Annotated in this window: 43 protein-coding genes and 2 riboswitches; of the genes, 12 read left to right on the top strand and 31 right to left on the bottom strand. The window is 71.6% G+C overall.

Annotation, left to right across the window (positions count from 1 at the left end; all coding sequences use genetic code 11):
* Positions 1-130: 130 nt before the first annotated feature.
* The 7 genes from ACFV4F_RS23225 to ACFV4F_RS23255 all read right to left on the bottom strand — a co-directional run bounded on the left by ACFV4F_RS23225 (position 131) and on the right by ACFV4F_RS23255 (position 10678).
* Positions 131-1126, bottom strand: a complete 996-nt coding sequence (locus tag ACFV4F_RS23225; RefSeq protein WP_380438601.1) for a ribonucleotide-diphosphate reductase subunit beta — start codon at positions 1124-1126, stop codon at positions 131-133.
* 23 nt (positions 1127-1149) lie between these two features.
* The gene (locus ACFV4F_RS23230; protein WP_380438511.1) at positions 1150-3594 is read right to left on the bottom strand and encodes a ribonucleoside-diphosphate reductase subunit alpha; all 2445 of its coding nucleotides are present in this window, start codon (positions 3592-3594) and stop codon (positions 1150-1152) included.
* 165 nt (positions 3595-3759) lie between these two features.
* Positions 3760-3904, bottom strand: a riboswitch (cobalamin riboswitch).
* Positions 3905-3969: 65 nt separating this feature from the next.
* A complete protein-coding gene (locus tag ACFV4F_RS23235; RefSeq protein WP_380438513.1) occupies positions 3970-5256 on the bottom strand; it encodes a ricin-type beta-trefoil lectin domain protein in 1287 nt (428 codons plus the stop codon).
* A 62-nt stretch (positions 5257-5318) separates the two neighbouring features.
* Positions 5319-6638, bottom strand: coding sequence for a glycoside hydrolase family 26 protein (locus ACFV4F_RS23240; RefSeq protein ID WP_380438515.1), 1320 nt, complete (start codon positions 6636-6638; stop codon positions 5319-5321).
* The gene (locus ACFV4F_RS23245) at positions 6638-8665 is read right to left on the bottom strand and encodes a glycosyltransferase family 2 protein (RefSeq protein WP_380505111.1); all 2028 of its coding nucleotides are present in this window, start codon (positions 8663-8665) and stop codon (positions 6638-6640) included. The genes ACFV4F_RS23240 and ACFV4F_RS23245 overlap by 1 nt, the downstream gene beginning before the upstream one ends.
* Before the next feature lie 321 nt (positions 8666-8986).
* A complete protein-coding gene (locus ACFV4F_RS23250; protein WP_380438517.1) occupies positions 8987-10096 on the bottom strand; it encodes a DUF2510 domain-containing protein in 1110 nt (369 codons plus the stop codon).
* Between the two features lie 87 nt (positions 10097-10183).
* Positions 10184-10678, bottom strand: a complete 495-nt coding sequence (locus ACFV4F_RS23255; protein ID WP_380505114.1) for a GNAT family N-acetyltransferase — start codon at positions 10676-10678, stop codon at positions 10184-10186.
* Between the two features lie 398 nt (positions 10679-11076).
* On the opposite strand from ACFV4F_RS23255, the gene ACFV4F_RS23260 reads away from it, so the two are divergent.
* Complete coding sequence (locus ACFV4F_RS23260) at positions 11077-12048, top strand: helix-turn-helix domain-containing protein (RefSeq protein WP_380505117.1); 972 nt, start codon at positions 11077-11079, stop codon at positions 12046-12048.
* A 46-nt stretch (positions 12049-12094) separates the two neighbouring features.
* On the opposite strand, the gene ACFV4F_RS23265 is transcribed toward ACFV4F_RS23260, so the two are convergent.
* From ACFV4F_RS23265 to ACFV4F_RS23280, 4 genes are all read right to left on the bottom strand, one after another.
* A complete protein-coding gene (locus tag ACFV4F_RS23265) occupies positions 12095-12922 on the bottom strand; it encodes a histidine phosphatase family protein (RefSeq protein ID WP_380505119.1) in 828 nt (275 codons plus the stop codon).
* Between the two features lie 158 nt (positions 12923-13080).
* Positions 13081-14697, bottom strand: coding sequence for a monocarboxylate uptake permease MctP (gene mctP / locus ACFV4F_RS23270; RefSeq protein ID WP_380438524.1), 1617 nt, complete (start codon positions 14695-14697; stop codon positions 13081-13083).
* Complete coding sequence (locus ACFV4F_RS23275) at positions 14694-14969, bottom strand: DUF3311 domain-containing protein (protein ID WP_380438526.1); 276 nt, start codon at positions 14967-14969, stop codon at positions 14694-14696. The genes mctP and ACFV4F_RS23275 overlap by 4 nt, the downstream gene beginning before the upstream one ends.
* Positions 14970-15288: 319 nt before the next feature.
* Positions 15289-16080 carry a GntR family transcriptional regulator gene (locus ACFV4F_RS23280; protein ID WP_380438528.1) on the bottom strand — a complete coding sequence of 264 codons (792 nt, stop codon included), beginning with the start codon at positions 16078-16080 and terminating at the stop codon, positions 15289-15291.
* 337 nt (positions 16081-16417) lie between these two features.
* On the opposite strand from ACFV4F_RS23280, the gene ACFV4F_RS23285 reads away from it, so the two are divergent.
* The 7 genes from ACFV4F_RS23285 to ACFV4F_RS23315 all read left to right on the top strand — a co-directional run bounded on the left by ACFV4F_RS23285 (position 16418) and on the right by ACFV4F_RS23315 (position 26185).
* Positions 16418-17698: an extracellular solute-binding protein gene (locus tag ACFV4F_RS23285; RefSeq protein ID WP_380438530.1), complete on the top strand. Its 1281-nt coding sequence runs from the start codon at positions 16418-16420 to the stop codon at positions 17696-17698.
* 153 nt (positions 17699-17851) lie between these two features.
* A complete protein-coding gene (locus ACFV4F_RS23290) occupies positions 17852-18814 on the top strand; it encodes a carbohydrate ABC transporter permease (protein WP_380438603.1) in 963 nt (320 codons plus the stop codon).
* Positions 18811-19641, top strand: a complete 831-nt coding sequence (locus ACFV4F_RS23295; protein WP_380438532.1) for a carbohydrate ABC transporter permease — start codon at positions 18811-18813, stop codon at positions 19639-19641. Before ACFV4F_RS23290 ends, ACFV4F_RS23295 begins: the two co-directional genes overlap by 4 nt.
* 6 nt (positions 19642-19647) lie before the next feature.
* On the top strand, positions 19648-21201 hold the full coding sequence (locus ACFV4F_RS23300) for a glycoside hydrolase family 3 protein (protein ID WP_380438534.1): 1554 nt from the start codon (positions 19648-19650) through the stop codon (positions 21199-21201).
* Between the two features lie 484 nt (positions 21202-21685).
* A complete protein-coding gene (locus ACFV4F_RS23305) occupies positions 21686-22996 on the top strand; it encodes an extracellular solute-binding protein (protein WP_380505122.1) in 1311 nt (436 codons plus the stop codon).
* 168 nt (positions 22997-23164) lie between these two features.
* A complete protein-coding gene (locus ACFV4F_RS23310; protein ID WP_380438538.1) occupies positions 23165-24223 on the top strand; it encodes an SIS domain-containing protein in 1059 nt (352 codons plus the stop codon).
* 441 nt (positions 24224-24664) lie between these two features.
* Complete coding sequence (locus ACFV4F_RS23315; protein WP_380438540.1) at positions 24665-26185, top strand: sensor histidine kinase; 1521 nt, start codon at positions 24665-24667, stop codon at positions 26183-26185.
* 444 nt (positions 26186-26629) lie between these two features.
* Here the strand turns inward: ACFV4F_RS23315 and ACFV4F_RS23320 are convergent, their stop codons facing one another.
* A complete protein-coding gene (locus ACFV4F_RS23320) occupies positions 26630-26881 on the bottom strand; it encodes a WhiB family transcriptional regulator (protein WP_014138019.1) in 252 nt (83 codons plus the stop codon).
* Positions 26882-27251: 370 nt separating this feature from the next.
* Positions 27252-28223, bottom strand: coding sequence for a diacylglycerol/lipid kinase family protein (locus tag ACFV4F_RS23325; protein ID WP_380438542.1), 972 nt, complete (start codon positions 28221-28223; stop codon positions 27252-27254).
* 50 nt (positions 28224-28273) lie between these two features.
* On the opposite strand from ACFV4F_RS23325, the gene ACFV4F_RS23330 reads away from it, so the two are divergent.
* The gene (locus ACFV4F_RS23330) at positions 28274-28717 is read left to right on the top strand and encodes a hypothetical protein (RefSeq protein WP_380505125.1); all 444 of its coding nucleotides are present in this window, start codon (positions 28274-28276) and stop codon (positions 28715-28717) included.
* A 170-nt stretch (positions 28718-28887) separates the two neighbouring features.
* On the opposite strand, the gene ACFV4F_RS23335 is transcribed toward ACFV4F_RS23330, so the two are convergent.
* The 8 genes from ACFV4F_RS23335 to sodN form a co-directional block, all read right to left on the bottom strand.
* Positions 28888-29880: a SigB/SigF/SigG family RNA polymerase sigma factor gene (locus ACFV4F_RS23335; protein ID WP_380438546.1), complete on the bottom strand. Its 993-nt coding sequence runs from the start codon at positions 29878-29880 to the stop codon at positions 28888-28890.
* 172 nt (positions 29881-30052) lie between these two features.
* Positions 30053-30463: an anti-sigma regulatory factor gene (locus ACFV4F_RS23340; RefSeq protein WP_380438548.1), complete on the bottom strand. Its 411-nt coding sequence runs from the start codon at positions 30461-30463 to the stop codon at positions 30053-30055.
* A 185-nt stretch (positions 30464-30648) separates the two neighbouring features.
* Positions 30649-31125, bottom strand: coding sequence for a GNAT family N-acetyltransferase (locus ACFV4F_RS23345; protein ID WP_380505128.1), 477 nt, complete (start codon positions 31123-31125; stop codon positions 30649-30651).
* Positions 31126-31135: 10 nt separating this feature from the next.
* Positions 31136-31519: a nuclear transport factor 2 family protein gene (locus ACFV4F_RS23350; RefSeq protein ID WP_380438552.1), complete on the bottom strand. Its 384-nt coding sequence runs from the start codon at positions 31517-31519 to the stop codon at positions 31136-31138.
* 78 nt (positions 31520-31597) lie between these two features.
* Positions 31598-32593, bottom strand: a complete 996-nt coding sequence (locus tag ACFV4F_RS23355) for an ABC transporter substrate-binding protein (RefSeq protein WP_380505131.1) — start codon at positions 32591-32593, stop codon at positions 31598-31600.
* 38 nt (positions 32594-32631) lie between these two features.
* Complete coding sequence (locus ACFV4F_RS23360) at positions 32632-33396, bottom strand: ABC transporter ATP-binding protein (protein ID WP_380505134.1); 765 nt, start codon at positions 33394-33396, stop codon at positions 32632-32634.
* Entirely contained in the window at positions 33396-34454 is a 1059-nt protein-coding gene (locus ACFV4F_RS23365; protein ID WP_380505148.1) for a FecCD family ABC transporter permease, read from the bottom strand. The genes ACFV4F_RS23360 and ACFV4F_RS23365 overlap by 1 nt, the downstream gene beginning before the upstream one ends.
* A 95-nt stretch (positions 34455-34549) precedes the next feature.
* A riboswitch (cobalamin riboswitch) is annotated at positions 34550-34688 on the bottom strand.
* A 112-nt stretch (positions 34689-34800) separates the two neighbouring features.
* Positions 34801-35196 carry a superoxide dismutase, Ni gene (gene sodN / locus ACFV4F_RS23370; RefSeq protein ID WP_238865337.1) on the bottom strand — a complete coding sequence of 132 codons (396 nt, stop codon included), beginning with the start codon at positions 35194-35196 and terminating at the stop codon, positions 34801-34803.
* A 185-nt stretch (positions 35197-35381) separates the two neighbouring features.
* Here sodN and sodX point away from each other — a divergent pair, with 185 nt between their 5' ends.
* Positions 35382-35819, top strand: a complete 438-nt coding sequence (sodX, locus tag ACFV4F_RS23375) for a nickel-type superoxide dismutase maturation protease (protein ID WP_380438557.1) — start codon at positions 35382-35384, stop codon at positions 35817-35819.
* Positions 35820-35844: 25 nt separating this feature from the next.
* Here sodX and ACFV4F_RS23380 read toward each other — a convergent pair whose 3' ends face one another.
* From ACFV4F_RS23380 to ACFV4F_RS23400, 5 genes are all read right to left on the bottom strand, one after another.
* Positions 35845-36444 (bottom strand): CGNR zinc finger domain-containing protein, encoded by a 600-nt coding sequence (locus ACFV4F_RS23380; protein ID WP_359966114.1) that lies wholly within the window; start codon positions 36442-36444, stop codon positions 35845-35847.
* Between the two features lie 124 nt (positions 36445-36568).
* Complete coding sequence (locus ACFV4F_RS23385) at positions 36569-37321, bottom strand: amino acid ABC transporter ATP-binding protein (protein WP_380438607.1); 753 nt, start codon at positions 37319-37321, stop codon at positions 36569-36571.
* A 38-nt stretch (positions 37322-37359) separates the two neighbouring features.
* Entirely contained in the window at positions 37360-38250 is an 891-nt protein-coding gene (locus ACFV4F_RS23390; RefSeq protein WP_380505137.1) for an amino acid ABC transporter permease, read from the bottom strand.
* 119 nt (positions 38251-38369) lie between these two features.
* Entirely contained in the window at positions 38370-39302 is a 933-nt protein-coding gene (locus ACFV4F_RS23395) for an ABC transporter substrate-binding protein (protein ID WP_380438560.1), read from the bottom strand.
* A gap of 459 nt (positions 39303-39761) precedes the next feature.
* A complete protein-coding gene (locus tag ACFV4F_RS23400; RefSeq protein ID WP_380438562.1) occupies positions 39762-40688 on the bottom strand; it encodes an ABC transporter substrate-binding protein in 927 nt (308 codons plus the stop codon).
* A 591-nt stretch (positions 40689-41279) separates the two neighbouring features.
* Here ACFV4F_RS23400 and ACFV4F_RS23405 point away from each other — a divergent pair.
* Both ACFV4F_RS23405 and ACFV4F_RS23410 read left to right on the top strand, forming a co-directional pair.
* Entirely contained in the window at positions 41280-42476 is a 1197-nt protein-coding gene (locus ACFV4F_RS23405; protein ID WP_359966099.1) for an NADP-dependent malic enzyme, read from the top strand.
* A 124-nt stretch (positions 42477-42600) separates the two neighbouring features.
* Complete coding sequence (locus tag ACFV4F_RS23410) at positions 42601-43563, top strand: zinc-binding dehydrogenase (protein WP_380496535.1); 963 nt, start codon at positions 42601-42603, stop codon at positions 43561-43563.
* A gap of 121 nt (positions 43564-43684) precedes the next feature.
* Here ACFV4F_RS23410 and ACFV4F_RS23415 read toward each other — a convergent pair whose 3' ends face one another.
* The 5 genes from ACFV4F_RS23415 to ACFV4F_RS23435 all read right to left on the bottom strand — a co-directional run.
* Positions 43685-44722 carry a PadR family transcriptional regulator gene (locus tag ACFV4F_RS23415; protein WP_380438566.1) on the bottom strand — a complete coding sequence of 346 codons (1038 nt, stop codon included), beginning with the start codon at positions 44720-44722 and terminating at the stop codon, positions 43685-43687.
* A gap of 1 nt (position 44723) precedes the next feature.
* Positions 44724-45647 carry a DUF4097 domain-containing protein gene (locus ACFV4F_RS23420; protein ID WP_380438568.1) on the bottom strand — a complete coding sequence of 308 codons (924 nt, stop codon included), beginning with the start codon at positions 45645-45647 and terminating at the stop codon, positions 44724-44726.
* 191 nt (positions 45648-45838) lie between these two features.
* The gene (locus tag ACFV4F_RS23425; RefSeq protein ID WP_063347844.1) at positions 45839-46018 is read right to left on the bottom strand and encodes a DUF6104 family protein; all 180 of its coding nucleotides are present in this window, start codon (positions 46016-46018) and stop codon (positions 45839-45841) included.
* A 32-nt stretch (positions 46019-46050) separates the two neighbouring features.
* Positions 46051-48063 (bottom strand): serine/threonine-protein kinase, encoded by a 2013-nt coding sequence (locus tag ACFV4F_RS23430; protein WP_380505140.1) that lies wholly within the window; start codon positions 48061-48063, stop codon positions 46051-46053.
* A 255-nt stretch (positions 48064-48318) separates the two neighbouring features.
* Positions 48319-51790 (bottom strand): multifunctional oxoglutarate decarboxylase/oxoglutarate dehydrogenase thiamine pyrophosphate-binding subunit/dihydrolipoyllysine-residue succinyltransferase subunit (locus ACFV4F_RS23435; protein ID WP_380505142.1); only part of this gene is annotated, 3472 nt, incomplete at its 5' end.

Here is a 51790-nt window from a genome sequence, read left to right on the forward strand (position 1 = left end):
AGTGTGGGTGTCTGCTGAGCTGCCCCCCCCCCCCCCCCGGCCCCCGCCCCCCCCCCCGCCCGCGCCCCCCCCCCCCGCGCCCCCCCCCGCCGCCCCCCCCCCCCCCCCCACCACTGTCGTATCTGAAGGCCTAGAACTCGTCGTCGAAGGAGACCGAGCCCTCGACGGCGACCTGGTACGCACTCACCCGGCGCTCGAAGAAGTTGGTCAGCTCCTGGACGTTCTGCAGCTCCATGAAGCCGAACGGGTTCGTCGAGCCGTAGCGGATCGGCATGCCGAGGCGGGCCAGGCGCTGGTCGGCGACGGCCTCCAGGTACTGGCGCATCGAGTCCGTGTTCATCCCGACGAGACCGTCACCGCACAGGTCCTGGGCGAACTGGAGCTCGGCCTCGACGGCCTCCTCCAGCATCTCCGTGACCTGCTTGGCCATCTCGTCGTCGAAGAGGTCGGGCTCCTCCTCGCGGACGGTGTCCACCACCGACATCGCGAAGTCCATGTGCATGGACTCGTCGCGGAACACCCAGTTGGTGCCGGTCGCGAGGCCGTGCAGCAGGCCGCGCGAGCGGAACCAGTACACGTACGCGAAGGCGCCGTAGAAGAACAGGCCCTCGACGCAGGCCGCGAAGCAGATCAGGTTCAGGAGGAACGCGCGGCGGTCCTCCTTGGTCTGCAGCGAGTCGATGTGGTCGACCGCGTTCATGTACTTGAAGCAGAACTGGGCCTTCTGGTGGATGGAGGGGATGTTCTCCACCGCGGCGAAGGCGGCGTTGCGGTCCTCGGGGTCGGGCAGGTAGGTGTCGAGCAGCGTCAGGTAGAACTGGACGTGCACGGCCTCCTCGAACAGCTGGCGCGACAGGTACAGGCGCGCCTCCGGGGAGTTGATGTGCTTGTAGAGGCTCAGCACCACGTTGTTCGCGACGATCGAGTCGCCGGTCGCGAAGAACGCCACGAGCCGGCCGATCAGGTGGCGCTCGCCCTCGCTGAGCTTCGCCAGGTCGGCGACGTCGGAGTGCAGGTCCACCTCCTCGACGGTCCAGGTGTTCTTGATCGCGTCCCGGTACCGGTCGTAGAACGACGGGTAGCGCATCGGGCGCAGCGTCAGTTCGAAGCCGGGGTCGAGCAGCATCTTGCGGTCGTTCTCGGTGGTGCTCACTGGCAGGCCTCGCAGGACTCGGGGTTCTCCAGGGAGCAGGCGAGGGCGGCTTCCTGCTCCGGGGTGAGGGTCGGCGTGCCCACCGGGATCGTGTTGGCGGGCACCGGCGCGGCGGCGCGGGCGGCACCCGGCGCGGCCTGGGCGATGCGGGTCGCCGGGCGCGAGCGCAGGTAGTAGGTGGTCTTCAGACCGACCTTCCACGCGTACGCGTACATCGAGCTGAGCTTGCCGATGGTCGGCGCGGCCATGAACAGGTTGAGCGACTGGCTCTGGTCGATGTACGGCATGCGGGCCGCCGCCAGGTCGATCAGCGCGCGCTGCGGCAGCTCCCAGGCCGTCCGGTAGAGCGAACGGACCTCGGCCGGCAGCCAGTTGAAGTCCTGGACCGAGCCGTTGGAGTCGCGCAGCGCGTCCCGGGTCTGCTGGTCCCAGACGCCGAGCTCCTTGAGCTCGCGCACCAGGTACGGGTTGACCTGGAGGAACTCGCCGGAGAGCGTCTCGCGCTTGAACAGGTTGGACACCTGCGGCTCGATGCACTCGTACACGCCGGCGATCGAGGCGATCGTCGCGGTCGGCGCGATGGCCAGCAGCAGCGAGTTGCGCAGGCCGGTGACGGCGATGCGGGCGCGCAGCGCCTCCCAGCGGTCGGCCCACTGCGGGGCGGCCGACGGGAAGTGATCGATGTGCAGCTCGCCGCGGGCGGCGCGGGTCTCGCCGTACGCCTCGTGGCGGCCCAGCTGCTCGGCCAGGTCGGCGGAGCGCTCGTAGGCGGTGAGCATGATGCGCTCGGCGATGAGCGTGGACAGCTGCGCGGCCTCGGCCGAGTCGAAGTCGATCCGCAGCTTGAAGAAGACGTCCTGCAGGCCCATCACGCCGAGGCCGACCGGCCGCCAGCGGGAGTTGGAGGCGCCGGCCTCGACCGTCGGGTAGAAGTTGATGTCCACCACGCGGTCGAGGAAGGTCACGGCCGTGCGGACGGTGGCGTCCAGGCGCTCCCAGTCCATGGCGTCGGCCAGGTCCTCGACGCAGGCCCCGTCGGCCACGTGGGCGCCGAGGTTGACCGAGCCGAGGTTGCACACGGCGGTCTCGGAGTCGTCCGTGACCTCCAGGATCTCGGTGCACAGGTTGGAGGAGTGCACCGTGCGGCCCGGCAGCGCGGTCTGGTTGGCGGCGCGGTTGGAGGCGTCCTTGAAGGTCATCCAGCCGTTGCCGGTCTGCGCGAGGGTGCGCATCATGCGGGCGTAGAGGGTCTGCGCGGGGATGGTGCGCACGGCCTTGCCGGCCTGCTCGGCCTTGCGGTAGGCCTCGTCGAACTCCTCGCCCCACAGGTCGACGAGCTCGGGCACGTCGGCGGGGGAGAACAGCGACCAGTCGGCGTTGGCGTTCACGCGGCGCATGAACTCGTCCGGGATCCAGTGCGCCAGGTTCAGGTTGTGGGTGCGGCGCGCCTCCTCACCGGTGTTGTCGCGCAGCTCCAGGAACTCCTCGATGTCGGCGTGCCAGGTCTCCAGGTAGACGCAGGCCGCGCCCTTGCGGCGGCCGCCCTGGTTGACCGCGGCGACCGAGGAGTCGAGGGTGCGCAGGAACGGGACGATGCCGTTGGACTTGCCGTTGGTGCCGCGGATCAGGCTGCCGCGCGAGCGGATGCGCGAGTAGGACAGGCCGATGCCGCCGGCGTGCTTGGACAGCCGGGCGATCTGCGCGTAGCGGTTGTAGATCGAGTCGAGGTTGTCCAGCGGCGAGTCGAGCAGGTAGCAGCTCGACATCTGCGGGTGGCGGGTGCCGGAGTTGAAGAGCGTCGGCGAGGAGGTCAGGTACTCCAGACGGCTCATCAGGCCGTACAGCTCGGCGACCTCGCGCACCGACTGCTCGCTGTCGCCGACCGCCAGGCCGCAGGCGACGCGGAGCAGGAAGTGCTGCGGGGTCTCGACGACCTTGCGGGTGATCGGGTGGCGCAGCAGGTAGCGGGACTGCACGGTGCGCAGGCCGAAGTACTCGAAGCGGTCGTCGCCCTGGGGGTCGATCAGCGCGTCGAGGGCGGTGGCGTGCTTGGCGACGAATGCGGCGGTGGTGTCGCCGATGAGGCCCTCGGCGTGGCCGACGGCGACGGAGGCGGCGAAGGAGACGGCGCCCTGGCCGACGGCCTCGTCGACGATCTCCAGGGCGAGCAGGCGGGCGGCCAGCTTCGAGTACTGGGGGTCCTCGGCGATCATCGACGCGGCGGCGTCCACGGCCAGCCCGCGCAGCTCGGCGAAGTCCGAGCCGGCGTGGCGCCCGCGCAGCGCGGCGGCGGCGACGTGGCCGGGGTCCACCTGGGGGAGATCGGCGCTGCGGTCGGTGAGGAGTCGCAGGAGCGCGCCGCCGGGGTCGGAGACCGTCGGGTCGGCGGGGGCGGAGCCGGTGCCCTGGGTGGGCAGGGTGGCTGAGGCAGCGATGGTCAAGGCGCTCTCTCCTGGCGGCGATCGGCGGCGGTGATCGGAGTACCGGGCCGTTCGGGGCAGGGGCGCACGCGCGCGGGCACGCAAGGGTGCGTCGCACGACGGTGTCATCCCCGGCCCGCCCGCGAGGCTCGGAACGTACTGCGTGTGCTGCCGGCCTCTGCGGGAGGGCCTCTGCACGCCGTCGGCAGGTACTCGGACTCGCGGGAGAGGCTCTGTTGAGCCGCCCGCACACCGCTGCGGGGCAGTCCCGGACTCGCACCGGGTTCCCCTGCGTCGACAGCAGGGATGAGCATACATCTAGTGCCGGGAATCCGATGCAGCCCCACATGTAGTGTCGCGCGGCACAGTTGTTCGAGCCAGCGTGCGATAAACTGCTCAGGCCGGGGGGTGCCATTCCTGGCTCGTGCGGGTGTCGCACGGGCGCATCCGCACCTGCGTCGCGCCGCTCGCGGCCGTTCCCGGAGAAGCGCCCGGAGAGGTCCCCGAGGGGGCCGCCGGGTTCGCCGGGTTGTCGATGCAGCGCCCCGAGTCCTGGTTCGCGAGCTGTCCCGTCGGGGTCACCCGCCAGCGCTGGTCGGGCCGCGCGGTGCACGCGGTGAGGACGGGGAAGCCGATCGCGGGGTCCTCGACGCAGCGGCCGGACTGGCCGATCGAGCCGTCGTCCGCCATCGTCCAGGTCTGGGCCGGGGAGCCGTCGCAGGTGCCCGCGCCGACCGCCGCCGGGTCGCCGCCGACCCGGCTGTCCAGGCACAGGCCCGGCAGGGCCGAGGTGATCGCGCCGCTGGGCTGCCCGGCGGCGGCCTGGAAGGAGAACGAGTCGCTGCCGAGCCCGGCGCCGCCGTCCCAGATCTCGAAGCCGGCCTGGACGGCGCACAGGTAGGAGCCGGCCGGGACGTAGCCGCGCTGGACGGCGTCGCGGGTGAAGGCCCGCAGGTCCAGGTCGGTGACGGAGGCCGTGCTGGTGGCCATCTCGTAGGTGATCAGGGTGTGGCTGCCCGTCTTCGGCGCCTGGAACACGCGGTAGGAGGTGCCGCCGGCCTTGAGCTCGCCGGCCTCGTCGCCGAAGGGGGTCTTGCCGTTGCCGCGCAGCCAGATCATCAGCTCGGCGCTCTCGGTGAACGAGCAGCTGGTGCGGCTGTTGCTGTACCAGATGTCGTACGAGGCGTTGTAGACGCCCGAGTCGACCTGGGTGGTGTGCCAGCTGCTGGTCGCGTAGCGCAGGTTGTTGACGGGGATCGGCAGCGGCCCGGTGCCCGGCTGGAACTGGGTGCTGATGTGCGGGTACGCGCCGGGGCCGCGCAGCGGGTCGGTCAGGCTGGCCGGGCCGACGCCGCTGCGGGTGACCTTGAAGCCGGTGGCGCCGTCGGTGCTGCTGATGCACAGGCCCCCGGTGGCGTTCCACTCGTTGGGGTTGATCAGGTAGCGGCCGGAGTCCACGGTCTGCGAGGGGTAACGGTTCTGCGCGGTGGAGCACAGCTCGCCGGCGGTCGCGGCGGGCAGCGGGGTGACCACGGGGGCGGCCTTGACCGGTCCGGCGGGATCCTTCTGGTCCCGGGGGAGCAGCAGGGCGCACAGGACCAGCGCGAGGACGGCGGCCGGTGCGAGCGCCCACCACGGGCGCCGGCCGGCGGGTCCGGCGCCGGGTATGGCGGGGTTGGTCATGGGGTGCTCGCCTCCCTGCTGCTGCGTGGTCGTGCGGTCCGTCGGCCGGACCTGGGGCGCGCTCACCCTGCGGGGGTGGAGCTCGACCGCGGCCGGGTGGCCGTGCCGGTCGGCTTCCGGGCCGGCGGGCTCGGTTTGCCGGCCGACGGGGAGGCCGAGGGCGACGGGGAGGGGTCGGGCGAGGGCGCGGGCGGCGGTGGCGGCGGCGCCGCGGTCAGGGCCGGCACCGAGTGCACGGTCCACGGCGTGTTGTAGCGGGGCGCGGAGACCCCGGCGGCGTACGCCTGCGCGGCCGCGTCGGACGCGGCGACCCGCCAGTCGACCTCCTTGCGCGCCTCGTACCAGATCACGCCGATGATGTCGGGGTGCTGGGGGAGCTGCGCGAACATCTCGCCGATCCACTGCGCCTTGAGCCCGGAGGTGTCGGTGGCGCCGGTCTCGGTGATCACGACGGGCTTCTGGGTGAAGCCCCGGAGCTCCTTGATCGTCGGCTGGAAGATCTGGTCGAAGGACTTGTACTTCTCGACGCCGGTGGTGCCGTAGTAGCCGGACAGGCCGATCCAGTCGACGTAGTCGTCGCCGGGGTAGAGCGTGTTGAGGCTGGTGGCGTTCTCGTAGTCGACGTTGGGGCTCCACACCCAGGTGACCTTGGTCGCGCCGACCTGCTTGAAGATGTCGTGGACGTGCTTCCAGGCCTCGACGTACTGGCCCTTCTTGTTCCCGTTGGACTGCTCGGCCCACGGGTACCAGTAGCCGTTCATCTCGTGGGCGAAGCGCAGCGCGACGGGGTAGCCGAGGCCCTTGACGCCCTCGGCCCAGGTCTTGATGTAGTCGTCGAACCTGCCGTCGATGATGTTGGAGAGGGCGTACTCCGGCTGTTCGCCGCGGAGCTTGTCCTCCTTGGCCTCCTTGCGGTAGTCCCACGGCTCCCAGGCGACCATCGGCATGATGCCGCGCTGGGCGACGGTGTCGAAGACCCGGCGGTCGAACTTGCGGTCCCACCAGCCGACCGAGAACTCCAGGACGTTCGGCTGGTGCTTGACGGCGGAGGTGAACTCGTCGAGCGGGGAGAGGTCGTACGGGCCGGTCTTGGTCATGATGCCGGTGAACGCCTCGCCGGCCGGCGGGAACTGCGGCGCCGGGGCGGGCGTCGGGGCCGGGACGGCGCTCGCGCCGGGGGAGGCCGTCGCGGGGGTGGCGGTCGGGGGCGCGGCCAGGGCGCTGGTGAGCCAGGTCGGCATCGCGGTCGGGGCGGCGCCGGCGAAGCCGTACGGGTCCTGGTCGTGGCCCCGCGACAGCCGGGGCGCGAGCACGAAGGTGTAGCCGACCATCAGGGCCAGGGCGACCAGGGCGGCGATCCGGGGGACGGTGATCCGCAGCATCAGCGGCCCTCCTGCTCACGGCGGCCGCCGGCCCGCGCAGGCTCCAGCAGCTCCTCGAACTCCTCGGCGGTGTCGGCCTCTTCGGCGCGCGCGGGCCGGCGGCGCTGCGTCGGCACCGGCCGGGCGGCGGGCGACTCCTCGCTTTCGGGCGCTGCGGGGGCCGCGGGGACGGCGATGGCTTCCGGGACCTCGACGGCCTCGACGGCCTCGACGGCCTCGACGGCCTCGACGGCCTCGACGGCCTCGACGGCCGCGACGGCCTCGGCGGCTTCGGCGGCCTTGGCCTCGGCGGCGCGCTGGGCACGGGCCTCGCGGCGGCCGCTGACGAAGGAGATCACCGGCGGCGCGACCCCGGTGAACAGGCTGACGACCGCCCAGAACCGCAGGATCCAGATGTCGTGGTGGAGCGTGAAGCTCGCCCCGAGCAGCCCGCCCGCGACCGCCGCCCACAGCAGGTGCAGCCGGAACGTCGAGAGCGACTCGGCGCTGCGCAGGTCGCCCTTGGCGGTGACGGCGTACGCGAGCGGCCGGCGCAGCAGCGCGGCGAGCGCCGCGGCGACGTACACCGGGCCGGCGAACAGGGCCAGGCCCATGCCGGCCATGCCGATCTCGCGCCGCTCGTGCGCGGCCAGGTTGAACCGGCGCAGCCACAGCCACAGCACGAACCAGCTGCCCATGCTGGCACCCCACAGGGCCATCCAGTGGGTGCTGTTGAGGTGGATGGAGGTGACGCCGAGGGCCAGGTAGACGGAGGTGGCGAGGCTGCCGAGGACGGTGTTGACCGCGACGCTCGGGTAGTAGAACTGGACGAGCCCGTAGAGCACGCGCTGGCGCAGCCGCAGCTTGAGGCCCGAGCGCAGGCGGCTCTTGAGCAGGATCTCCCAGATGCCGTAGGCCCAGCGCTTCTGCTGGTTGAAGTAGTCGGTCCAGGAGGTCGGCCCCTCGCCGACGGCGAGGACGTCGGGGGTGTAGACGCCCTTCCAGCGGCGGTCGGTGGCCGGGTTGACGGTGGCCTGGATCCGCATGCTGGTCAGGTGGTCCTCGATGATCGAGTCCTGGTAGCCGCCGATCTGCTGCCACGCGGTGGGCCGGTACAGGTGGTTGGTGCCGATCAGCAGCGGCGCGTCCATGCCGTTGCCGCCGCGCTCGACCAGGCCGGAGAACAGGTACTGCTGCACGGAGGCGCCGTGGGCGACCCAGTTGTCGTACATGTTCCCGTAGACCTGCGGGGCGACGACGAACGCGGTGTCGGGGTCGCGGAAGTAGCCGAGGGTGCGCTCCAGGAAGCAGGGCAGCGGGACGTGGTCGGGGTCCATCTGGGCCACGACGTCGTAGCCGTGCTCGTGTTCGGCGCGCCAGGAGTTGTGGTTGCCGGACTTGGTCTTGGCCCGGAACTCGCCCTCGGCCTGGTTGTACTCGGGGCGGCCCTTGCGGCTGAAGTGGTGCACGCCGAGGCGGGCGGCCATCTCCTTGACCCGGTCGTCGTCGCCCTCGTCGAGGATCCAGACGTCGACCTGGCCGTCGTACTCGATGCGCAGCATCGCTTCGAGGGTGCGCTCGACGATCTCGATCGGCTCCTTGGAGGGCACGATCGTGGTGAGCACGGCGACCTTGAGGCCGGGCGGCGGGGTGACCGGCAGGGGGTCCTTGGCGCGGAAGGCGAAGACCCAGACGGCGAGGTTCTGGACGAGCCGGATCACCTCGACGGTGATGACGGCGCAGAAGCAGATGCGCGCGAGGTTGATCCGCCAGTCCGGGGACCAGCCCACGCCGGAGCCGGGGATGTGCTCGGGCAGCAGCAGCCAGCCGACGAAGGCGAGGCCGGCCAGCGCGTTGACCGTGACCAGGACGGTCATCACGAACTTGACGCCGCGGGAGGACACCGAGCGGTAGCGCACGGCGGCGCCGTCCTCGCCCGGGGACAGCGGGCCGGTCGCGTCGGCGCCGGCTATGTAGGCGCGCTGGGCGGCGCTGTTGCGCACGTCGCGGCGCACGAGCCGGCGTTCGTGGCGGGCCCGGGGAAGCACGCGTCCGTGGCGTCCTCGTCCCCGGCCGGTCCGGTTCGCCGCATGTTCGTTGGTGGAGTCCACCGGTATTCCCCCATACAACGCCCCGTCGCACCGGAGCCGTTGGTTTCCTGCCTTGTCGACGCCCGTGGGCCGTGGTCACCCGCCCGTTGCTGAACGGTTCGGCGGGACCGACACGTTATACCTGGGGTCGGATTGTCGTTCAAGCGGTCAGCATACGGGCAGCGGTGGGCCGGCCACAGCCGGGGTCCGGCGGTCGCCGCGGCGCGAAACGCCGCAGGCCCCGCCGGGAGGGGCGGGGCCTGCGGGGAGTTTCACCGGTCAGGGCGTGATCTTGACGGAGTTCGCGATCTGGTCCATGACCGTCAGCGGCGGGGCCTCCGCCGCCTGGTCCAGGCAGATCTGCAGCACCGGGACGGTGGTCGCGCCGGCCGCCGGGGTGACCTCCAGGACGCCGCAGTAGCTGTCCGGGGTCGAGGAGCCGCTGGACATCGGCACGTGCCACAGGGCGAGGTAGCCGTCCAGGCCCTGGATCTTGACGGCCGACTGCTTCACCGGCTCCGGCGGGCTGGGCGCGTCCGAGCCGTAGCGGGTGTTGTAGAGCAGCTGGCCCATGCCGAGCACGAGGGACTTGGGGTCGGACCAGCCGCCGTTGAACACCCGGAGGTTCTGGACGACGATGCCGCGCGTGCAGGCGCCGTTGCCGTGGCCGACGCAGGCGTACGGGTTGACCGCGTACCGGACGTCGGTCGGGGTCTTGGCGTCGTTCTGGACCTGCCAGTCCTGCGGCACCATGAAGTTCATCTTGCCGTCCTGGCCGGTCACCTGACGCCCGCCCGCGAGCGGCTGGCCGCCGGTCAGTGCGGTGCCCATGAAGCCGTTCGGGCTCTTGGGGTCGCCGGCGGCCGCGGGCGCGGTGCTCGCCGAGGCCTTTGGGGAGCCGCCGGTCTTGTGCCCGACCACGTAGCCGGCGCCGGCCATCGCCAGGGACAGCACCACGGCGCCGACGGCCAGCAGGATCCGGTTCTTGCCGCGCTTCGGGTCGACGGTCTCGAAGACCACCGAGGTCGGGATCGGCTGCGGCGCGGACGCGGCGGGACCGGACAGCGGGTTCGGCTGCGGCGCGGGCTGCTGGACCTGCGGCTGGACGGGCTGCGGGGCCGGCGCGGGCCGGGCGGCCGGGCCGGACTGCGGGCCCGACGTGGCGGTCTGGGTCGGCAGGGACGGCATGGTCGGGGTGGGCGGCGCTGCGGCCGGGCCCGGCGCCGGTGAGACGGCCGTCGGGGCCGCCGCGTCCGCGGGGGCGCCCGGGGCGCCTCCGGGCTTGGCCTGAATCTTGTCGGTCCAGGTGGAACCGTCCCACCAGCGCAGCGTGTTGGGCTGGCCGGAAGGGTCGTCATACCAGCCGCTAGGCGCACTCCCCGTCGTCATGCGGCGGATCCTAGCAGTGTCCCTATCGGATGGTCATTTCAAGTCACCGGCCTTCGGCCACCAGCCGCGCACGCTGCCGGAACGCCGTCAGAAGGCCATCGCGTACACCATCAGGTCCATGCCCGGGAAGGGCGCCCAGTCGCGCTCGGGTGCGCGCCGGAACCCGACCCGCTCGTATATGCGGTGGGCGGCCGTCATCCGCGGCTGGGTGGAGAACGCCATCCCGGCCAGTCCGAGTTCGCGGGTGCGGGCCAGGGCGGCGCGCACCAGGGCCTCGCCGACACCCCGCCCGCGGGCGGCCGCCGCGGTGGCGAGCATCCGGATCTCGCCCTCGCCCGGGACGGCGATGTCGGCCCACTCGGTGCCGCCGACCGCGAAGGTCACGCAGCCGAGGACCCGTCCGCCGGCCACGTCGACCGCGACGAGCAGCTCGGCCTCCCGGGCGCGGCGGCCGGCGTCGCGCAGGAGCTCGACGTAGCTGCTGTCGGGCGCGGTGTGGCCGTCGCCGACGAACGCCTCGACGGTGATGCGGCCGGCGTCGGCGAGGTCCTCCTCGCGGGCCGGGCGGATGACGATGTCCATGTGGAAAGTGTGCCGGAGCCGTGCGCGGTCCTGATCCCGGGGGTCGCGCGGACCGGTAGGACGGCCGGGTCCGCCGACGGGCGCAGTGAAGCGGCGGGCATGGTGCCGTACAGGCGGTCGAGGCGTTCCGGGCCGGCCGGGTAGCCGCCGGCGCGGTGCCAGTTGTCGCGGCCGGCGGCGGCGCCGCGGGAGACCTCGCGGCCGATCAGGGTGCCGAGCAGGCCGAACCCGCCGACGGCGCCGGCCAGGGCGATTGCGCTCGCGATCGTTTCGGAGTCCATGGCTCCACCCTGGCCGGACCGTGCGGGTGCCCACGAGTGGCAGGAACGACCGTTTGCCTCGAATTCCTGCCACGCGGCTCTTCCGTCGGCCGAGGTCCGCCGGGCATGCTGATCCGCATGCTCAGGAACGTGGTCGCGGTCGTGCTGGAGGACATCCACCCCTTCGAGCTCGGCGTCGCCTGCGAGGTGTTCGGCCTGGACCGCACCGGCGACGGCCTGCCCGGGTACGACTTCGCACTGGCCGGCGCCCGTCCGGGCCCGCACCGCACCCACGCGGGCTTCTCGATGGACGTCCCGCACGGCCCGGAGCGGCTGGCCGGCGCCGACCTGGTGATCGTCACCGCCTCCGCGATCCGTCCGCGCTACCCGGAACCGCTGCTGGAGGCGCTGCGGGCGACGGTCGCCGGCGGTGGCCGGGTGCTCTCCATCTGCAGCGGTGCCTTCGTGCTCGGCGCGGCCGGACTGCTGGACGACCGCTGCGCCACCACCCACTGGCGGCACACCGAGGAGCTCGCCGAGCGCTTCCCGAAGACCCGGGTCGAGCCGGACGTCCTCTACGTCGACGACGACCCGGTGATCACCTCGGCCGGGACGGCCGCCGGCATCGACGCCTGCCTGCACCTGGTGCGCAGGCTGCAGGGCGCCGAGGTGGCCCGGGCGATCGCCCGCCGGATGGTGGTGGCCCCGCACCGGGAGGGCGGGCAGGCCCAGTTCGTGAACCGCCCGCTGCCCGAGGGCGACGGCGACTCCCTGGCCCCGTTGCTCGACTGGATGCGCTACCACCTGGACCGGGAGTCCACCGTCGAGCAGCTGGCCGCCCGGGTCCACATGTCGCCGCGCACCTTCGCCCGCCGCTTCCAGCAGGAGACCGGGACCACCCCGCACCGCTGGCTCACCGGGCAGCGGGTGCTGCTCGCCCAGCGGCTGCTGGAGTCCACCACCGAATCGGTGGACGCGATCGCCGCCCGCTGCGGCTTCGGCAACGCGGCGGCCCTGCGCCACCACTTCGGGCGCCGGCTCGGGACCACGCCGCTGGCCTACCGGCGCTGCTTCGCCGGGCCGGCCGTCGCCGGGGTCCGGCCGGAGTGACGCGCCGGGCCCGCACCGTCGGTCCGTCGCCGTCGGTCCGGCACCCTCAGTCCGTCACCGTCAGGTGCCCGGTCTCGTTCCAGTGCGACGGCCGCAGCCGCCCGTCCCGGGCCCGCCACAGGCTGGTGGAACAGTTGTGCACCGGCCCGAGCGTCATCAGCCGCTCCTCCGTGAGCCGGTCCAGCGCGTACCGCAGCATCAGCACGGTGCAGTCGTGCGCCACCAGCAGGACCGGCCGACCGGCCTCCTCCTCGCACACGTCCCGCAGCAGGCTGCGCACCCGCAGCGCGACGTCCGCCCAGGACTCGCCGCCGGGCGGGCGGTAGTACAGCTCGCCCATCTTGCGCCGCCGGGCCGCCTCCTCCGGGTACTTGGCCTCGATGGCGGCCTTCGGCAGCATCTCCAGGACGCCGAGCTCGCGGTCGCGCAGCCGCTCGTCGTGGCGCACCGCGAGCGTGACCGGGACGGCGCCGAGTCCGGCGGCCTGGGCGAGCGCGATCCGGGCGGTCTCGGCGGTGCGCACGTACGGCGAGCACCACACGCTGCGCGGGCGGTCGGCGCTGGGCAGCGCGGCCCACCAGCGGCCGAGCGCCTGCGCCTGCTGCTGCCCGTGCAGCGACAGCGGGATGTCGGCGTCCCGGCAGCTGATCGGCACGCTGAGCGCGCCGGCCGCCTCGGCCAGCTGGAACTCGACGTTGGCGGTGGACTCGCCGTGCCGGGTCGCGATCAGCACGGACGGCAGCCGCACCGCGGGCGGCTGGCCGTTCGCGGGCTGGCCGTTCGAAGCCTGGCTGTTCGTGGCTTGGCCGTGTGTGGCGACGGACGGACGGGTGGACTGGTGTTGACCGTTGAGGGTGGTGCCGAGTTCTGCCATTGCCGCGAGCTCCCCGTGGTCGATCAGGTGCCGGCCGGTGGTGTCCGGTCCGGTCTGGTGGTGCCCGGCGTGCGCGCCCGCTCATACATATGATCGCGCCGCCTTCTCCCAGTGTTCACGGAGAAGACGGCGCGATCACAGGGCGCGCACGCGGCCAATCAGTGCGCCGCTACGGGCTCCGGCGCGTTCTCCGGCTCGTCGTCGCCGCCGGTCTCGGCGCTGTAGTCGGCCGGCCTCGTCTCGTCCGGGCCGTAGGGCGCCCGGACGGCCCGCAGCACCAGGGTGAGGGCCACGGCGACGACCAGGTTGAGCACGAAGGCGGTCAGGCCGATGTAGCCGTACTGCCCGATCCCGGGGATCTCGGCCGCGTTGCCGCCGAAGTGCTTGGTGGCCGGGCTGGCGATCCCGTACGCCTCCCAGGTGCCGTAGGCCATGCCGGCCGCCCACCCGGCGAACAGCGCCCAGTGGTGGAACCAGCGGGTGAACAGGCCGCCGACGATCGCGACGAAGGTCTGCAGGATCCACAGGCCGCCCAGCAGCTGGAGGTTGATCGCGGCCTGCTTGTCCATGCCGAGCACGAAGACCAGCGCGCCGACCTTGACCAGCAGCGAGACCAGCTTCGCCACCCGGGTCTCGTCGGCCGCGGTGGCGGAGGGCTTCAGCCACTCCTTGTAGACGTTGCGGGTGAAGAGGTTCGCCGCCGCGATCGACATGATCGCGGCCGGCACCAGCGCGCCGATGCCGATCGCCGCGAAGGCGACGCCGGTGAACCAGTCCGGGAACATGTCCGCGAACAGCTGCGGCACCGACAGCTGGGCGTTGAACTTCTTGTCGCCCTTGCTGACGTTGGCCGCGATCGCCATGAAGCCGAGCAGCGCGAGCAGGCCCAGCATCAGCGAGTACGCCGGCATGATCGCCATGTTCCGGCGCACCGTGTTGCGGGACTTGGAGGCCAGCACGCCGGTCACCGAGTGCGGGTACATGAACAGCGCCATCGCCGAGCCGAGCGCGAGCGTCGCGTACGTCCACTGCTTGTCGCCGGGGACGGTCAGCGACCCGGCCGCCTTCGGCGCGCTGAACTTCTGGTGCGCCGCCTCGAAGATGTGGCCGTACCCGCCGAGCCGGATCGGGATGTAGATCACCGCGACGATGATCACGATGTAGACCAGTGCGTCCTTGACGAACGCGATCAGGGCCGGCGCCCGCAGCCCGGAGGAGTAGGTGTAGGCCGCGAGCACGCCGAAGGCGATGAACAGCGGCAGGTCCTTGACGAACCAGTTCGCGTTCGCGCCGCCGCCGACGCCCAGCACGTCCAGCACGGCCTGGATGCCGACCAGTTGGAGCGCGATGTACGGCATGGTGGCGAGGATCCCGGTCAGCGCGACGACCAGCGACAGCGGCCGCGAGCCGTACCGCCCGCGCACGAAGTCGGCCGGGGTGACGTACCCGTGCACCCGGGAGACCGACCACAGCCGCGGCAGGAAGAGGAACACCAGCGGGTAGGCGACGATCGTGTACGGCACCGCGAAGAAGCCCGCCGCGCCGGTGGCGTACACCGCCGCGGGGACGGCCACGAAGGTGTAAGCGGTGTAGAGGTCGCCGCCGAGCAGGAACCAGGTGACCCAGGTGCCGAAGCTGCGGCCGCCGAGGCCCCACTCCTCCAGGTGCTGCGCGTTGTCCGCCCGGCGCCAGCGCGAGGCCAGGAAGCCCATCACGGTGACCAGGAGGAAGAACAGCACGAACACGGTCAGGGCCGGGACGTTGACGTCCTTCATCGCGCGCCACCCGCCTTCGCGGCCCGGCGGGCGGTTGCGCGGGCCTTCTCGTCGCGGTTGATCAGCAGGTACGCGGCGACGGTGAACACGGCCGACACCGGTACCCAGAGCAGCTGGTACCAGTAGAAGAACGGCATCCCGCCCACCGCCGGGCCGGTTTTGTCGTAGGAGGACACCCAGAGCATCGCCACGATCGGCACGAGCAGGGCGAGCCCGGCCAGCACCCGCTCGGGCGTCACCACCGGGAGCGGTGCTCCCGGTGGCTCGGGCATGACATGTTCGGTGACATCGGGATCAGACGGCATCTTCGGCTCCGCTCCGCAGGGTCCACCCCGTCGGCGCCGCAGCCCCCGGGACGCCGTGCGCACCCCCGGGACCCGCCGAGCAGCACCATCGGTGATCGGCTGTCAGTACGGCTGCGCAATCTAGACCATGGAGTGATCCATGTCACTGGGAATGACAGAACTTCCCGCTATCCGGACGCCGTGCGGGCACCCCCACCCGGCGCGCGTTCGCGGATGGGCGCCGGTAAAGACGAAACGGGCACCGGCGCGTGCGCCGGTGCCCGGAATTCGGGAGCGGGGGAGCGGTCTATTCGGGGCGCTTCAGGCGGGTGATGAACTTGTAGCGGTCGCCGCGGTAGATCGAGCGCACCCACTCGACCGGGTTCCCGTCGCCGTCGAAGGAGTGCCGGGAGAGCTGGAGCATCGGCAGGCCGAGGTCCGAGCCGAGCAGGCCGGCCTCGCGCGGGTTGGCGAGGGTGGTCTCGATGGTCTCCTCGGCCTCGGCGACGGTGACGCCGTACACCTCGCGCAGGGCCGCGTACAGGGAGTTGTGCTTGGCGAGGTTGCGCCGCAGGGCCGGGAAGCGCTTGGCGGACAGGTGGGCGACCTCGATGGCCATCGGGTCGCCGTTGGCCAGCCGCAGGCGCTCGATGCGCAGCACGCGCCCGCCGGGCTTGATGTCCAGCAGCGGGGCGAGCCGGTCGTCGGCGGTGATGTAGCCGATCTCGATCAGCCGCGAGGTGGGCTCCAGGCCCTGGGCCCGCATGTCCTCGGTGTAGGAGGTGAGCTGGAGGGCCTGGGCGACCTTGGGCTTGGCGACGAAGGTGCCCTTGCCCTGGATGCGCTCCAGCCGGCCCTCGACGACCAGCTCCTGGAGGGCCTGGCGGACGGTCGTGCGGGAGGTGTCGAACTGGGCGGCGAGGGCGCGCTCCGGCGGGACCGGGGTGCCCGCGGGCTGGGTCTCGGTGAGCTGGAGCAGGTGGCGCTTGAGGCCGTAGTACTTGGGCACGCGCGCGGTCGGGTCGGTGCCGGCCTGCGCGGCGAGGTTCTTCACCTCGGGGTCGTTGACCTGGGCGCTGGTTCCCCCGTCGCTGCTCATCGGACCTGTTCTCCCGCTTCTCGCGGGGCCTTCACCGGCCCCGCCACATCGTTAACGGGTCACATCGTTGCATGTATGGCTACGGAACGAATACCTCATCACGCGATGAACGATGTGCGGTGTCGGCTTGATAACGGGTGGTCCTGATCGGTCGAACAGCCGTTGACAGGCCCATTGGTCTAGGCCAAGCTCCAGGCATCTGGTCTACACCACTAGACCGGTGACTACGAATCCCCCCACCCGTTCGAAGGGGTCCGCGGCACCTTTCCTCCCGCTATGCGTGGGTAAGCCGCTGCCACCCGACGGGGGCAATCCAGGCATCCCTCAGGAGGATGGCGTGAAGCGTCAGCTCATCGCGGCGGTCGGCGTCGCGGCAATGGTCGTGGGTCTCGCGGCCTGCGGCTCGGACGGCAAGAGTGACGACAGCAAGAGCGGTTCGTCCTCGGCGGCCAAGAACTTCGACGGCAAGACCCTCACCGTGTGGCTGATGGACGGCTCCGCCCCGAAGGGCTGGGAGGACAGCGTCAAGGCCGACTTCACCGCCGCCTACCCGGGCGCCAAGCTCGACATCCAGACCCAGAAGTGGAACGGCATCGGCCAGAAGGTCACCGCCGCGCTCTCCGAGGGCTCGGTCGACGTCCTGGAGATCGGCAACACCCAGACGGCGGGCTACGCGGCCACCGGCGGTCTGCTGGACATCACCAAGGACAAGGCCAACGTCGGCGGCGCCGACTGGGCCGCCAACCTGAACGAGTCCTCGATCCTGGACGGCAAGCAGTACGCCGCCCCGTGGTACTTCACCAACCGCGTGGTGACCTACAACAAGGACATCTGGGGCAAGGCCGGCATCACCACCGCGCCGAAGACCCTCGACGAGTTCTACGCCGACCTGGACAAGGTCAAGACCGTCCAGGGCGTCACCGACCCGCTCTACATGCCCGGCCAGGAGTGGTACGCCTACTTCGGCCTGCTGACCAGCGAGGGCGGCAAGTTCGCCAAGAAGGACGGCGACAAGTGGGCCGGCGGCCTGTCGTCCCCCGAGGCGCAGAAGGCCTTCGAGACCTACAAGAAGCTGCAGAGCTACTCGGCCACCGCCCCGAAGGACAAGGACGAGGCCACCCCGCAGCAGAAGGACGTCTTCGCCAAGGGCAACATCGGCACCATCATCGGCCTCGGCTGGGAGATCCCGAAGCCCGAGGAGCTGGCCGCCGACAAGATCGGCTACTTCCCGCTGCCCGGCAAGACCGCGGACAAGCCCTCCAGCGTCTTCCTCGGCGGCTCGAACCTGGCCATCGCCCAGCAGACCAAGAACCCCGAGCTCGCCAAGGGCTTCCTCAAGATCGCCATGAGCGACAAGAACGAGGGCCTGATGGCCGGCGCCGGCCTCATCCCGAACAAGACCTCGCTCAACAGCCAGGTCGTCGGCGACTTCGCCAAGGCCGCCCTGCCGGCCTCGGCCAACGGTGCGACCACCCCGAACGTGCCGACCTGGAGCAACGTCGAGAACGAGCCGAACCCGATCAAGGACTTCCTGACCGCGGCGCTCACCGGCGACTACGCCGCCGCCGCCAAGAAGGCCGACGACGAGATCGCCAAGCGTCTCAACCAGAAGCAGTAAGGCAGTCGAGCGGCGTCGCTCACCGGCTCCCGGCGGGGGGCCGGTGGGCGGCGCCTGTCCGTCGTGACGGGTTGTCAGGAAGAGAGAACGATGGCTGTGCATTCGCAGCGGGTGCAGACACAGTCCCCGGAACCAGGGAAGACCGCGGTGGCAATGACAGACGAGATCGCCACTTCCGGTGCCGAGCGCACCCCGAAGAAGGGCCGCAGACCGGCGGACGGGCCGAGCCTGGGTGCCCGGAGCGCGCCGTACCTCCTGCTGCTGCCGGCCATCGCGGCGACCGTCTTCCTGCTGGGATGGCCACTGCTCAAGATCGCGGTGGTGTCGTTCCAGAACCTCAACAAGCGGCAGTTCATCCAGCACCTGACCGAGTGGAACGGCTTCGCCAACTACACCGAGCAGCTCGGCAGTTCCGAGTTCTGGACGATCACGCTGCGCACGGTGGTCTTCACCGCGGTCAACGTCGTCCTCATCATGGTGTTCGGCTCGCTGATCGGCCTGCTGCTCGACCGGCTCGGCAAGCGGATGCGCCTCGCGCTGTCCGTCGCGCTGCTGCTGGCCTGGGCGATGCCGATCGTCGCCGCGACCACCGTCTACACCTGGCTGTTCGACCAGCACTACGGCGTCGTCAACTGGTTCCTGGACAAGCTCGGCTGGCACTCGATGGCCGACTTCAGCTGGACCAGCGGCGAGTACTCGACCTTCTTCGTGGTCATCCTGCTGATCGTCTGGCAGTCGATCCCGTTCGTGGCCTTCAACACCTACGCGGGCCTGACCACGATCCCCAAGGAGCTCTACGAGGCCGCCCGGATGGACGGCGCCGGCTCCTTCAAGGTCTTCGGCTCGGTGATCTTCCCGATCCTGAAGCCGTTCTTCCTGGCCACGACCTTCCTCGAGGTCATCTGGGTCTTCAAGTCCTTCACCCAGGTCTACCTGATCAACAAGGGCGGCCCGGACGGACTCACCCGGACCCTGCCGGTCCACGCCTTCCTGGAGGGCTTCGGCGCCCAGCGCTTCGGCGTCGGATCCGCGATCGCGGTCCTGACCATCCTGATGCTGAGCCTGCTGATGGCCTACTACTTCCGCATCATCCTGAAGCAGGAGGACGAGCTGTGAGGCGCTCGCTCATCGGACGCACCTGGCCGAACGCCGTCGCGTCGGTCCTGTTGGTCTTCTTCCTTTTCCCCGTCTACTGGATGTTCTCGACGTCCTTCAAGCAGGACAAGGACATCGTCAGCCGGGACCCGGTCTTCCTCCCGCTCGACGGGACGCTGGCCCACTTCGACCGCGCGGTGCACGTCGACCACTTCTGGACGTACGTCACCAACAGCCTGATCGTCACGGCCGGCGCCGTGGTCGGCTCGCTGCTGATCGCCACCCTGGCCGCGTTCGCGATCGCGCGGATGAGGTTCCGCGGCCGCAAGGGCTTCGTGCTGGTCGTCATGGCCGCGCAGATGGCGCCCTGGGAGGTCATGATCATCGCGGCCTACCTGATCGTCCGCGACAGCGACCTGCTCAACAACCTGGTGCCGCTGACCGCCTTCTACATGATGATGGTCCTGCCCTTCACGATCTGGACGCTGCGCGGCTTCATCGCCGCCGTGCCGAAGGAGCTGGAGGAGTCGGCCATGGTGGACGGCTGCACCCGCACCCAGGCCTTCGTGAAGGTGATCTTCCCGCTGCTCGCCCCCGGCCTGATGTCGACCTCGCTGTTCGGCTTCATCACCGCCTGGAACGAGTTCCCGCTGGTCAACATCCTGAGCAAGCAGGTCCAGGCGCAGACCCTGCCGCTGTGGCTGTCCTCGTTCCAGACCAACTCCGGCACCGACTGGGGCGCCACGATGGCCGCGTCCACCCTCTTCGCGCTGCCCATCCTCATCCTGTTCGTCTTCCTGCAGCGCAAGGCGGTCAGCGGTCTGACCGACGGCGCAGTGAAGGGCTGAGAAACCGTGAGCATCCTCGTCCCCACCGTCGCCGACAGCGACCAGCTGCACCGCGACGCGCTGACCGTCCTGCAGCCCGGCTTCGTCGGCACCGAGCCGCCGGAGTGGCTGCGCCGCCACCTCGCCGCCGGGCTCGGCTCGGTCGCCCTGTTCGACCGCAACGTGGTCGACCTCGACCAGTTGTCCGCCCTCACCCGGGCGCTGCGGGCGGAGAACCCCGACCTCCTGATCGCCATCGACGAGGAGAGCGGGGACGTCACCCGGCTGGAGGCGGGCTCCGGCTCGTCCTGGCCCGGCAACCTCGCCCTCGGCGCGATCGACGACCCGGCGCTGACCCGGGACGTCGCCCGGGAGCTCGGCCGGGCGCTGGCCGCGGCCGGCGTCAACTACAACTGGGCGCCCACCGCGGACGTCAACTCCAACCCGCGCAACCCGGTCATCGGTGTGCGCTCCTTCGGCGCCGACCCGGAGCTGTGCGCCCGGCACACCGCCGCCTGGGTGGAGGGCCTGCAGTCGGCCGGCGTGGCCGCCTGCTCCAAGCACTTCCCCGGCCACGGCGACACCGCCGTCGACTCGCACCACGGCCTGCCGGTCATCGACGTCGACCTGGACGTGCTGCGGGCCCGGGACCTGATCCCGTTCCAGGCGGCCATCGCGGCCGGCACGAAGGCCGTCATGACGGCCCACATCATGATCCCGGCGCTGGACCCGAAGCTGCCGGCCACGCTCAGCCCGACCGTCCTGCGCGACCTGCTCCGCGCGGCCCCGGCCGACGGCGGCCTCGGCTACCAGGGCCTGATCGTCAGCGACGCGATCGAGATGGGCGCCATCGCCGACACCTTCGGCATGGGCGAGGGCACGGTGCTGGCCCTGGCGGCCGGCGCGGACGCGATCTGCGTCGGCGGCGGCCTCGCCGACGAGGAGACCGTGCTGATGCTGCGCGACGCCATCGTGGCGGGCGTGCGGGCCGGGCGCCTCGCCGAGGAGCGGCTCGCGGACGCGGCCGCCCGGGTGCGGGCGCTCGGCAGCTGGGGCCGGATCTCGGCCCAGGGCGAGCGGCCGGAGCCGGACCTGGCGGTGGGCCTGCGGGCCGCCCGCCGGGCGCTGCGGGTGGTGCGGGCGCCGGGCCGCGAGGCACGGCCGGTGACCGAGCGCCCGTTCGTCGCCTCGTTCTCGGACGAGCCGAACATCGCCGTCGGCGACGTCACCCCGTGGGGCGTGGCCGGCATGCTGGCGGACCGCTTCCCCGGCACCCGCACCCGCGAGGTGTCGGCGGCCGAGGCCGCTCCGGAGCTGCTGGACGCGCTGGTCGCCGAGCTGGTGGCCGGCGCGGAGGGCCGCCGCATGGTGCTGGTGGTGCGCGACGCGCACCGGCACGCCTGGATGTCGGCCGTGCTCGGCCGCCTCGTGGCGGCCCGTCCGGACGCCGCCGTGGTCGAGATGGGCCTGCCCCAGTCCGAGCCGGTCGGCGCGCTGCACATCGCCACCCACGGCGCCGCCCGGGTCTGCGGGCTGGCCGCCGTCGAGGTGCTCACCGGCCAGCCGGGAGCGATCGGCTGAACCTTCGCGGGGACGTCACCGGCCGGGCCGGGGGACGTCGGCCGACGGGCCCGTCATGCGCATGCCGCATGGCGGGCCCGCTCCGTTTCTCGGCGACGTGTCTTCCCGGCGCCGTGTTCTCCGTTCTCCCGGCGCTGTGGCTTCCGGGCGCCGACCGGCGACGGCGCGCACATGACCGTGTTCCCTCAAGAGAGCCTTAAATCCAGCTTAAGTTCTACTTAGGGTGACGAGGGCGCGACTGATCGCCACGGGAATGCTTCGCGGTACAACAGCTCTGCAACGGCCGTGGCGGGAAAGGCATTTGGCCGTTGACACCACCATTGGTCTAGGCCAGAGTCCACTCCATCCGGTTCGAGATTCGACCTCGCCGGACGTGGTATCGGCCCTCCCCGAAGCTCTACGCCCCTGCCCGGACCCTCCGCTGCGGGCGCCATCACGCTGCCGGCGGGCACCAACGGCTCTAGCACCCTCGGAGGATGGCGTAATGAAGCGTCAGCTCGTGTCGACGTTCGGGATCACGGCCCTGGCGGTCGGTCTGACGGCCTGTTCCTCGGCCGGCGGACCGGCGGGGGACGCCGGCAGCTCCGCCGCCGACCCGAAGAACGCGACCGGCACCGTCACCGTCTGGCTGATGGACGACGCCCAGAAGAACTGGCCCGACCTGGTGCAGCGGGTCAACGACGACTTCGCGGCGAAGTACCCGAAGGTCACCCTGCGGCTCGCCTACCAGGGCTGGGCGGACAAGGTCGGCAAGCTCGACAAGGCGATCGCCGACGGCACCGCACCCGACGTGGTCGAGCTCGGCAACACCGAGACGATGAAGTACGTGCTGTCCGGCGCGCTGTCCCCGGTCGACCGGACCAGCTTCGACAACTCCGACAGCTGGATCAAGGCGCTCGCCAACACCTGCACCTACCAGGACAAGCTCTGGTGCGTGCCCTACTACGCCGGCGCCCGGGTCGCCGTCTACAACGCGACCGCCTTCCAGCAGGCCACCGGCAGCGCCGACTTCCCGAAGACCGAGACCGACCTGACGGCCGCGCTCGACAGGATCGCCGACAAGAACAAGGCGGACCGGAACTACTCCCCGCTCTACCTGCCGGGCCCGTACTGGTACGCGGCGATGAGCTACGTGGCCGCGGCCGGCGGCAGCATCGCCAAGTTCGACAGCTCGGGCAACTGGCACGGCACCCTGCACGACGCCAAGTCCCAGCAGGGCATCGCCCACTTCGCCGACCTGGTCCGCAAGTACAACAAGGGCGACCTCTCGGCCAACGAGCAGAACCAGTACGAGTCGATGGCCCGCGGGCGCACCGCGGCCTTCTACGGCAACGGCTACGAGGCGGCCAGCGTCATCGCGCCGGGCACCGGCGACCCGACCCTCAAGGACGCCGTCAAGGTGGCCACCATGCCCGGCCCGGACGGCAAGCCGCTGCCCACCTTCATCGGCGGCTCGGACCTCGCCGTGACCGCGAAGTCCCCGCAGGTCGCGCTGGCCGCCGACTGGATCCGGATGTTCACCGGTACCAAGTCGCAGCAGGCGCTCGCCGACAAGGACATCCTGCCGAACAACCTCACCCAGCTGAACCCGCTCAAGAGCCGGCCCAACACCGCCGCCGCGGCCAACGCGGTGCCGGACGCCTGGTTCACCCCGCTGGCCCCCGGCTGGGGCGCGGTCGAGAAGCAGAAGATCATCCCGGACATGCTGACCGCGATCCTCAAGGGCAAGTCGGTGGACCAGGCCACCAAGGACGCCGACGCGGCGATCGACCAGCTGATCAACAACCCGTCCTGAGGCGTCGGCCGCCCGCCGGCCCGGGACCGGGGCGAGCAGGCGGGCCGCCGCCCCCGTAGGATTGCGGCAGGAATCACCGCAGCGAGTGTGCGGACTCGCCGCCGTAGAGGTCCCCGCCGGGCAGTCAGGCCCGAGCGGGGTCGAACCACTCATCGGAGGCACATCCAGATGTCCGACACGCAGACTGTTTCCGTCCCCGGCCGGATCATGGCGGCGGAGATGGCCGAGCAGCCGGCCGTCCTCCAGCGCATCCTCGACGAGGGCGCCCCGAAGATCCGCGAGGTCGCGGCCGAGATCGCCGCCCGCAACCCGCGCTTCGTCCTGCTGACCGCGCGCGGCACGTCCGACAACGCGGCGCTGTACGCCAAGTACCTGATCGAGATCCTGCTCGGCAAGCCGGCCGGCCTGACCTCGATGTCCACCACCACCGCCTACGGCGCCACGCCGGACCTCACCGACTGCCTGGTGATCACGGTCAGCCAGTCCGGCGGCTCGCCGGACCTGGTGGCCTCCACCAAGGCCGCCCGCGAGGCCGGCGCGATCACGCTCGCCGTCACCAACAACGCCGCCTCGCCGCTGGCCGAGGTCTCCGAGTTCCACATCGACGTGCTGGCCGGCCCGGAGAAGGCGCTGCCCGCGACCAAGACCTACACCGCCGAGCTGCTGGCGCTGTACCTGCTGGTCGAGGGCCTGCGCGGGGGCGACGGCTCGGCCGCCAAGGAGCTGCCGGCGCTGGCCGCCGGCGTCCTGGCCCGCCAGGCCGAGGTGAAGGCCCTGGCCGAGCGCTACCGCTTCGCCCAGCGCCTGGTCATCACCTCGCGCGGCTACGGCTACCCGACCGCCCGCGAGGCGGCGCTGAAGCTCATGGAGACCACCTACATCCCGGCCTCCCCGTTCTCCGGCGCCGACCTCCTGCACGGCCCGCTGGCCATGGTGGACAACGTCTCGCCGGTCATCGCGATCGTCCCGGACGGCAAGGGCGGCGAGGCCCTGCAGCCGGTGCTGGACCGCCTGCGCGGCCGCGGCGCGGACCTGGTCGTCGTCGGCCAGCAGGCGCAGGTGGACGCCGCCTCGGCGGGCTTCGCGCTGCCGGCCGGCGTGCCCGAGGAGGTGCAGCCGATCCTGGAGATCCTGCCGCTGCAGCTGCTGGCCTACGAGGTCACCATCGCTCGCGGCCAGGACCCGGACGCCCCGCGCGCGCTGGCCAAGGTCACCGAGACGCACTGACGCCCGGCGACAGCAGAACCGGCCCCCCGTCCACAGCCTGTGGACGGGGGGCCGGTTCTTTGAGCGGCGGGACATGGTCGGGGTTCCCGGGGCACCGCACCCGGAAAGCACTACGGGCCACGGCGCCGACACGGGACCCTCAACCCATGCGGCACCGCAGCCCGGAGCTGTCGTCGGGCACCGGAGTCGACCGAGAACTGTGCGGGGTCCTCGCTCGGTGGCGTCCGACCGAGGAGCGGCCGCGCGCGGTCAGGGCAGTTGCGCGGTGGGCCTCTCCTTGGTGCCCTTCCATTGTGGACTAGACCAATCTCGGTTGTCCAGGCCGCTCGGCACATTGGTCTAAACAACTCCCCGGGGTCGGCGCGGGGCCGGCGCGGGGCCGGCCGGTCCACTCCCCGGTCCGCCGCGCCCCCGCCCGACCGGCGGCGATACCCTCGCCATGTGCCCTCGCTGAACGAACTCGTCCGTCGCCACACCACCCTGACCGGGGCCGACGTGGACTGGCTCCACAACCTGGTCTCGGAGTGGCAGCTGCTGTCGGACCTCTCCTTCGCCGACCTCGTGCTGTGGATCCCCACCTGGGACGGCATCCGGTACGTCTCGGTGGCCCAGATGCGGCCCAACACCGGCCCGACCTCCTACCAGGACGACATGGTCGGCCACCTCGTCCCGCGGGGCCGCCGCCCGCTGCTGGACGCCGCGTTCGACGAGGGCCGGATCGTGCGCGAGGGCGACCCGGAGTGGCGCGAGGAGGTGCCCGTCCGGGTCGAGTCCATCCCGGTGCGGCGCGAGGGCAAGGTCCTCGGCGTGATCGCCCGCAACACCAACCTGCTGACCGTCCGCACCCCCAGCCGGCTGGAGCTCACCTACCTGCAGAGCGCCTCCGACCTCGCCCAGATGATCGCCGCCGGCAGCTTCCCGTATCCGGGCGTCGAGCAGGTCGACATGGACGCCGCCCCGCGCGTCGGCGACGGCCTGATCCGCCTCGACGCGGACGGCATCGTCACCTACGCGAGCCCCAACGCGCTCTCGGCCTACCACCGCCTCGGCCTCACCACCGACCTGGTCGGCAGCCACCTCGGCCGCGCCACCGCCGACCTCGTCCCGCCGTCGCGCGCGGCCGTGCACGAGGCGCTGGTGAAGCTGGCGAGCGGGTGGGCGCCGCGGCAGACCGAGATCGAGGTGCAGGGGGGAGTGGTGACCCTGCGGGCGATCCCGCTCAAGCCCAAGGGGACGCTGACCGGTTCGCTCGTGCTCTGCCGCGACGTCACCGAACTGCGGCGCCGCGACCGCGAGCTGATGACCAAGGACGCGACCATCCGGGAGATCCACCACCGGGTGAAGAACAACCTGCAGACCGTCGCGGCCCTGCTGCGGCTGCAGTCGCGCCGGATGGAGTCGGAGGCCGGCCGGGCCGCGCTGGACGAGGCGGTGCGCCGGGTCGGCTCGATCGCGATCGTGCACGAGACGCTCTCCCAGGCGCTCGACGAGCAGGTGGCCTTCGACGAGATCGCCGACCGGGTGCTCGCGATGGTGATGGAGCTGTCCCAGGACGGCCGGGTGGAGACCCGCCGCACCGGCAGCTTCGGCATCCTGTCCGCCGAGGTGGCCACCCCGCTGTCGATGGTGCTGACCGAACTGCTGCAGAACGCGCTGGAGCACGCCTTCGGTCCGAGCGCCTCCGGCCACCTGGAGGTCAGCGCGCTGCGCGGCCGGGCTCCGGCCACCGGCATGGGCTGGTCGGACAGCTGGAACGGCGGCGCCCGGCCGGAGGAGTACCTGCTGATCACCGTGCAGGACGACGGCCGGGGCGTGCCCGAGGGCTTCGACCCCCAGACGGCGGGCAACCTCGGCCTGCAGATCGTGCGCACGCTCGCCACCGGCGAGCTGGGCGGCACTTTCGACATGGTGGCCGGGCCGAACGGCGGCACCAAGGTGATCCTGGAGATCCCGGTGCGCTGACCCGATCCGCCGACCTGATCCGCCGACCCGATGGGTCGATGCGTTGTGGTGCGCGTCGGGGCGTGCGCCCGGCCGAAGCGCCGGGTGCGCACTCCGCGCGCCCCGGTGGCAGCCGGCAACCGGGCGCGGAAACAGAAACGAGGCCCTGTCGACCGGGGGGGGGGTGGGTCGACAGGGCCTCTCAACCCGTTCCGGCCGTCGGGGGGAGTCGGCCGGAACGGGGGCTCTGGGTGATGCGACACCGCTCGGTGCGTTGCACACGGTGAGCGCCTCAGCTCCACAATATTGCTCTAAGTGAACAGTATCAAGTGGCTGGACGGACCGGTGTCGCAGGACTTTGCCGAGCAAGGTCCTTTGTGCGGAAGGCTTCACCAGGAACTGCAGGGAAGCCTTTGATCATGTGTTGATCGGTACTGCGGTCACTGCTGGTACTACGGCGTGTGATCAGGCGGTGCGGGCGCGGTTGCGGGCGGCACGACGCTTCATCGCGCGACGCTCGTCCTCGCTCATGCCGCCCCAGACGCCGGCGTCCTGGCCGGTCTCAAGAGCCCACTGCAGACACTGCTCCATGACCGGACAGCGGCGGCACACGGCCTTGGCTTCCTCGATCTGCAGCAGAGCAGGACCGGTGTTCCCGATCGGGAAGAACAGCTCCGGGTCCTCTTCGCGGCAGACAGCGCGGTGGCGCCAGTCCATGGTCGTCCAACTCCTCCTGCCGACGGGGGTGGCCCTGATCGGCATAATCGATGGCTTGTGAATGTGAACGCTTTCACGAATCCCGCAACAGCAAAAGAGACCAAAGGCCCGCCGGGCCCGGGTGGTCTGTGCTGGGGAGGGATTCGGCGATTCGAGGGACGCCCCGCGGTCGGCCTCCGTCAGGTGCTGAGGTTGCCGTCGCTGCGATGTGTCCCGATCGCCATGTAGAGGTTCGCAAACCTCGGGCTCGGATACAACCCCCTTCGGGGAGGAATTTTTGATTCTTCGGTGTCGCCTAGCTCACAGCCAGTACTTCTATGGAGTGAAGGGGGCTTGTGCGTTCGAGAAGAAGGGCGAACCCCACTTCCGGTCACACAATCACACGCAGTGCCCGCCGTACGCCTGTGAAACTGACGCGACTCCTGTCTCCAAGATGGTCCCCGTCGACCTGAAACGGCACTGGTTCCTCTGAAACCAAGGTGAAGTGTCTGACGTCGTGATAGGAGACGACGTGCTTCCCGGAGGGCCCGGCCGACGGGGCGCCGTCGCTCGAAGGCGCGTACGACCGCAGGATCTGACGGACCGTTCGAGCAGTACCGAACGCGGTCATCCGGGTGATGCCGAAGACGTCGAGATCCGTGTCGAAGGAGGCGAGCGGCGAGGGGTAGACCGGGCGGTTGCCCAGGAACGTCCACGGCGACGTGTTGCTGACTATCGCCAGCACCAGGCCCGGAACGGCCTCGTGGCCCGGCAGGCGAAGGGCCACCGGGCCGGAACGGCGCTGCTCACGCTGGGTGATGTAGTGCCGGACCGCCTGGCCGATGTAGAGGGCGTGGGTGGACTTGCGCCCGGCCCTGCGCTGCTCCTCGACCCGGCCGACCACCCCGGCGTCGAAGCCGAGGCCGGCGGTGAAGGTGAACCAGCGGTCCGGCAGTCCGCCGGTCATCGCCTTGCCCAGGCCGATCGGGCGCTCGCGCCCGTGCTCCAACGCGTTCAGCAGCGCCCCGGTGGCCTCCACCGGATCGTTGGGCAGGCCCAGCGCGCGGGCGAACACGTTGGTCGAACCGCCCGGCACCACGGCCAGTCGCGGGACCTTCTCGCCCGGGCCGTGCGACAGCAGCCCGTTCACCACCTCGTTGACGGTTCCGTCGCCGCCCAGTGCCACCACCAGGTCGACCGTGCCGTCCTCCGCGGCCTCGCGGGCCAGGTCGCGCGCGTGGCCGCGGTAGGCGGTCTCCGCCACCTCCAGCTTGAGGTCGCTGCGCAGGGCGTGGATCAGTACGTCCCTGGTGCGGCCACTGGTGGTGGTGGCCTTTTGGTTCACGACCAGGAGAGCGCGCATGGGGAAAGCCTACGGGTCGGTACGGACCAACCGGCGGCTACCCTGCTGGAGTGACCGCAGAATCCTCCGCCCCCGTACCCCCGGCGTCCGCGCCCGCGGCCGGCCGGGCCCGCCCGGTCGCCCTGACCGCCGGTGCCGCCATCACCGCCCTGGAGGGCGCCGCGCTGGCCGTCGTCGGCGTCTCGGACATGGTGTCCGCGCTGTCCGGCCAGGCCAAGCAGCTCGCCCTGAACGAGTTCGGCGGCGCGGTCATCGTGCTGCTCGGCGTGCTGCCGGTGCTGGCGGCCCTGGCCCTGCTCAAGGGGCGCCGCTGGGGCCGCAGTCCGGCGGTGCTGACCAACTCGATCTGCCTGCCGGTCGCCTACTACATGGTGAAGAGCGGCGGCGCGATGATCGGCGTCGGCGTGCTGGTCGGCCTGCTCGGGCTCGCGGGCATCGTCGCGCTGCTGAGCCCGAAGACGACGGCGGTCCTGTACGCCGACCACGAGGGCTGAGCGCGCAGGACCGCCGGACGGGGGGGGGGGGGGGGCGGGCGGGGCGCGGGGGGGGCGGCCCCCGCGACGGGAACGCCCCCGGGGGGGGCGGGGGGCGGGCCCCCCCCCCGCGGGGGGCGCGCGCCCCCGCCCCGGCGGCCGCCGGCCCCCCCCCCCCGCGGCCGGCCGTTCTACTCCTCGACCAGGAGCTTCTCCCGGAGCTGGGCCAGCGTGCGGGCCAGCAGCCGGGACACGTGCATCTGGGAGATCCCCACCTCGGCGGCGATCTGCGACTGGGTCATGTTGCGGAAGAACCGCAGCACCAGGATCTTCTGTTCCCTGGGCGGCAGTTGGGCGAGCAGCGGCTTGAGCGACTCGCGGTACTCGACGCCCTCCAGGGCCTCGTCGGTGGCGCCCAGGGTGTCCGCCACGGCCGGCGACTCGTCGTCGCTGTCCGGGACGTCCAGCGACAGCGTGGAGTACGCGTTGGCGGACTCCAGGCCCTCCAGGACGTCCTCCTCCGAGATGCCCAGGTGCTCGGCCAGTTCGTGCACCGTGGGGGAGCGGCCGTGCCGCTGGGAGAGCTCGCTGGTCGCCGTGGTGAGCGACAGCCGCAGCTCCTGGAGCCGGCGCGGCACCCGGACCGCCCAGCCCTTGTCGCGGAAGTGGCGCTTGATCTCGCCGACGATGGTCGGCGTCGCGTAGGTCGAGAACTCGACCCCGCGCTCGTGGTCGAAGCGGTCCACCGACTTGATCAGCCCGATGGTGGCGACCTGGGTCAGGTCGTCCAGCGGCTCGCCGCGATTGCGGAAGCGCCGGGCCAGGTGTTCGACCAGCGGGATGTGCATGCGCACCAGCTGGTTGCGCAGCTCGACGCGCTCCGGGGAGCCCTCGGGCAGCGCGGACAGCCGCACGAACAGCGCCCGGGCGGCCTCCCGGTCGGGTGCCCCGGTGCGGTGCGAGCCCTGGGCGGGCACGGCGCCGTGCAGGTCCGCGGCCCCGTCCGCCGGCTCGGGCGGGGTCGGGGAGGCGGGCGTCGGCTCAGACGTCGGCTCGGTCGGCTGGCTCATCCGGTGGGCGTCCTTCGGGTGCGCTTCGTCGTTGGCGGCGAGGCCGGGAACGCTCGCCTGGGTCGGTACGGCAGGGCCCGCCGTCGCGAGGCCGGTACGGTCCAGATCACTCACGGCCATTCCCCCGTTCCGTTCCGGGAGCACCGGGGCCGTCGGCCCCGGATTCGTCTCTGTGGTCGTACCGCGTGGTGGGCGGTACCGGGCGCCGCCGGGCCGGCCCCGGGTAGGGGTGCCGGCCGACGGCCCTTGCGCGCGGTGCTGCCGGCGGCGCTGCCGGCGAGGCCGGCTAGTGGGCGGCGGAACCGCCGCGCTTCTTGTGCAGGCTGATCGAGACGGTCTTGTCCTCGCCCACCGAGGAGTCCACCTCGCCGGCCAGGGCGGAGAGGACCGTCCAGGCGAAGGTGTCCCGCTCGGGTGCCTTGCCGTCGGTGGTCGGTGCGGCGACGGTCACCTTGAGCGAGTCGCCGACCAGGCGGAACTCGCAGGAGAGGACGGAACCGGGCACCGCCTGCTGGAGCAGGATGGCGCAGGCCTCGTCCACCGCGATCCGCAGGTCCTCGATCTCGTCCAGCGTGAAGTCGAGCCGGGCGGCCAGCCCGGCCGTCGCGGTGCGCAACACGGAGAGGTAGGCCCCCGCCGCGGGCAGCCGGACCTCCACGAAGTCCTGAACTCCGAGATCGCTGTCGATCTGGGACACCCTTGCCTCCTGGGTGACGCGCTGTGCTTGCTTGGTACCTCTGGTGGTACCCCTGTTCGCACCCCGTTTGTACCCCCTCCGGGGGGTCTGCCGCGATACCGGTGCGAGAGTTACTCATGGTAAGGCATCGCGACGCAGGGTGGCAGGGGTTCGGGGCAGCTGATCAGCGCATTCTCAGCGCTTTCTCAGCGGCTCCCGGCGGCGGTGAGGGCGTCGCCGGTGAGCCGGTACACGGTCCACTCGTCCATCGCCACCGCGCCGAGCGCCTTGTAGAAGTCGATCGAGGGCTCGTTCCAGTCGAGCACCGACCACTCCACCCGCGAGTAGCCGCGCTCCACCGCGATCCGGGCCAGCTCCAGCAGCAGCGCCTTGCCGTGGCCGCCGCCGCGGGACTCCGGGCGGACGTACAGGTCCTCCAGGTAGATCCCGTGGGTGCCGCGCCACGTGGAGAAGTTGAGGAACCAGACCGCGAAGCCCACCGGTTCGCCGGTGGCGTCGTCCTCGGCGATCAGGCCGAACAGCGCCGGTGCGGGGCCGAACAGCGCGTCGTGCAGCTGTTCGTCGGTGGCCACCGCCTCGTGCGGGGCCTTCTCGTACTCCGCCAGTTCGCGGATCATGGCGCGGATGACGGGGACGTCGGTGGGGAGGGCGGTGCGGATCATGCGGCCGAGCCTACTGGCCGGGACCGGTCTCGTCCCAGGCCTGGACGGAGGTCTGGTCGACAATCCGTCCGTCCCGCAGGTCGGCCATGGAGGTCATCAGGACCCGCACGCCGTCGGGGTAGCGGCAGGACTCCATGAAGGCGACGTGGTCGCCCTGGACGACCACCTGTTCCAGCGTGTGGGTCATCTCGCGCCCGTAGACGTCGCTCAGCATGGCCCCGATCTCGTCCCGCCCGTGCATCACCAGGGGGTGGCTGGGCTGGGTCCGGTGGTCGACGACGCGCAGTTCCGCGTCCTCGGCGTACAGCGTGAGCAGGATCCCGGCGTCGCTGCGTTCGATGCCCTCGCGCAGGGCGCGGGGGTCGAAGGCCGTCGGCGCCGCCATGGCGGTCATGATGTCGCTCCTCCGGTCGGGGTCCGTCGGTTCGTACTCCGAGCGTACGCCCGGCCGGAGGGGCCGGGGCGGGGCCGGTCAGCCGCCCTGCCCGCCGCGCAGGTACGCGGCGAGCGCGGTGATCGCGGCCGGGTTGCGCGGGCTCTCGACGAGGTCGGCGTAGTCCAGGACGAAGATCCGGTCGTTCCTGATCGCGGAGACCCCGGCCAGCGGCGGGAAGGACTTCAGGAACGCCCGCTTGGCGTCCGCGCCGGTGTGGCCGTAGTTGTTGATGACGATCACCTCGGGGTCGCGCCGGACGACGCTCTCCCACCCGGTGGTGATCCAGGAGTCGGCGACGTCGCCCATCACGTTGCGCCCGCCGGCCTTCGTGATGATCTCGTCGGCCGCGGCGAACTTCCCGGCGGTGTACGGCTTGTCCTGCCCGCTGTCGTACAGGAAGACGGACGGCCGGCGCTCGGGCTGCGGGACGGCGGCGACCTGCGCCTTGAAGTCGGCGATCAGCTTGTCGGACCGGTCCTTGACGTCGAAGATCTCGCCGAGGTTGGCCAGGTCGGTGTAGAGCGCGTCCAGCGGGGACATCACACCGCGCTCGGTGCCCTTGCCGCTGCGGCAGGACTCGGTGAGCACGTACGAGCCGACGCCGACGGCCTTGAGCGCCTCCGGGGTGAAGCCGCGGCCCTCGTCGTAGCCGTAGTGCCAGCCGGCCAGGACGAGGTCGGACTTGGCATCGAGCACGATCTCCTTGGTGATCTGCGCCTTGGAGAGCCACGCGGTCCGCTGGTAGCCGTCCTTCCAGGCCACCTGGTCGATCCGGCCCTTGTCGTCGGGCATCACGTAGCCGGCCATCCGGTCGGCGAGGCCGAGGGAGAGCATCAGCTCGGTGATGCCGACGTCGTAGGTGACCGTGCGGGCGGGCTTCTGCGGGAAGGTGAGCTTCGTGCCGCAGTTGTCGACGGTCACCGGGTAGTGGGCGGACGCGGCGGTGGCCCCGCCGCCCGGGGCGATCTCGGCGCCGCAGGCGGTGAGTCCCAGGGCGAGCAGGGCGGTGGCGGCAACGGCCTTGGTGCGCAAGGGGGTTCCTCGGGGTCGATGAAAGGGGTGACGGTCGGTCAGAGCCGGTCGAAGAGCAGGTGGACGGCCCCGGTCCCCGGGTGCCGCACGGGGGTGGCCCGGACGCCGAACACCTCGGCCAGCAAGCCGGGTTCGAGCACCTCGGCGGGTGGCCCGGAGGCGACGATCCGCCCGGCCCGCAGGACGTACAGCAGGTCGCAGTGCCCGGCCGCCAGGTTGAGGTCGTGCAGCGCGGTGAGCACCGTCGGCCCGGCCGCGCGGACGAGCGCCAGGACCTCCAGCTGGTGCCCGATGTCGAGGTGGTTGGTGGGCTCGTCCAGCACCAGCAGGCGCGGCTCCTGGACGAGCGCGCGGGCGATCAGCACGCGCTGCTTCTCGCCGCCCGACAGGCCCAGGAAGCCGCGCTCGGCGAGGTGCCCGGCGCCGACCCGGCGCAGCGCCTCCGCGCAGCGCCCGAGGTCGCCGTCCGACGGTCCGCCGAAGCCCCGCCGGTGCGGCAGCCGGCCCATGGCGACCACCTCGGCCACCGTGAAGTCGAACTCGGCGGAGTGCTCCTGCGGCAGCGCGGCCACCCGCCGGGCGGCCTCGCGCGGGGCGAGCGCGTGCAGGTCGTCGCCGCCCACCAGGACGGCCCCGGCGGCGGGCCGCAGGGCCCGGTAGACGCAGCGCAGCAGCGTCGACTTCCCGCTGCCGTTGGGCCCGACGAGCCCCACCACCTGCCCGGCGGAGGCCTTCAGGGCGATGTCGTGGACGAGCTGGGTGCCGGCCAGCTCCACCGAGACGGAGTCGAGGGCGAGGTCCATCAGCGGCCTCCGAGCGCGTGGCCGCGACGACGCATCAGCAGCAGGAAACAGGGCACCCCGAGCACCGCGGTGACCACCCCGACGGGCAGTTCGGCCGGGGCGAGCAGGGTGCGCGAGACGATGTCCACCCAGACCAGCAGCAGCGCCCCGGCGAGCGGCGCGACCAGCAGCACCCGGCGGTGCCCGGCGCCGACCAGCATCCGCGCGAGGTGCGGGACCATCAGCCCGACGAATCCGATCGCCCCGCTGACGGCGACGACCGTGCCGGTGACGGCGGCGGTCACCACGAACAGCTCGCGGCGCAGCCGGTCGGGGTCGACGCCGAGCGAGGCGGCGGTCTCGTCGCCCATGGCCAGCGCGTCCAGCCGCCCCGCGGCGCAAGCGAGGTGGGCGAGTCCGGCCAGCACGGTGGCGGCGGCGATCGGCACCGAGCCCCAGGTCGCGCCGCCGAGGCTGCCGAGCAGCCACATCATGGCGTCGCGGGCGGCCTCGCCGCGGGCGGCGGCGAAGACCATGAGCGCCGTCAGCGCGGAGAAGCCGTACGAGAGGGCGGTGCCGGTGAGCACGAGGCGCAGTGGGGTGAGTCCGAAGGCGGTGCGCGCGGCCAGGTACACCAGCACCATGGCGATCAGCGCGGAGCCGAACGCGGAGGCGGAGATCGCCCACACGCCGAGCGAGGCGAAGGCGCCGAGTAGCAGGACGGCGTTGGCGCCGACGGCGGCGCCGGAGGAGACGCCGAGGACGAACGGGTCGGCGAGGGCGTTGCGCACGAGGGCCTGCACGGCGACCCCGGTGGCGGCGAGCCCGGCGCCGACCACGGCGGCCAGGACGGTGCGCGGCAGCCGGATCTCCCAGACGATCGCGTACGCGGCGGCCTCCTCGGCCTCCAGCCGACCGCTCGTCAGTCCGGCGCCGAGCAGCCGCAGGACGCGCGTCCAGCCGAGTCCGGCGGAGCCGAGGGCCACGCCGCACACGAGGGAGAGCAGCAGGGCGGTGGCCAGGCCGACGGCGAGGGGCGCGGCGGGTATGCGGCGGGAGTCCGGTGGCCTTCTCACGATCTGTTCGGGCGCCTTGCCTCGGGCCGTGGGTGTGCCGGGGCCGGCGCCGGCCGGGTGCGGGCCCGGGCGCCATCCCCTCGCAGTCCTCGGCGAGTTGTCGGGAGTTCAGCGGCCGGGGGCGATCGGGCTGGCACGGCCCCGGGGGCGTGCTCACCGTTGCGGGTCAGCGCCGGATTCACACCGGACTTCTCCCTCGGACGCCTTGGCAGCATAACAGCCAATACGGTAATGCAGTCCTTACAGGTATGTGTACGGAGATGAACGGACGTGAACGCACGGCCCGGACGCGCGAAAGCCCCCGCCCGGTGGTCCGGGCGGGGGCTCTCGACGTGGCGACGCGTCAGGCTCAGGCCTGCTTGGTCTCCCAGAAGATCTTGTCGACCTCGGCGATCAGGTCCAGCAGGGCCTGGCCGGTGGCCGGGTCCGTGGACGCCTTGGTGGCCGAGGCGGCCTTCAGGGTGTCGTTGATCAGCTGGTGCAGCTGCGGGTACTTCTCGAAGTGCGGGGCCTTGAAGTAGTCGCTCCACAGCACCGAGATGTGGTGCTTGACGGCCTCGGCGCGCTGCTCCTTGATGATGATGGCGCGGGCGCGGAAGTGCGGGTCCTCGTTGGCCTGGTACTTCTCCTGGGTGGCCTTGACCGACTCGGCCTCGATCCGGGCCTGCGCCGGGTCGTACACACCGCAGGGCAGGTCGCAGTGGGCGTGGGCGGTGGCGCGCGGTGCAAACAGACGAGAGAACATGGGAGTCCTTCCTTAGATCGTCTTCCCGCGCCCGAGACTACCCTTCCGGCCTCCCGGTTTCGCGATCGGGCGGTGGGCCTAGGGCAAAAGGCCGATCCGGAACCGGGGTAATCCGGACATCGGACAGGTGACGGTCCGTACGGCACACTGGGACGCGGCGGCCGGGAGGAGGAGTGGTGGCGCGGATGACGCAACCGGGGGACGGCGCACGGGCGGGCACGGTGCCGTTCGGGCTGGTCGACGTGGCGGGACCGTCGATGGTCCCGACCCTGCGCGAGGGCGACCAGTTGCTGGTCCGGTACGGCGCGCGGATCCGCCCGGGCGCGGTCGTGCTCTTCCGGCACCCGTTCCAGCAGGACCTGCTGGTGGTCAAGCGGGCGGCCGAGCGCCGGGCGAAGGGCTGGTGGCTGCTCTCCGACAACCGGCCGGTCGACAGCGACAGCCGCAGCTACGGCGCCGTTCCGGACGAGCTCGTGCTCGGCCGGGTGCTGCTGCGGCTGCGCCCGCGCCCGGCCTGGCTGGCGCCCGGCCGCCGGCTGGAGCGACTGCTGCTGACCCCCGGGCTGGTCCGGGTCCCGGGGCTGGCCCGCCGCCTCGGCGTCTGGGTGGACGCCGAGCTCTAGTGTCACGGCACTGGCGGATGCGCGTCTAGGCCTGCAACTGCTGCGGCCCGAGCGCCGCGTCCTGGGCCTCCTGGCGCTTGCGGGCCCGGTAGGCCGCGACGTTGGCGCGCGTGGCGCAGCGGTCGGAGCAGTAGCGCCGGGAGCGGTTGGTGGAGGTGTCGAGGTAGGCGTTGCGGCACGGCGCGGCCTGGCAGATCCCGAGCCGGTCGGCGCCGAGCTCGGTGAGGTGGACGGCCAGGCCCATGCACGCGACGGCGCTGAAGTGCGCGGTGGCGGTGGGCGAGTTGTCGGCGAGGTGCAGGTGCCAGCGCGGCCGGCCGGCGTCGTCGAGGTAGTCGTGGCCGGAGACCAGCGGGCTGACGGGGTACTCCATGAGCAGGCTGTTCAGCAGGTCGACGCCACGTACCTCGTCGCCCTCGGCGGCGGCCTCGAAGACCCCGCGCAGCCTGGTCCGCACCGCCCGCAGGCGGGGCAGGTCGGACTCGTCGGCCAGGGCGGCGGCGCGAGAGGACTCGGAGAACAGGGCGCGCACGGCGTCCACCGAGGTCAGCGTGTCGGTGCCGCGCTCGGGTTCCTCGGTGTTCACCAGCCGAACGGCGAGATCGGCGTAGGAGGCGAGCTCCACGGCGGTCCTTCCAGTGGTTCGGTAACGGGCTGATTGCGTCCAGCCTATTACCCGGATCGGGAAAACGGCGGCGCCCGGCAGGATCGGCCTGCCGGGCGCCAAGGGTTGCTCGCTCAGCGCACGCTCAGAGGACCTTCGAGAGGAAGGACCGGGTGCGCTCGTGCTGCGGGTTGGTGAGGACGTCGCGGGGGTTGCCGGACTCGACGACCACGCCGCCGTCCATGAACACCAGCGCGTCGCCGACCTCGCGCGCGAAGCCCATCTCGTGGGTGACGACGATCATCGTCATCCCCTCCTCGGCGAGGCCGCGCATGACGTCCAGCACCTCGCCGACGAGCTCCGGGTCGAGCGCCGAGGTGGGCTCGTCGAAGAGCATCAGCTTGGGCTTCATGGCCAGCGCGCGGGCGATCGCGACGCGCTGCTGCTGGCCGCCGGACAGCTGCGACGGGTAGCTCTTCGCCTTGTCGGACAGGCCGACCCGCTCCAGCAGGGCCATGCCGCGCTCGCGCGCCTCGGCCTTGGACTCGCCCTTGACCTGGACCGGCGCCTCCATGACGTTCTCGAGCGCGGTCATGTGCGGGAACAGGTTGAAGTGCTGGAACACCATGCCGATGTCCCGGCGCTTCTGCGCGACCTCGCTCTCCTTCAGCTCGTGGAGCCGGTCGCCCTTCATCCGGTAGCCGACCAGTTCGCCGTCGACCGAGAGGAAGCCGCCGTTGATCTTCTCCAGGTGGTTGATGCACCGCAGGAAGGTCGACTTGCCGGACCCGGAGGGGCCGACGAGGACGAACACCTCGCCCTTGCGGACCTCCAGGTCGATGCCCTTGAGCACCTCCACGAGGCCGTAGGACTTGCGCACGCCCTGCGCCTCGACCATCGGCACGGGCCGGGAGTCGGTGGGCTTGGTCAGATCGGTCATACGTGACCGCCTCCCTCGATGCCCGGGACCACGTCGTTCTCGGCCCGCGGAATGGGCTTGCCGGCGAACAGCCGCCGCAGCCGCTGCAGCGGGGTCGGCGGGAGCGCACGGTTGGCGCCGCGGGCGTAGTGCCGCTCGACGTAGTACTGGCCCACGGTGAGGATCGAGGTCATCAGCAGGTACCAGATGCTGACGACGAGCAGCAGCGGAATGGTCTGGAAGGTGCGCGAGTAGATGTTCTGGCCGGCCCGGAGCAGCTCCTCCAGCGAGATCGCCGAGACCAGCGAGGTGGTCTTCAGCATCGAGATGGTCTCGTTGCCGGTCGGCGGGATGATCACGCGCATCGCCTGCGGCAGGATGATCCGCCGCATGGTCTTGAACTGGCTCATGCCCAGCGCGTGCGCGGCCTCGGTCTGGCCGAGCGGCACGGACTGGATGCCGCCGCGGACGATCTCGGCCATGTACGCGGCCTCGTTGAGGCCGAGGCCCAGCAGCGCCGCGACGAACAGCGGGATCGCCTGGTTGGTCGGCTCGGACCAGAAGGCCGGGCCGAACGGGATGCCGATGGAGATGTTGGCCCAGAGCGAGCCCAGGAAGTTCCAGAACAGCAGCTGGACCAGCACCGGGGTGCCGCGGAAGACCCAGATGTAGAACCACGCCGTGCTGGAGAGCACCGGGTTCGGCGACAGGCGCATGATCGCCAGCGTGATGCCGCCGGCGATGCCGATCGCCATCGACAGGAAGGTCAGTTCGAGCGTGACGCCGAGGCCGTGCGTGATCGAGGAGTCGAAGAGGTACTTCCCGACGACGTCCCACTGGAACTGGCTGTTGGTGATGAGGGCGTGGATCAGCATCGCCGCGAGGACGGCGACGACGGCTGCTCCCACCCAGCGTCCGGGGTGGCGGACCGGGACGGCCTTGATGGTCTCAGGCCGTCCCGGGGGCACCGACCCCTGGTCGGAAGGGTTCACTGTGTGGCCTCAGGGGTTGTGTTCAGAGGAGCGGTTCAGCTGGTGGCACCGTTGACGACGGGCTTGTCGATCGCGCCCGCCTGGACGCCCCACTTCTCCAGGATGCTCTTGTACGTGCCGTCCGCCATCAGGGACTGGACGGCGCCCTGGACCGCCTTGGTCAGGTCCGAGCCCTTGGCGAGCACGACGCCGTACGGGGCGGTGTCGGTGACGTCGCCGACCTTCTCCAGCTGCCCGTTGGTCTGCTTGATCGCGTAGTCGACGACCGGGGAGTCGGCCAGCATGACCTGGTCGCGGCCGGAGACCAGCGCCTGGGTGACGTCCGTCTGCAGGTCGAACTTGTCGCCGTCGTTGGGGACGGTCGGCTTGCCGGCCTTGACGCAGGCGGGGTTGATCGTGTCCTTGATCGAGTCGGCCTGGGTGGTGCCGGTCTGGACGGCGACCTTCTTGCCGCACAGGTCCTTGGGGTCGACCTTGTCCGGGTTGCCCTTCTTGACCGCGGCGCCCGTACCGGCGTTGAAGTACGTGACCATGTCGACCGTGGCCTCGCGCTCCTTCGTGTCGGTGAAGGAGCTCATGCTGAGGGTGTACTTCTTGCCCGTGATGCCCGGGATGATCGAGTCGAACGTGGCGTTCTGCACGTCGGCGCTCAGGCCCAGCTTCTTGGCGATCGCGGTGGCCAGGTCGACGTCCATGCCGACGATGTTGCCCTTGTCGTCCTTGAACTCGTTGGGCGCGTAGGACGCGTCCGTGGCGACGACGATCTTGCCCGCGGACTTGACGTCGGCCGGGACGAGGGCGGCCAGCGACGGGTCGGCGGACACGGCCGGGACCGTGGCGCTCGCGTTCGCGCCGGCCGAGGAGCCGCTGGAGGAACCGCTGCTGCCGCAGGCGGTGAGGCCGAGGGTCAGGGACGCGGCGACGGCGCCGGCCGCGAGGAGACGGGTGCGCTGGGTACGGGCGGTCATGAGGGGGATCTCCTCCTGAGGGAGAGGTCGGGCGGAGCGCGCCGCGGGAAGCGGCGCACCGGGGCAGCAAGGCCGTACGGCTCTGTACGGGTACACACACGGCGCTGTACGTCGTCGTACGGGCAGGGCCGGTTCGTGCGCCTGGACCGGGGGTGTCCAGGGTGGTGCTTGGATACTGCTTCCGCCACCCTCCGCCGAGGTGGACGTTGACCGAACCGCCTCGACCAGTGGTCGGCTCGATCCGAGATGGGGGGAATCCTGCCATCTGATGACGGTCGGAAGGCCCTCATTCAGATCAAAATCGGATAACGAGGGGCCGTGCTGTCCGCTATTCGGACGATTCCCTTGTCCCTGTCACCCTGCGTATAAGTATGCAGATCCCTCTGCGCTGCGCCGGGAGGCCCGCCGCCCCCTGTTTTTTCGAATGCTGCTACCGGGTGCCGCTGCCGGACGCCGCCGTCAGATGCCGCCGTTGACCACCGCGTTCTGGGCCGCGCCCGCCTGGACGCCCCACTTGGCGAGGATCTTGTCGTACTCGCCGCTGCGGATGAGCTGGTCGACGGCCTTCGCCAGGGTGTCGCGCAGCTCGGTGTCGCCCTTGCGGAACGCGATCCCGTACGGGTTGGACGTGGACTGCGCGCCCGTCACCTCGAAGCGGCTGCCGCCGTCGGTGCTCTTCGCCGCGTACGCGGCCACCGGGAAGTCGTTGACGCCGGCCGCCGCGGCGCCGGAGACGACCTCGGCCAGCGCCTTGGTGTCGCTGTCGAACTTGTGGGGGGTCAGCTGGCGGCCGGTGCGTGCGCAGACGGCCACCTGACGGGTGATGATCTCGTCCTGCGTGGTGCCCTGCTGGAGCGCCACCGTGCGGCCGCACAGGTCGTCCAGGGTCTTGATGCCCTTGGGGTTGCCCTTGGGGACGACGATCGAGGTGCCGGCGATGAAGTAGTCCACGAAGTCGACGCCGGGGCCGACCTGCTTGCCGCTGTCGTCCAGGCCCTCGCGGCGCTTCTGGATGTCGCTCAGCGCGGACATCGCGACGTCGTACTGCTTGGACTGGAGGCTCGGTATCAGCTTGTCGAACGGGGTGTCGACCAGCTCGACCCGCACGTCGAGGATCTTGCCCAGCGCGGTGGCGATCTCCGGGTCCAGGCCGGCCGGCTTGCCGTCGGGGCCGCGGAACTCGACCGGCGCGTAGTTCACGTCCATCCCGATGCGCAGCGCGCCCGCGGAGCGCTGGGCCTTCGGGAGCTTGGCGCGGATCTCCTGGACCGGGTCCTTCGCGGCGGCCTGTCCGCCGTCGTTGCAGCCGGTCAACAGCAGGGCTCCGGTGGCGGCCAGGGCGGCGCCGGCGACGGCGGACCGTCGGGAACGGGTGCGGTGGTGCATGAGGGTGGTTGCTCCTGTGGGAGGTCTGTGCGGTCGCCAGGGTGCCGTGGTGGTGTACGGCGGATGGCGGACAAGCGATCCTGTCATCCCGCCCTGCCGGGCCGGTGGGCGGGTGTGTCAGAATTCGGTACCGGGTGACCCCCGAACGCGAACCAGACCGCCGAGTCCCGACAGGCTCGGGGTGCTCAGGAACGGAAGTCCTCACGCGGCTCCGTATCCGGAACACCTGCTCCCCTCCGTGTCTGCGTTCACTCCTGCGGGTGTACGTGCGTCATCGCCGTTGCCGCCGCCGGAGCCCGGCGCTTCCGAAGCCGGGCCCGTGACGCGACAGCGCGGCGATGAACTGCTCGTGACGAGGACGAAAAGGCACAGGTGCGACGCCTTCGTCCGACTTACGCTCGCCCGGTAGTACGACGCGGACTTTTAAAAGACCCCATAAAACCCTCATCCGAGGGCGCCGCCCGACGCAGCGCCCCGACCCCGCCCCCGGGTCCGCTTCGGCGTACCCGGTTTCCGGTTTCCGGTTTCCGGACGGGGTCGCTCCGTCCGTCGGCCGCGCGTCCTCGCCAGAACAATGACGAAGAGGTCATCGTGGCAGCGGAGATCATCCACAGCAGCACCCAGGACACCGACGATCCGGTCGACGCCGTTTTCGCACTGCACCGCGGCGGCAAGATGGAGATCCGGGCGACCGTCCCGGTGCGCGACGCGGACGACCTGTCCCTCGCCTACACCCCGGGTGTCGCACGGGTCTGCACGGCCATCGCCGAGCAGCCGGAGCTGGTGAACGACTACACCTGGAAGTCCAACACCGTCGCCGTGGTCACCGACGGCACCGCGGTGCTCGGCCTCGGCGACATCGGCCCGCAGGCCTCGCTGCCCGTGATGGAGGGCAAGGCGATCCTGTTCAAGCAGTTCGGCGGCGTCGACGCGGTGCCGATCGCGCTCGCCTGCACCGACGTGGACGAGATCGTCGAGACCGTGGTCCGGCTGGCGCCCTCCTTCGGCGGCGTCAACCTGGAGGACATCTCCGCCCCGCGCTGCTTCGAGATCGAGCGCCGGCTGCAGGAGGCCGTGGACATCCCGGTCTTCCACGACGACCAGCACGGCACCGCGATCGTCACCACCGCCGCCCTGTGGAACGCCGCCAAGGTGACCGGCCGGGAGGTCGGCTCGCTGCGGGCCGTCATCTCCGGCGCCGGCGCGGCCGGCATCGCCATCGCCAAGATGCTGCTCGCGGCCGGCATCGGCGACGTCGCGGTCTGCGACCGCAAGGGCGTGGTTCACGAGGGCCGCGGCGACCTGACGGACGTCAAGGCCGAGATCGCGGCGCTGACGAACCGCTCCGGCCTCAAGGGCTCGCTGGCCGACGCGCTGTCCGGCGCCGACGTGTTCATCGGCGTCTCCGGCGGCACCGTGCCGGAGGAGGTCGTCGCGACGATGGCCGAGGGCGCGTTCGTCTTCGCGATGGCCAACCCGAACCCGGAGATCCACCCCGAGGTCGCGCACAAGTACGCGGCCGTCGTCGCCACCGGGCGCAGCGACTTCCCGAACCAGATCAACAACGTGCTGGCCTTCCCCGGCATCTTCGCGGGCGCCCTGCAGGTCCGGGCGAGCCGGATCACCGAGGGCATGAAGCTGGCCGCCGCCAAGGCGCTGGCGGGCGTCGTCGCCGACGAGCTGACCCCGCAGAAGGTCATCCCCTCGCCGTTCGACGACCGGGTCGCCCCGGCGGTCTCCAAGGCCGTCGCCGAGGCCGCGCGCGCCGAGGGCGTCGCCCGGATCTGAGCCGGGCGGCCGGTCCGGTGACCGGCGCGGCAGGACGACCGAGGGACCAGACGGCCGGGGCCGGGACACGCGTCACACCCACGCGTGGTTCCCGGCCCCGGCCGTCGCCGCTATCGTCCCGAGCATGTTTGCTGCCTACGCCGCCCGCATCGACGCCGACGACCCGCTGTCCGGACTGGAGTTGGGCGAACTCCCCGAGCCCGGGGCCCGCCCCGGGTGGAGCGTGGTCACCGTGAAGGCCGCCAGCCTCAACCACCACGACCTCTGGTCGCTGCGCGGCGTCGGCCTGCCCGCCGAGCGGCTGCCGATGATCCTCGGCTGTGACGCGGCCGGCATCGACGAGCACGGCAACGAGGTCGTGCTCCACTCGGTGATCGGCCAGTCCGGCCACGGGGTGGGACCGGACGAGCCCCGGTCCATCCTCACCGAGCGCTACCAGGGCACCTTCGCCCAGCGGGTGGCCGTCCCGACCTGGAACCTGCTGCCCAAGCCCGCCGAGCTCACCTTCGAGGAGGCCGCCTGCCTGCCCACGGCCTGGCTGACGGCCTACCGGATGCTGTTCACGAACGCCGGGGTGAAGCCCGGCGACACCGTCCTCGTGCAGGGCGCGGGCGGCGGGGTGGCGACCGCGCTGATCGTCCTCGGCAAGGCGGCCGGCCTGCGGGTCTGGGTCACCGGACGGGACGAGGCCAAGCGCGCGCGGGCCGTCGGGCTCGGCGCCGACGCGGCGTTCGAGAGCGGCGCCCGGCTCCCGGAGCGGGTGGACGCGGTGATGGAGACGGTCGGCGCCGCCACCTGGTCGCACTCGGTGAAGTCGCTGCGCCCGGGCGGCACCATCGTCATCTCCGGTGCCACCTCCGGCCCCAGCCCGAAGGCCGCCGAGCTCAACCGGATCTTCTTCCTGGAGCTCAAGGTGGTCGGCTCGACCATGGGCACCAAGGAGGAGCTGGCCGGGCTGCTCTCGCTCTGTGCGACCTCCGGCGTCCGGCCGGTGATCGACTCGGTGCTGCCGCTGGCCGAGGCCCGGGAGGGCTTCGCCCGGCTCGCCAAGGGCGACGTCTTCGGCAAGATCGTCCTCAACCCGTAGGACCCGCAGGACCTGCGGGAGCCGTCGGCCCGTCCCCGGACGTGCGGACGGGCCCGGCGCTCTCCCCCGAGAAGCGCCGGGCCCGTCCGGTCCTGCTGTCCTGCCGTGCGACCGGCCCGCCTCAGCCGAGCAGCCGCTTGAGCCGCTCGCCGGCCGCGCCGAGCACCGAGCGCGCCTCGGCGAGCCCCTCGGGCGTCACCCCGCCGTCCCGGGCCGCGTCGCGGACCTGGTCGCGGAAGCGGTCGAGCAGCCGCTCCAGCTCCCGGGCCGGGTCGCCGGCCGGGTCGGTCGCCGCCCACGGCGGCAGGTCGGCCGGGGCGGCGGCCGGTTCGTCCTTGTCCAGGTCGATCCTGGTCACCGTGACCTCGTCGGCCGGGGCGGCGGGCGCCTCCGCCCCCGGGTGGCCCCAGCGGGCCGCGTCGGCCAGCCCGGCCAGCCCCTTGGTCAGCTCCGAGAGTCCCTCGGCCAGCCCGGTCGGCCAGTCGCCCTTCGCGGCGTGCTCGCGCACCTGCTGCTCGACCCGGCGCTTGATCCGCAGGGCCTCCTGCTGGGCCGCGGTGCGGGCGGCCCTGGACTGCTCGCGCAGCCGGCGGGCCTCCTCCTCGGCGGCCTTCGCCTTGGCCTTGGCGGCCTTCTCCTGCTCCTTGGCGCGCTTGGCCTGCTCCTTGGCCTGGCGCTTGAACTGGGTGAACTCGTCCTTGGCGCGCTGCCAGGACTCCTTGTCCCCCCAGGGCCCGGCCCACGGGTCCCCGTCCTCGGCGCGGTCCGGCCTGGGGGCCGCCTTCGCGGCGTTCCACAGCTCCTCGCGCAGGTTCTTGGCGCTGTCCCGGACGTCCTCGCGGATCGCCCCGGCGAGCTGCGTCACGGAGTCGTGGATCTCCACCTCAAGCTCGTCCAACTCGGCCTGGCGGCCGGCCAGTTCGGTGCGGCCGGCCTCGGTGAGCCGGTACACCTTGCGGCCGCCCTCGGTGCTGTGGGCGACCAGGCCCTCCTGCTCCAGCTTGGCGAGCCGCGGGTAGACCGTCCCGGCGGAGGGCGCGTAGAGGCCCTGGAAGCGCTCCTCCAGGAGGCGGATCACCTCGTAGCCGTGCCGCGGGGACTCGTCCAGCAGCTTCAGCAGGTAGAGCCGCAGCCGGCCGTGGCCGAAGACGGGGCTCATCTCACGCCTCCTTGGTGAGGTCGGGTCCGGCGGGCTTGTCGAGGCTCGGGCCGGCCGGCAGCTCGCGGACCACCACCGGCTCCTCGTCCTCCGCGTCCGGGCGGCGCAGCACCGTGACGGCGCCGGAGACGGTCGTCACCGCGAGGCTGCCCTGGCCGTCGCCGAGCTGGCCGGACAGGCGCTTGGCGCCCCAGCTGCCGCCCAGCTTGAGCTGGTCGAAGGTGCTGGAGACGTCGCCGCTGGTGGAGCCGGCGTCGACCCGGGCGTCGGCGAGCGAGGGGAGCCGGACGGCGACCTGGCCGCTGACCGTGGTGACCTTGATGTCGGCCGGGGTGAGCACGTCGAGGTCCAGGGTGACGGCGCCGGTCACCGAGTTGGCCTGGATCCGCTCGGCCGTGCCGGCGACCACCGTGAGCTGGCCGGACACGGTGTTCACCTTGAGCTGGCCGCCCACCGACTGGGCGTCCACGTCGCCCGAGACGGTGTTGGCGTCGGTGCGGCCGCTGAGCCCGACCAGCGTGGCGTCGCCGTTGGCGCTCTGCACCGACACGTGGCCGGCGAAGCCGGAGACGGTGGCGCCGGCCGAGACGGTGCCCACCTTGACCTCGGTGCCGGCCGGGACGGTCAGGGTGACGCCGGCGACGCGCTTGTTCTTGAGCGAGCCGAAGAAGCTCTTGATCGAGGTGGCGGACTTGAGCCAGTCGCCGACCTCGCCCCAGCTGCTGATGTCCTTGTAGGTGACCGTGAGGACGCCGTCGACCAGCGTCACGTGCAGCGGTTCGCCGCGCAGCTCGGTGACCTCCAGGCGGGCCGGGCCGTCGGCCGCCACCACGTTCACGGTGCCGTCGACGACCCGCACGCTGACCGTGCGCACGGCCTCGTCGATGGTGATGCTGTCGGGTCCCTCGACCGTCCACTGGCTCATCTCTGCCGCCTCCCGTTGCGACTCGCGATGTATCGCGTTCCCTGCTGAAGACGATATATCGCGTGGCGGGAAAAGCAAGCGGTTCGGCCCCTGATCCCGGCCCGGACGCGGCCCTGAGGCCACCCCTACGGGACAACGCGAGAGGCCCGGAGGGCAGTAGCCTCCGGGCCTCTCACGGGCGGTTCACCGCGTCACTCGTCGTCCTCGTCGTCGAGCCGCGCCAGCCAGGTGGCCAGCCGCTCGACCGGGATCTCGAAGTCGGGGTTGAGGTCGACGAACTCGCGCAGGCGCTCGGCCAGCCACTCGAAGGTGACCTCCTCGTCGCCGCGCCGGTTCTGCAGCTCCTCGATGCCTCGGTCGGTGAAGTACACGGTTCGCTCCGGTCGGATGGGGGTTGACCTGGTCAGGATAGACCGGCCTGGCCGTTGGCCCGCCAGGAGCTGATGGTCACCTTGGCGGCCCCGGTGCTCGCGTCGGCGACCTCCACGACGGCGACGGCGATGTTCTGGGTCACCCGGTCGCGGATGCACAGCAGCCGGCCGGCCGGGACGTGGTTGAAGCTGAGGTCGGTGTCCGGGCGGGAGTCGATCGCGCTCGCGCACTGCTCCGGCGTGACGCTGGCCTCGCTGATCACGGCGAAGTCGGAGGCGTTGTCCCCGTAGGCGGAGAAGGCGTCCGCCCGGCCGCCGCAGCAGTTCGCCTTGCCGAGCCCGAAGCCCCACTTCAGGTTGGTGTCGTGCGGGACGACCTTGCCGGCGTTCAGGTCGATCCGGTAGGCGTCGCTGGTGTACTCGGCGCCGGGGATGGCGAGCGAGACCTTGTCGAGTGCCGGGGTGTAGCCGCTGGGCCGGGCGGGCGCCGAGACGGTGGCGCCGGGCGTGGAGGGCTTGCCCGTCGGCGCCGTCACCGGGGTGTTGCCGGAGGACGGGCTCGCGCCGGTGGCCGGGGCGGTGACGGCGCCCGACGTCGGCAGCGGCGCGGCCGACTGGCTCTGGGACTGGGCGGCGGCCGGCGGGTTGCCGGTCGACTTGCCGTCGTTCAGCTTCTTCATCAGGAAGACGCCGCCCGCGGTGCCGCCGATCGCCATCACCAGGGCGACGACGAGCAGGGCCTTCCAGGACACCCCGCCCTTCTTGGCCTTCGGCTCGGGCTTGGCGGGCTCGGGGACGTCGGTGACCACCGGGCCGGGCGGCGGGGTGTCGTAGGTCGGCGGCTCGCTGCGCAGCTGCACGGTGGGCGGCGAGGTGAGCACCGGGGCGGTCGGCGCCTCGGTGGGCGGCTGCGGGGCGCCGTACGCGCCGACCGGCGGCGGCACGAAGCCGGGCGGGGGGCCCGCGGGCGGCTGGTGGGTGACGGCCGTGGCCGGGTGGGTCGGCCCGGTGGGCGACGGGAGGACGGCCGGCGGCGGGGGAGTGGCGGGCACGGCCGGCATCGGGGTCGGCGGGGTGGCCGGGACGGCCGGCACCGGCGTGGGCGGCGTCTTGGGCAGGTCCGAGCGGCGGGTGATCTCGGTGTTGACCTGGCGCGGCAGCCAGTCCTCGCCGAACCGCAGCTGCCCGCCGACCTCCGGGTGGTTGCGAGCGACCTGGATGATCTCGGCGGGCGTCGGCCGGTCCTCCGGGAGCTTCGCCAGGCAGCGCAGGACCAGCTCGCGCAGGTCGGCCGGGACGGCGTCCAGGTCGGGCTCCTCGTGCACGACCCGGTAGAGGACGGCGGTGTCCGGGCCGTCGCCGAACGGCGCCGCGCCGCCGGCCACGTACGCGGCCAGCGCGCCGAGCGCGAACACGTCGGTGGCCGGGGTGACCGGGCGGCCCTGGGCCTGCTCGGGGGACATGAAGGCGGGGGAGCCGATCCGGTAGCCGGTGCCGGTCAGCGCGGTGGCGTCGGCGGCCCGGGCGATGCCGAAGTCGATCACCCGCGGGCCGTCCCCGGCGACCAGCACGTTGGCGGGCTTGAGGTCGCGGTGCACCACCTCGACGCTGTGGATGGCCTGCAGCGCCTCGGCGATGCCGCCCATCAGCAGCAGGACGGTGCGCACCGGCAGCGCGCCGTTCTCGCGCACGACCTGCTGGAGGGACGGGCCGGGCACGTACGCGGTGACCAGCCAGGGGGCGTCCGAGTCCAGGCCGCCGGAGTCGATCACCTGCGCGGTGTAGAGCCCGTGGATCCGCTGGGCGTTGCTGACCTCCTGGGCGAAGCGGCGGCGGAACTCGCCGTCCTCGGCGAACTCGGGGCGGACCACCTTGAGGGCGACCGGGCGCCCGCCCGGCGTGTACGAGAGGTAGACCCGGCCCATGCCGCCGGCGCCCAGCCGGGCGAAGAGCCGGTAGCCGCCGACCTCCCGGGGGTCGTCGGGCTGCAGCGGCTGGAAGACCGGCGGGAGCTTGCTGGCGTCCCTCGGCGTGTCGGCGGTCATCTGGGTCATCCCCCTGGGAGAGCGGTGAGGTCGTCCGACCGGCCCGGGCCGCGGTGACGGGGCTCCCGGGGCAGCGATCTGGCGAGGCATAACCTATCGATCCGTCAGCGGGCCCGGCACGCCGGTATCCGATTGGTTGCAGAGCTGCGACCTTGACATGGCATCGTGGGGAAACGGTTCTGCCGCAAACGAAACGGCCCCCGCCCTCCCGCGAGGGGAGGACGGGGGCCGGTTGCGTCAGCCTGGCTCAGGGCCTCAGATCGAGTAGACCTCTTCGATCAGGGCCTGCTGCTCGGCGGCGTGGCGCTTGGCCGAGCCGACCGCCGGCGACGACGCCGCCGGGCGGGCGACGCGGCGCAGGCGCGAGCCGTTGGCGCTGCGGCCGATGACGACCTGCAGGTGGTCGACCAGGTTCATCGCGATGAACGGCCAGGAACCCTGGTTGGCCGGCTCCTCCTGCGCCCAGATGAACTGGACGTTGTCGCCGTAGCGGGCCAGCTCCTCCTGGAGCTCGGCCACCGGCAGCGGGTAGAGCCGCTCGACCCGGACGATCGCCGTGTCGGTGACGCCGCGCTCGGTGCGCGCCGCCTCCAGGTCGTAGTAGAACTTGCCGGCGGTGATGACCACCTTGCGGACCTGCGCCGGGTCGACGGTGGAGTCGCCGATGACCGGGCGGAACGAGCCGGACAGGAACTCCTCGGTCGCACTCGCCGCGGCCTTCAGGCGCAGCATCGACTTCGGGGTGAAGACGACGAGCGGCTTGTGGTGCGGGTTGTGCGCCTGCCAGCGCAGCAGGTGGAAGTAGTTCGACGGCAGCGTCGGCATGGCGACCGTCATGTTGTTCTGCGCGCACAGCTGCAGGAAGCGCTCCGGGCGGGCGGACGAGTGGTCCGGGCCCTGGCCCTCGTAGCCGTGCGGCAGGAGCAGGGTGACGCCCGAGTGCTGGCCCCACTTCTGCTCGGCGGAGGCGATGTACTCGTCCACCATGGTCTGCGCGCCGTTGACGAAGTCGCCGAACTGCGCCTCCCACATGACCAGCGCGTTCGGGCGGGTCAGCGAGTAGCCGTACTCGAAGCCCATGGCCGCGTACTCCGACAGCAGGCTGTCGTAGACGGTGTAGCGGGCCTGGTCCTCGGTGAGGTACTGCAGCGGGGTGTAGTCCTCGCCGGTCTTGCGGTCGATCAGGACGGCGTGCCGCTGGCCGAAGGTGCCGCGGCGGCTGTCCTGGCCGGCCAGGCGGACCGGGTGGCCCTCCATGAGCAGCGAGCCGATGGCGAGGGTCTCGCCCATCGCCCAGTCGATGGTGTTGTCCTCGACCGAGGCGGCGCGGCGCTGCAGCTGCGGGAACAGGCGCGGGTGGACGGTCAGCCACTCCGGCAGGTTGACCTGCGAAGCGGCGATCCGCTTGACCATCTCCTGGGAGATGCCGGTCTGGATGCTGACCGGGAAGTCGGCGACCGGCTTGCCGGTGGCGCCGACGGCCGGCGTCTGGGCCGCGTCGCGGACCTCGGCGAAGACCTTCTCCAGCTGGCCCTGGAAGTCCTGGAGCGCCTGCTCCGCCTCTTCCATGGTGATGTCGCCGCGACCGATCAGGCCCTCGGTGTACAGCTTGCGCACCGAGCGCTTCTTGTCGATCAGGTCGTACATCAGCGGCTGGGTGAACGACGGGTTGTCGGCCTCGTTGTGACCGCGGCGGCGGTAGCAGATGAGGTCGATCACCACGTCCTTGTGGAACTCCTGGCGGAACTCGAAGGCGAGCCGCGCGACGCGGACCACGGCCTCCGGGTCGTCGCCGTTCACGTGGAAGATCGGGGCCTCGATCATGCGGGCCACGTCGGTGCAGTACATCGAGGAGCGCGAGGACGCCGGGGCGGCGGTGAAGCCGACCTGGTTGTTCACCACGAGGTGGATCGTGCCGCCGGTGCGGTAGCCGCGCAGCTGCGACATGTTCAGCGTCTCGGCGACGACGCCCTGGCCGGCGAAGGCCGCGTCGCCGTGGATCTGGATCGGCAGCACCGGGAAGGTGGTGCCGCCCTGGTCCAGGACGTCCTGCTTGGCGCGGACGATGCCCTCGACGACCGGGTCGACCGTCTCCAGGTGGGAGGGGTTCGCGGCGAGCGAGACCTTGATGGTCTCGCCGTCCAGGCCGGTGAAGGTGCCCTCGGCGCCCAGGTGGTACTTGACGTCGCCGGAGCCGTGCATCGACTTCGGGTCCAGGTTGCCCTCGAACTCGCCGAAGATCCGGGCGTACGGCTTGCCGACGATGTTGGCCAGCACGTTCAGGCGGCCGCGGTGGGCCATGCCGATGACGGCCTCGTCGAGGCGGTGCTCGGCGGCGGCGTCGATCGTGGCGTCCAGCAGCGGGATGAGCGACTCGCCGCCCTCCAGCGAGAAGCGCTTCTGCCCGACGTACTTGGTCTGCAGGAAGGTCTCGAAGGCCTCGGCGGAGTTCAGGCGGCGCAGGATGCGCAGCTGCTCGTCGCGCTCGGGCTTGGAGTACGGCTTCTCCAGGCGTTCCTGGATCCACTTGCGCTGCTTCGGGTCCTGGATGTGCATGTACTCGATGCCGACGGTGCGGCAGTACGAGTTGCGCAGCAGGCCGAGGATGTCGCGGAGCTTCATCATCTTCTGGCCGCCGAAGCCGCCGACCGCGAACTCGCGCTCCAGGTCCCACAGGGTGAGGCCGTGCTGGACGACGTCCAGGTCGGGGTGCTTGCGCTGCTTGTACTCCAGCGGGTCGGTGTCGGCCATCAGGTGGCCGCGCACGCGGTACGCGTGGATGAGCTCCATGACGCGGGCGGTCTTGTTGACCTCGTCGTCGTGGGTGGTGGCGACGTCGGTGGCCCAGCGGACCGGCTCGTACGGGATCCGCAGCGACTCGAAGATCTCGTCGTAGAAGCCGTTCTCGCCGAGCAGCAGGCGGTGGATCTCGCGCAGGAACTCGCCGGACGCCGCGCCCTGGATGACGCGGTGGTCGTAGGTCGAGGTCAGCGTCATGATCTTGGAGACGCCCAGGCGGGACAGGGTCTCCGGGGCGGAGCCCTGGAACTCGGCCGGGTACTCCATGGCGCCGACGCCGACGATGGTGCCCTGGTTCTGCATCAGGCGCGGCACGGAGTGCACGGTGCCGATGCCGCCGGGGTTGGTCAGCGAGACCGTGACGCCGGTGAAGTCGTCCATGGTCAGCTTGTTGGCGCGGGCCCGGCGGACGATGTCCTCGTAGGCCTGCCAGAAGCCGAAGAAGTCGAGCGTCTCGGCCTTCTTGATGGCCGCGACGACGAGCTGGCGGTCGCCGTTGGGCTTGACCAGGTCGATGGCCAGGCCCAGGTTGATGTGCTCGGGCTTGACCAGGAAGGCCTTGCCGCCCTCCACCTTGTAGCTGTGGTTCATCCCCGGGTGGGCCTTGATGGCCTGGACCAGGGCGTAGCCGATCAGGTGGGTGAAGGAGACCTTGCCGCCGCGGGCGCGCTGCAGGTGGTTGTTGATGACGATGCGGTTGTCGATCAACAGCTTCGCCGGGACGGCGCGGACCGAGGTCGCGGTCGGCACCTCCAGCGAGGCGTCCATGTTGGTGGCGACGGCCTTCGCCGGGCCGCGCAGCTGGACCAGCTCCGGGCCGGTGGCCTCGGGAGCGGCGGGGGCGGCCGGGGCCGCGGCCTTGGGGGCCGGCGGTGCGGCGGGCGCGGCGGCGAGCGGCGCGGGAGCCGCCACCGGGGCCGGGGCGGCC

The sequence above is a fragment of the Kitasatospora sp. NPDC059722 genome (assembly GCF_042733235.1).
Taxonomy (GTDB): Bacteria; Actinomycetota; Actinomycetes; order Streptomycetales; family Streptomycetaceae; genus Kitasatospora.

What these genes read in the sequence shown, in the direction of transcription:
- ACFV4F_RS23410 (WP_380496535.1), top strand. Translation starts at nt 42,601, where the DNA reads ATGTTTGCTGCCTACGCCGCCCGCATCGACGCCGACGACCCGCTGTCC.
- ACFV4F_RS23400 (WP_380438562.1), bottom strand. Translation starts at nt 40,688, where the DNA reads ATGCACCACCGCACCCGTTCCCGACGGTCCGCCGTCGCCGGCGCCGCC.
- ACFV4F_RS23395 (WP_380438560.1), bottom strand. Translation starts at nt 39,302, where the DNA reads ATGACCGCCCGTACCCAGCGCACCCGTCTCCTCGCGGCCGGCGCCGTC.
- ACFV4F_RS23250 (WP_380438517.1), bottom strand. Translation starts at nt 10,096, where the DNA reads ATGACGACGGGGAGTGCGCCTAGCGGCTGGTATGACGACCCTTCCGGC.
- ACFV4F_RS23325 (WP_380438542.1), bottom strand. Translation starts at nt 28,223, where the DNA reads ATGCGCGCTCTCCTGGTCGTGAACCAAAAGGCCACCACCACCAGTGGC.
- ACFV4F_RS23415 (WP_380438566.1), bottom strand. Translation starts at nt 44,722, where the DNA reads ATGAGCCCCGTCTTCGGCCACGGCCGGCTGCGGCTCTACCTGCTGAAG.
- sodN (WP_238865337.1), bottom strand. Translation starts at nt 35,196, where the DNA reads ATGTTCTCTCGTCTGTTTGCACCGCGCGCCACCGCCCACGCCCACTGC.
- ACFV4F_RS23260 (WP_380505117.1), top strand. Translation starts at nt 11,077, where the DNA reads ATGCTCAGGAACGTGGTCGCGGTCGTGCTGGAGGACATCCACCCCTTC.
- ACFV4F_RS23385 (WP_380438607.1), bottom strand. Translation starts at nt 37,321, where the DNA reads ATGGTCGAGGCGCAGGGCGTGCGCAAGTCCTACGGCCTCGTGGAGGTG.
- ACFV4F_RS23310 (WP_380438538.1), top strand. Translation starts at nt 23,165, where the DNA reads ATGTCCGACACGCAGACTGTTTCCGTCCCCGGCCGGATCATGGCGGCG.
- ACFV4F_RS23265 (WP_380505119.1), bottom strand. Translation starts at nt 12,922, where the DNA reads ATGGCAGAACTCGGCACCACCCTCAACGGTCAACACCAGTCCACCCGT.
- ACFV4F_RS23345 (WP_380505128.1), bottom strand. Translation starts at nt 31,125, where the DNA reads ATGATCCGCACCGCCCTCCCCACCGACGTCCCCGTCATCCGCGCCATG.
- ACFV4F_RS23305 (WP_380505122.1), top strand. Translation starts at nt 21,686, where the DNA reads ATGAAGCGTCAGCTCGTGTCGACGTTCGGGATCACGGCCCTGGCGGTC.
- ACFV4F_RS23275 (WP_380438526.1), bottom strand. Translation starts at nt 14,969, where the DNA reads ATGCCCGAGCCACCGGGAGCACCGCTCCCGGTGGTGACGCCCGAGCGG.
- ACFV4F_RS23225 (WP_380438601.1), bottom strand. Translation starts at nt 1,126, where the DNA reads ATGCTGCTCGACCCCGGCTTCGAACTGACGCTGCGCCCGATGCGCTAC.
- mctP (WP_380438524.1), bottom strand. Translation starts at nt 14,697, where the DNA reads ATGAAGGACGTCAACGTCCCGGCCCTGACCGTGTTCGTGCTGTTCTTC.
- ACFV4F_RS23350 (WP_380438552.1), bottom strand. Translation starts at nt 31,519, where the DNA reads ATGACCGCCATGGCGGCGCCGACGGCCTTCGACCCCCGCGCCCTGCGC.
- ACFV4F_RS23290 (WP_380438603.1), top strand. Translation starts at nt 17,852, where the DNA reads ATGACAGACGAGATCGCCACTTCCGGTGCCGAGCGCACCCCGAAGAAG.
- ACFV4F_RS23420 (WP_380438568.1), bottom strand. Translation starts at nt 45,647, where the DNA reads ATGAGCCAGTGGACGGTCGAGGGACCCGACAGCATCACCATCGACGAG.
- ACFV4F_RS23320 (WP_014138019.1), bottom strand. Translation starts at nt 26,881, where the DNA reads ATGGACTGGCGCCACCGCGCTGTCTGCCGCGAAGAGGACCCGGAGCTG.
- ACFV4F_RS23280 (WP_380438528.1), bottom strand. Translation starts at nt 16,080, where the DNA reads ATGAGCAGCGACGGGGGAACCAGCGCCCAGGTCAACGACCCCGAGGTG.
- ACFV4F_RS23255 (WP_380505114.1), bottom strand. Translation starts at nt 10,678, where the DNA reads ATGGACATCGTCATCCGCCCGGCCCGCGAGGAGGACCTCGCCGACGCC.
- ACFV4F_RS23430 (WP_380505140.1), bottom strand. Translation starts at nt 48,063, where the DNA reads ATGACCGCCGACACGCCGAGGGACGCCAGCAAGCTCCCGCCGGTCTTC.
- ACFV4F_RS23235 (WP_380438513.1), bottom strand. Translation starts at nt 5,256, where the DNA reads ATGACCAACCCCGCCATACCCGGCGCCGGACCCGCCGGCCGGCGCCCG.
- sodX (WP_380438557.1), top strand. Translation starts at nt 35,382, where the DNA reads ATGACGCAACCGGGGGACGGCGCACGGGCGGGCACGGTGCCGTTCGGG.
- ACFV4F_RS23360 (WP_380505134.1), bottom strand. Translation starts at nt 33,396, where the DNA reads ATGGACCTCGCCCTCGACTCCGTCTCGGTGGAGCTGGCCGGCACCCAG.
- ACFV4F_RS23240 (WP_380438515.1), bottom strand. Translation starts at nt 6,638, where the DNA reads ATGCTGCGGATCACCGTCCCCCGGATCGCCGCCCTGGTCGCCCTGGCC.